Source organism: Yersinia sp. SCPM-O-B-9106 (C-191) (assembly GCF_026183365.1).
GTDB classification, from domain to species: domain Bacteria; phylum Pseudomonadota; class Gammaproteobacteria; order Enterobacterales; family Enterobacteriaceae; genus Yersinia; species Yersinia rochesterensis.
This window is the reverse complement of sequence record NZ_CP110791.1, coordinates 115,344-173,014: the sequence shown is the minus strand read 5'-3', so window position 1 is coordinate 173,014 and position 57,671 is coordinate 115,344. Positions and strand designations below refer to the sequence as shown.

Here is a 57,671-nt window from a genome sequence, read left to right as displayed (position 1 = left end):
TTATTTTACCATTATGAAATTCGCCACTAAGACTTCCCCACACTTCATTATTGATTTTTTTTGTCAGCGCGTCTGGTCGATAAAACAACTTAATACGACTTGCCGAGGCAAACTGTAAAGTATTAGCATGACTTTCCTGACCAGATTGAGGAATTGCTTTTACGGTTATCCAATAAAGCGTTTCACGGTCTTGAGGTAGCTGTTGGCCATTAAACATGACCTTAACTGAATTTTCTATTTCTGGTTTAAGAACGAATAGAGGTGGTGTGATAACAAAATCACTAGAGCGTTGCCCTTCAGCATTTTCAACCCACGACTGAATAAGAAAAGATGATTCTTTATTTGTATTTCTGACGTCTAATAAAGATTGTGAGGTTGAACCTGAATAAACCATTCGGGTTACACCTAACCCAACACCTCCGGCATATACCGTAGATGTGCACAGCGAAGTGACCAATAAAATAAATATCGTCAGAATACGCATGATAAATACCTGAATGTTGAAATAAAGTTTAAGGTCCGGCGATCCTTGCCAGACCTATCAATTAAGAGTAAGTCAGGGTGTAAGTAGCAACAGTGCTTGCATCACCTGCAGTAGCTCCACCTTTAGGTGAATAGTATTTCGCACCAAAGATTATCGTATTTAAACCATCGCGTAAGGCCACAGCGCTGGATGCCTCACCCAATTTAATGACCGTGCCCAGTTCGCTATAAAGACGAACAGCTACATTCTGCGCAGTACCCGTTCCACCATTTGAACCTACCGCCAAGCTAGTAGGATCATCATTGTTTGGTGTACCACTAAAGGTCACTGCAACATCTTTAGATACTGTGGAGTCACAATCTTCCAAAATAATAGAGAATTTCTTCATCGTTGATGCTTCACTGGCTGCTGCACTCAATGCAGCAGTTCTTACCTGCCCCATTTCCACGTTGATGTTAGCGCTATTGCTGCTCACAGCGCAGGCTGCGGTTACAACAGAACCATTGAAATTAATGGTGCCACCTGCAACTTCCGCAGCATATGATGAAGTCGCCAGCGGAATCAGTGCTAACAAACTGAACGGTAACATCTTCAGTGTTGAAAATTTATTATGTACTTTCATGTTAATGCCTTCTATATATTGACGTTGTGAAAATAAGATAAAGTTAGTCTTAAACAATACAGAGACCTGTTTTGCTTTTTGATCTATTTATATCATCGGTGTGTATTTAAAATACACTGGGTTAAAAATCATGCACACAACTCTCGCGTATAGATGTGTGTAAACTTCAAAAGTTATCATCGCGCTAATAGATATATACTTAACCAGCTATGATAATTAACTCTCAATTTTATAACATCATTGTTATCTGGCTTAAAGTTACAACTAAATAGCATGATGAAAAACACTATTATGTATAATTTTTTGATAAAACGAGAATCTTGTAAGGAAAGTATCTCAGCCAACTGGAAATTTCATAACTTCTACAAGATTAGGCGGTAAAATAATGGTGTAATAGCATGGGATTTTAATGCATAACCCACCTTTCCAACATTAAAAATAAAATCCTGGTTCAATCCAATTGAGATTAATTTAAATCTTAATTCTCTTATCGTTTTCCATAATTGTTGGCTAGATGCAACGAGGTTGTGGTCTTCCCAGACTTCCTTGAGGAAAATTTCTTTCGAAACCGTCTGTTCCCCTTTAGCGACTCGAGTGAACAAGCACTTCAAAAATCTAACCATCACATCATTGAGAGCAACGGCACCCATAATCATTGAGCGCTCAGGATAAACTGCTGAGATTCTCGTTAATCTTTTATTAGCAATATCAAATTGAATATCATTATCAATGATGAAGCCAAAAAGTCCGTTTTCCATAAATCATAAAGCCTTATTCAAATGCATATATTTTATTTTTACTGCCGATTGATTGTTGATGATATAGGTTATCCTAATCTCAAAGCAATCATCTACACATAGCAAAGTATTTTATTACCAGATTGTAAATTTTAGTATTTTTTTACATCCCGCATTCATATGGCAGTTAATATGTTCATCTATGTATGCTTTATTAGTTTTTTCATCTTAAAAACTCACTATTTTTTTTGCTAGCATTAAAAGTTATTTTAATGCATATTTACAGATTTAAATTCCAGTGAATTTATTGTCATTATAATGTAAATACTATTCTGCGAACCCTAGAATTAGCCGATATAGCAAACAGTATCTTTGATACAATATATTTTATTCGACTGTGTTACCTATCCTATATCCTTCTGTCATAAACAATGTTCGTACTTGTTCTGTTGGGTGAGATAAATACTATTGAACAATCTCGAATTATCATAATTAACTTTGTTTATTTAATTTTATTTATGTTTATTTACTTAAGAAGTGCCCTACCGACAACGTATTGAAAAGATTGTTAAAACAATGGTGTAAGCCAGTCAGGCTGGCTAACTTAAACCATTGTTTTTATTGTGTTAATTTACATTATTAAGAAAAAATATTTATTGTCATAAAATATTGAATTACACTTAAACGAATAAAGTAGCATTGACACACAAAAGAATGATCTATTTTTAATCAGGGTATTAAAAATGCACACTAAATTTATTATTAATGGACAGGTTTGCTTCTTTTCTGAAGAGCATCGATTGGAACCAATGGGACAGCAAGGGTCTGGCGTTTCCTTGAATGTGCCTGTTAGTCGATGTTTATTATTGCTACTGCAACGTAAGGGAAACGTTATCAGTCAGAGTGACTTTGTTTATGAAGTGTGGGAAAGCAAAGGGCAGTTTGCTAATGCCAACACTTATTTTCAAAATATACATCTATTGCGTAAGGCGTTGGCAACTTCAGGTATTAAAGACAACATTATTAAAACCATTCCGAAGGAAGGGGTTCGATTTACAGGTACAGTGACATACCCCTGTGAAGAAAACGCTGAATCTAGTGCGGAGGCAACTCAGGATGCAACAAGTCACATCACCAACGAAGCATTGACTGATACACTTACCCCCGAAAAGATTAATGGAGAAATACAGCCACCACCCGAACCTTTTTTTTCCAATCGGATTACTTTATATATCAAGATTTTTCTTATATTCTGCCTATTAAGTTTGTTTATTTTTCTTTGGTTAAACTTCCATGAAGATACCAGTCAAAATGTAGATTTCTTTTCAAACTATCAGCAAATTGGGGAAACGAATCATTGTAAAGTATATGCCAGCAGTTCATCTATTTTGTGGCCACGTGACGAGTATCTAAATTTTATCCAAAAAAGAGACATTCATTGTCAACCCGGACAGGTAATCTACATCGCAATGAATATATTCCGAACACGCTCACTCATCCATATTTGTGATAAAAATGTGAACAATACTTCATCATGTTTAACGAAATTGTATATTGTAGAGCGTAAAAATGAACGGTAAAAAAACGCTTATCCTGTTCGTCTTTTTAACCATGCTCGCCTTTTCTCCCCTTATTGCAAAGGTAGTTCATCGCTATAATTCAGACCATTTTTCTTGTTTGGGGCGAATCAACATCATATCTAGCGAAACAAACTTCAATGCACAGGCTAAATACTCTTTTGACGGCGATCATGGTGAAGTCGCCGTAGTGGGAGAACTCAGTAAATTAGGAGAAAGAACCCAGAGCATATCGCAACAGTTATTATTTAATTATACTCGTAATGGTAATGAGATTATCATGTTATCGAAAAATTCAGCGTTGAGCGATAACCAGGCTAGAATGTTGGTTTCGTTAGTTCCTGATTTTTATCTTTTTAAAGATAGAGGATTACGGATCCGAATTTATCAGCAAGGTGATGGATATGTCTTTACTACTTTCAATATCCCTGTATTTATCTGCACTAAAATATAATAGAACATCATCATTCTATAACACGAATACTGTTGATAACTCATGGTGATTTCTATCAGCTAACTGAAAATCAGCCCGCTTTCTGGCTACCTTTTTGCTCTAGCAGCATTAGCTGCTGAGCACAGCATTGATGTTTTACTGTTTCACAGCCGTGTGTAGCAAAAATAAAGTTTGTACACTAATAAAAATAAAGTTTGTACACTAACTTTTGCATGTAAACTCTCCATAGTTGATTTCGTGTTAAGCATCATTTCTCACATAGTTACAATCTTCTTACTTGGTTAAATTAGCTTATTGCATAAGCATGAAACTAAGTTGCCCTAAAATATATAAGCGAATATAATATCCTAGTTACCACCCCGGGCGTTCTCTATCCCAAACCTGTCGTCTCGCTTGTACACAGTGTGCAGGGACTTGCCGCAGTTTGTCGGTACTGTAAAGGAGAGACGTCATGAAACAGAAAACCGTGCTGGTTCGCCAGTATCAACGTTTTCGTTTTGGTCGTTGGGAAGACGTGTGCATGCACATGCGCTCACAGCCGAATCGTTAATTGACTATGCCCGCCGGTGGTAACACACAAGAGATGAGTAATAATATGGACAGTAGGAATCACTATCCATATTATAAGTATAAAATTAACCTTTTACTTCTTCTTGTGTTTTGATTCCCATCATTGCTTCGAAATGGCCATAATCGTCAGTACGACGGAATATATCCTCAAAAAGCTGCATATAGTGATCGATAGAAATACCTTCTAGATGATTTATGTTCCGACCATCTGCATGAGAGTTTCTATTGATGTAACGATAAAAACTGTTGAATCCATGGACACCGTGTTTTTTTGCTAAGTCATCTAGTGCCCTGTAGAGGGTTTCATTTTTACAGGAGAAGCTGAAATAATATTCCAAAATCTGGCGCATCGTGTTAGGAACAATTATTGTATTATTTTTACTTTCTTTGGCCTCTCTTAATGAATACCACAATGCTTGATAGTCATTGAGGATATCATGGCGACTTATCGAATTAACGACACTAGATTCATTCTTGGATATTCGTAAAAGCCCCCAATTCCGTGGGGAATCTTCGCTTGCACGAACACCGGAGGAAAGGATCATTTCTTGAAAGAAGAATAAATTATGAGTTAATATTATTATCTTTTTAGCTAATTTTGTTTTAATAATATTATGTTGGATAAGTGAAGCGATTTCAAAAATATAGTTATTTGACAGACTAGAAATTGGATCATCAATAACTATAAGTTTATCTCGAGTATCTATATCATCTCTTCGATCTTTTCCTCGACATTTCTCAAGGAAATATAGAAATGCAATTAGTGTTTTCTCCCCCTCACTAAGGCTACGAAAAATATTGTCATCATCTTGATTTTCTTGTCTTCCACGGGAAAGACGATACATTTCTCCCCCCGATTCACATCGAGTAATAGTGAAACTAGTAATTCCCAATGTAACCAACATATTATTAATATTTAATATAGTGGTGTCAATATTGGATACTGATCTTGCTTTTTCAGTGCTATCTTTTTGAAATGCAGAAATTTCGATATCTAATTGAGTTATTTCTATGTTCAACCTCTCTATTTCCATCTGGAGCTCGTGAAGTTGCTTGTTTTGGCTATTTATTTCATTTTCGGATATTTTCTTTATATGGCTAAACAACTTAATCGTAAAATTCTGTTGTTCTTGTACGAAATTTTCCGCTTTTCTATTATTCTCTACTATTTCTTCATTAATTGATGAAATAGTATCTAATAACAAATTAATATGTTGTGTAACATCTTCCGGAGTTTCATCTGAAGAAGGTGACACTAATTTATTTGCTATTTTTCGCTCATTTCTTTCATAAATTTGCTCCAACCCAACCAATTGCATATGACTACTACTATGTTCATCCACAAGTTCACAGTCATTCAAAAAAATACGGATTTGATTGAGTTCATTCTTCCATAAACCATAGCGCTGTGAAAGTTCATTTAATAAACTAATACTTGAAGAGTAAGAGGCGTCAAATAATGCCTCAATTTCGGATCTCAAATGCGCACCATCTACCTGACTCTGACAGAAGGGACATATATCTCCTGTAAGGTAAGTTTTCCCTTGGCTTACCCAATCAATATTACCCAATTGCTGAATCGCACTTGAAAGTTGACTGTCACCGATAGGAATAAGCGGGGTACTAAGTAAAACTAACTCCTTATAATCTATCTTCGGTAGCTCTCCTATCGAAAACGTCTGGAGTGAATTACCCTTGCTCATATTTAATTTATCAAGTTCTTTTATGAGCTCTGAAGTAGTGGTCTCTACGCTTTTTTGATGGTTGATTACCTTCTCATACAAGCTATCTCGTTGTTTGGCACCAACCATGAGTGAGCTAAGATTGCTTTTTCTAATCTCCGCTGAGCGATCAAAAATCTGTTTAGCGCACTCATTTTTAATTGTCGATATCATAGCTATTTTATCAACAAGTTTTGCTTCATTTTGCTCACGCTGAATAGTTCTATCACTGACATTTTTTTCATTTAGATCAATGGCTGCTTGTATGTCGGCATTCTCACTACTAAGAGTAAATATACCTGGCTGGGTATTGCTTAAATGGAAGGTTTCTTCAATGTATTCTTGATTAAATACTAAGTACTTCATATCTAGTGGTGGATTGACACTACAGTCGCGATATTTTCTATGATCTGGTTGATAGAAATAACCAGATACTGTTGATTTTCCGGAACCATTTTGCCCATATATTAATGTAACATATTTACTCAAATCAAAATTAGTGGAATGATCAGTAGCGTAACTTCTAACACCTTGGATGGAGAGAATGCTCATTAATCGGATCCTATCAAATGAATAATTTCTGTACAGTCTAATAATACAGTGAAAACATTTAAAAATGATATCTATCAGTAATTTTCAAGATATCTCACAAACTAGTCGACTATCTAATAATAAATCCATTTAACAACTGCTATTTCAGTGACACAGGTCACATTATTCCTTTTATACACCATAAGCTCTTTATTCTTTACATATTAAAAAATGCGTGCACATCAAATATTATTCACTAATCTAATAACTTTAAATATTTTTCATATGAAAGCAACAAAACAGTTCGTCCTTTTATTAATGTGTAGCAAATAACACTTTTCAAAGCAGTAATAAAATTAAATAAAAATTTCTTTAATCTATTTTTTTCTTCTTTACTTCTAGTATCGATATTCATAATTTTGACAATTATATTAGCCACCTTACCACCAATAATAAAAGCTAAAAAAATAAACCATATCCAACGATAGTGTTTATGAAAAGCTGCATCTGAAAGTTGCTCGCTCATTTTTTTTTGCATTTTTGTATATGTTACCAAAGTTGGAATAACACATTCACTTGATAGTGCAGTTCTAGTACTGAGATAAGTAATTGACTCCATATTAGGAAACGAAAAACAATAGTTAACCGGTGTTTCTTGGCATAGTTCTGTTGGCAAATGCATAATAGCAATTCGACTATTAATATTTTTTTCAGGACACATTTCAGCATTATAAGATGCTATTTGTTTGCGTACTAATAATTTTTCATTTTCTCCATTTTTACTATTACTAGTTAAATATAATGAAGATGTATCATCTGGCCCATCAATACTGAATTGAGTTGACGACATACTTGCTAGTTCATTCAATTTTTCTTGAACACGAGAAGACCATTGACAAGACTCAGTAACAAGAGTATTCGCACGACACCATTCATAATATTTATTAACCTGTGCTAAAAGATAGCCACTTGCGTTACGCGCATTTTGATTTACTTCATTTTGTTGAGAAATAATTGCATTGTTTGCTGAGTCAGCAACCCAGAACACCCCTGAGACAAGGGCTGTCAATAAAAGCATAATATCGTAATACTGGCGAAAATTTTCTCTTAGATCAAAAATATCGTTTAACAAAATTATAAAACACCATCCAACTAAGAAACCCATAAGTAATAAAATGATCAATCCTACTTCCCCACCTAGATAACCAGTTCCTGAGATAACAAATGAATTAGGAAGCCAGTTAAAATTGGGGAATATACCAAATAGAGAAAGTAAACCAGGAAATATAATAATGGTGAAAATAAGAAAAAGTCCGTAACGTTTACCCAATAACCAACCACAGACCAGCATACATATAAAAATACAAGTAAGTATGAAAATTAAGAATAAGGTAACAGGTAAAACAGCCTCAGATACTGACCAATAACTGCTAATTGCATTGCCAACACTGTCATAGACTATAAAATTTGAGCTTGCAAAGCCTAATCCCTCAAGTGCCTGCTGCACACTATAAGCCGCAGCATAGCAAGCCAAAAAATATGGCAAAATAAAGTTAATAAGCATGAATAGTTCCTTCTATTGTCAATAGGTTCTAATTTTGTACATTAGATTCTTTATTTTGTATTAAAATCTATGTATTAAAAATATATCAGTATAGCCAAAGGGATGAGAAAAACTTTTCAACTAGTACATTTATTTCATCTTAGAGGTGCTATCACTATATATATTACTTCAGCTCTAGATATAGCATCAGATCTATTCTGACATGCATATAATGTGAATGATGAGGTATTTCTAGATTGAATAAAGGTCAACATTCTGTACCAAACCCCTTATAATATTCCCGAAAAAATATTATAAGGGGTTTGAATAACAAAGACTATAAATGTACATTAGGCGCCGTTTCATTTGTCAAGTTCATGATTTCATTTGCGCATAATTTGGCCTATGGTTACTTGTACAGAAAAATCCACCAGAAGACGAACCAGTTGGCTTAGCCTGCCCTAACTTTCCGGGTGGCGCCAGCCATTAAGCTGTGCCTCTGTTCAAGAGCTGCATCAGGTTTCCAGTCACGATAACTACGGTCTTTGCGGCCTGATAGAGCGACCATCCGTTTAAGAACGCGAGGAGGAATGTTCCGCGCCTGTCCAGCCAGAATAAAATTTTTTAATGCAGTTTCGACTGTCTTTATCACTACGTCTGAAAGAGGCTGACCGTTAGTCCGGTACTGACGTTTATTAAACTGAATCGCGAAATACAGAACATCGTTATATTCAGATTTGATTGTATCATTGCTGATAATCTCCTTGGCTCGGCTCCGGACAGAGGAAGACCGTGCAGGGCGTTTAGCAGCTGTCGGTTTTCTAGTGCTCATCTAAGCCTCCTCATATTCATCTCTGTATATTCTAACATACCTGATTAAAAAACACTCACTACGCTATTGGCTAAGTGTCTTAGATATGAGTTTAGCCCGAGGTTGAGAATTCCGTTTCTGTCGCTCTTTATCTGTAGCACTGAGTTCATATCCATGGGAAACATAAACAGGAATTAGGCTTTTCTCTGGCCTACTCACACAAACCTGCCGGATCTTGTAGGCATCCGCAAAACTTTCCGCGACAATCAGTGCGATGGGAAGCACATACCCGGAAAGAGGGTGCTTGGCAGGATTACCTTCAAGGTAACGAAGCGTGATGCAGAAACGATTTCTCGATCGCCTCGCCAACATCAGCCCACATAAGAATCTGCGACACCGGATAGTGACATCAATACGGTTAGCCTGACTTCTACGTAACTGCCACCAGTCAAGTTCAATCCAGTCACGATGAACAGGCAGTCGCCACTGACTGGACACTTCCTCACTATCTTCATAATACATACGATCCAGCTCTATTTCATCGACAGGGAGTTTTGAACCAAAATCTTTTGCAATCCTGATTATAGCCTCAGCAACAGCCTGAATTCTGACCATCTCATGGCACAGTTCCGGTTCCATCATCCTCTCCTACATGGGCAGCCGATAAACCGGGTAATTTTATACGCCGGAAATTCATCATATATTACATTTATATCATATTGTTAGCTTATTGAACCTTTAGCCGACATCATGATGTGCGCGCCATTACTGCATTCATAATAAAGTGGGCACTTCACCGCCTGTTCATTGCATGAGAGAGATAGAGGAGGATGAGTATCTAGAAATAAAAATTCACAATCAGAAGTAAATTGAAAAAATTTCTTATCCTTACCTTGAAAAAAGACTTCCTTCACCAAATATCCTCTGTATACGTATGGTTAATTTGGAGAGCAGGATGAGTATTCAGAGTAAGTTCAGAGCATTCGACGATAAAATTCGGTTAGGTAGAAAAGATGTAGCCTATGCGAATGCCCGCGCGAAAGATGACAGCATAACAGCCAAGATTAAAGACGTGTTTAAAGAAAATGGCTATCCTGTCATTGAAGATTTCATCCAAGGTTCTCTAGAAACGTGGACGACAATTAAACAGCAGGGGCAAGATTTTGACATTGATCGTGCCATAGTTATTGATGCTGATGACTCCCCCAATGATCCAATCATTCCCAAACGTGTTGTTCTAGAGATTCTTGAAAAACGTGGTTTTAAAAACGCTAAGATTAAAAAACCCTGTGTCACCGCTGATTACAAAACTGAAGACTTACATATCGATATTCCTATTTATCGGAAATATCAAAACGGTGAATATGAACTTGCGGTCGGGAAACTGAACTCAAGTGAGGATAACAAGGAGTGGTCACGCTCAGCACCGAAGGAATTGATACATTGGGTTAATAACTCAGATATCTATGACAACTACAAATCGGAAAAACTTGCACAGTTCCGCCGCCTTGTGCGGTATGTTAAACGCTGGAGAAATGAAAATTTCAGTGAAGATGTTGCTCGGAAGGTCTTTTCTATTGGTTTAACTGTGATGCTCAAACAACATTTCAAACCGAAGATTAATGATGAAGGTTTTGCTGATGATATTACAGCGCTTAGCGCCACTATTTCGTCAATCTTGAATACCGGCGGATACTTCAAGTACAAGTCTATCGATACCTATACTGTGCATGTAACACTGCCGGTGAATCCATATCGGGATATTTTCAAAAATAGCAGTACAAGCACTGCCACTCAACTAAGAAACAAGTTTTATTCCCTTAATTCTACTCTTCAGCAAGTGATTGATGAAGATAACGAATCGAAACAGTGTGAAAAGCTTATTAAGACTTTTGGTGAGGATTTCCCGACATGCTCGTCATCTAATTCTTCAGCATCAAGTGGGAAAACTATATTTTCTTCAGCAGGAGCAGTCGGAACATCCCAAGGCGCATGAACTATTCATACATACTTGAGCACTTAACTGCATGCGGATATGAAGTATCCGCAGTTTCTTTTGGCCCAAATAATGCTGATGCCCTAAGAATTAATATTAGAGTTGCCGAACATAATCTTTCATTGCTGCATTTATGTATTAATGAACTAACTGAGTTACCCGATTTTATCCTAGAATCATCCTCTCAATACGGTAGATTAGCCCATACTACAGTTCATGAACAATTTGATCTGGCTACTATTTGTGTCAACGTGCCAGACTCGGTATCTGTGAATTATGATCGCCCAGAGCTTGCTTTCGAAGAATCTCTAACCAGATACACTAAACTCTTAACTCAACTTATTCAGGATCCTGAGTGGAATAAATATGAACTTATTCGAGAATTTCAGGCCGGTTGGTATAATATTGTTGAGAGTGCTGATGATCATTTCCTATGCCTCTCAGAACGCGGAGAAGTCGAAGAACTAAAAATACTAAAACCTCAGCCTAAAGCTCATATGGGCCTGGCAACTTACTATTTTGGTATTCCCTTCAACTGGACAGAGGATTACGTATTCTCTCCTATCGCCAGACAGCTCAACAGTAGGGAGCGCTCAAGTGGACGAGGATATGTAATACCGCTGACAAATGTAGATCCAGCACCTCGGAGTAAGGAAGAACTGGGGGCATGGTATTTAAACTTGTTAGCATCATTGTCCTCAGAAACCTATACACTATTGAGCCAGAATATTACACAATGGCGAGAAAGAGAGTTCTGGGTCATTTTTAACGCACAAACACCTTCCGGAAAGACATGGTTTGGAATTCACTTTGCGCGAAAAAATTCATCTCAGGGCAAAAAACGACTTCCATTGTCAGAACCAGAGCTCACTTCTTGGACACTCAAAGCAGTCGCCGTTTCACTTTTTAATAAAGAGCGACTCATGCCTCGTAGTGGAGCTAATCAGGAATTACAAAACAAAAAAGTTTTGCTAATTGGTTGTGGTTCTGTGGGCGGAGAAATAGCAGATAAGCTTGCAGCTTCAGGTGTTGGTGAAATAACTCTTAGTGACCCAGACAAATTTTCAATGGATAATATTTATCGGCATATATTATCTTTAAATTATGTTTCACACCTAAAAACTATCTCCTTAAATTTGCATCTTACAAATAAATATCCTTGGTTACGTGTTAAAAACTTTAACAAATCATTACTAGAATTACGCAATGAACGTTTCCTTGAAAAATTTGATATTATTGTCATCGCAATTGGAGCCCCAACACATGAAAGATTATTTCATGACTTTCTTCTAAAGAACAAAATAACCTCTGCTGTAATTAATACTTGGGTTGAAGGCTATGGGGTTGGGGGTCATGCAATATTAGATATCTCGTATACTCAAGGGTGCCTACATTGTGCCTATGTTGATCCTATGGATCTTTCACGTGGATTAGCATCAAATCTAAATTTTCTTGAAAAAAATCAAGATATCACAAGAAACCATGCTGGTTGTGGTGATACTTTTCTGCCATATACCTATATTACCTCAACACAAACGGCACTCATCGCGGCTGATTTAGCGATCAAATACTTATTGAAGCGAGTGCAACATTCATCAAAGGTGAGCTGGAAAGGAGATGCCACAGAAGCACTCCAAAATGGCTTTAACCTCACTGAACGTTATAATGTATTTAATCGTTCACTAGAGATCACTCCGCTTTACAACAATGAGTGCGATATCTGCAATGAAAAATAATGAACTCATATTTACCACTCCCGAATTTGAATTGTGTATCTCACATAAGGTTAATGATATTTGGAGCCACCATAGCCAAATAGAGGATAACTCATATGAATCATTCGGAGTACTCATTGGTAATAAAGATCATGGTAGTGAGACTTATTGGATAGAAGACGTTACGGAACCAAAACCAAACGATATACAAACTCGCTTCAGTTTTGTATTAAAAGATTCAGGCCATCAGAAGAATGTAGATGATGCGTTTCAGCAAACTGGGGGAAAGCTCATATATTTGGGGACATGGCATACCCATCCTCAACCGGATCCTCATCCTTCAAATATTGATTACTATGACTGGAAAGCTTGTATCGAACGCAATAAAGATCGTCAACTTTTCTTTATCATCGTAGGTACACAGAAAATAGCTCTTTTTCATTTACAGGGGAAATTTTTTGTTAAAACATATCTTAATAAAGACACACAGGATTGTGATAAATGAAAAATAATGATATGGACTTTCTTAATCAAGCAATAAATGATCCTATTGATAAAGCGTCTATAGTCTCAGAATTTATTTGCTTAATAAAAAAACATATAATATGGGATGATGTCGGATTACTAACCGATCAAAACAATAATAATCTTATAATTCTTTTATTGAAAAAAGATGAAGTTTTATCATCTATGCGTTTTAACCTAAATATAATTGATAGTATTAATATCATTGAATCTTTTAGTGAAAATGGAAAAAACATTATCCTTAGAGTTTGGCAAGGAAATAGCATTACTCAAGAACACTTAAAATCATTAGCATGTATACAGAATGTTTGGCAATGCACTTATGGACAATCTTCCAAGCTAACGAAAACACAAGTTGTAGAATTTTTCAATCGTATCGATTCAGAACGATTAGTAAAAGGAAGAGGTAAAAAATTTAGTGCTGAAACTATTCGGAAGGTAATGTGTGATAGCCACAGTCGGTGCATGTTCCCGGGATGTGGGGAGCAATTAAATATTGATATGTTAAGTGGTCAAGTCGGAAATTTTTCATATTTAGCACACAATGTTGCCGCATCTGAACAAGGCGAGCGAGGTATTCCGCTACTTTCATCGTTACTATCAGATGAGCCTGAAAATATACTACTTCTTTGCGACAAACATCACAGACTTATAGATAGAGTAGCTGCTTGTGATTACACTGCAGAAAAGCTATCGATTATACGTAAAAATTTCATGTTAGAAGTATCCCATCTTCTCGATGGCTTGTGCTACCAACCAATTCCCGTGTATTCTATTTTATGGCCCGTAAACTCAAATGTTGTGGCATCACCTGAATCAAGGGAAATAGCCTCAAGTCTCTCATTCCTCAAACTCTGCATGAAAGGACAATTAAACCATCTTTCTGACTGTGAGGGGTTATTGCGTTCAAATCCTCAACTTTTTGGCCAGATGATTACTCAAATAATAAAAGATGAGGCCGAAAAAATAATTCAGCAGACAAAACATCATGGGTATAAAGCAGCACTATTTGCATTTGGGCCAACACCAGCGTTAATTGGGTTAGGTGCTATTTTAGGTAATAAAGGCCAATATATACCCATGCTAAGATATCGAGATGGTAATTGTTGGATGTGGCCAAAAAATATGCCTGTCAGAGATTTTTATAACATAATTGGTATGGAGTCACTAGAATCAAACAGCGACTTTATTATCTGTATAAACTTTACTGCAAAAACCAAAGCTATTGAAGAAAAAGCGATACAGCTCAGTGAGAAATTTAAGGTAAATATTATAAATATAGATGCAAAGCCAGAATTTTTAGGAAATGGTGCCATCCCACACCCACAGGATGGAATGAGTTTTAGTGCTAAGTTGCAAACTATATTTCATCAACTAAAATCAAAATATAATGCAGAAAGAATCCATCTTCTTGTCTGTGCATCTAATGCAGCATCTATATTTATTGGACAGGCATATGACCTTCATCATCCGGAGATTATTGTTTATGACTTCACGGCTAATGGGATGGAAACTAAACTGGTAATAAAAAATAATTCTGATAAAACAGAGTTATATCTCCCATAAAGTTAAGCCACATTATGATCCATAATAAATTTATATTATAAAGGATAGGGGTAAAATGAGAGTATTTATAGATACAGAATATTCCAATGAAGAAGATCCTAAGCTGCTTAGTTTGGGGATGATAACAGAAAATGGGGAGAAGCACTTTTACAAACAAATTCATGGTGTTGATAGAAAATATCTTTCTGATTTTTCATTAAACTATGTCCTGCCTAACTTCTCTTCTGAGCACTTCTTATCCAAGGAATGTTTTAAAAATGAGTTGATGGCTTGGTTTGCAAACTTACCGCGCGCAGTAATACTTGCCGCTGATAGTATCATTGATATTAAATTTGTTATTAATATCATTGGACACCCTAATAATTTAAGTCCTATGTGGCTTGATTTAAGAGGTTTAATAGACTCCACTGTTTATCACAACGCAGTATGTAAATATCATAATAATAAACGGCCTTGGCATCATGCTCTATATGATGCAGCTGCACATAGGCAAGGTTGGCTAGCATGGATGGCGGAAAATAAAAAATCAGATAAATACATGCTTAGAAAAATATAATTACCATCTGTTATCTGTAAAAGAACTTCTATATCTAACTTGATAGCTATTTATCAGATAAATCAAACCGTTGTATCAGTAACATTTTAGGGCATGTGCTATGGCTGTTATATCCAATACATTTTGAACAATTTGCTCCTTTCTTTTTACGAAGTACTTCTGAAAATGAATAACATTGATTAAAACCAAATTTAAAATTTACTGATTCACTATATAAATATAAAAAATTTGTTAACTTCTCTTGCCCGATCATGAAAATTTTAATTGCAACATCTAAGTTATTTAAGAAAGCATTATGATCAATATCTTTTATTAATTCATGGTAACATCCATAACTTATGGAGTTTTTATGTCTTTCGTCTTCATACTTACAATGAGAAAATATCTTATTGAACAAATACATTAGACAAGGCATTATATAGTATGGCCGACTTATTTTTTCATTTATTCCGGAGAGAATTATTTCCATCTCATTTTTACCATTAAAAATAAGATGCCTATTTTTAAGATATTGCCTAGAATAAGACTCTAACGTGTTTTTTTCACCTCTATACACTTTTAAAAGGGCTTTTAAACTTTGGGAGCGACGTCTAGCAGATAAATAAGTTAGTGGGGTATCATGCGCAGCACATATATTATCATATAGCCAATTATATTTTAAATATCCAAATCCATTTTCTTTTATTGATTCAGATATACAGCGTTTACAATAAGCAATAGGTATATGACAATTTGGTTTGTTATTCTCTCGGATACCATAAAAAACGCTACGCATCTCATCAATAAAATATGCTGGATTATCACAGACTCCTAAGGCTCGGCTACCAACACCCGAGTTTTGCATCAACATCCATAAATGACCATCATCAAAACGAGTAAATAGCGATGAAAAATCTTTAGTAACATTGGGTTTAACAAGCCAATAGCCATCAATGGAAATAATAGAATTAAATTCGCTAACACCATTGAGAATGAAAACCCTAAATATAAAACTTTGTATAGACTCATCTTTTATAAAATACAATATTATCACCTCTAGATCCATCAATAAGTCGTCACTGCGTTCTTATCCGCCCCATAGATTTAACGGCTAATGGTAATATGTTATTCATCCACTCATTGTCATTGTGATATAGCCAAAAATATGCTGCATTACAAGCTTGCTTTATCTCTTTACGTATTGCTGTAGGATGAGAATCTAAATACGTTACAAGTATATAGCGAGAACGCCGCCGCATTGAGTCCATATGGCACTTTTTACGCCATTTGACCAGCCCCGGCGTACTTGAAATGACCTGTTCAACAGATCCAATGCTAATTCCGAGCATTAAGGCGATACGCTTACGATGAAATCCAGCTAAAGCTAATTGACAAATACGTTGCTGAATACCATATGTCAAAATGCGTGGTTTCAAACAAATGAAAATATCATTCATCTTTGCTAGCCGTTTTAAATAACAACGACTTTTTCCTGTCAGTCGATATATTTCCTCTAGTGGCAGACCATCCTTAAGCAAAACTATACATTTAGCTTCATCTGATTCATTTCGGAAAAGGTGACGTGGAATAGCATTAGTGATGCCATTATTTGAAGCACTAATAAATTCACTGAATGATTCAAATAGCCAGCTTGAAAATAGTAAATGCCTAAAAGGGTGATAACTAGCTCCTTGAGTTAATAACTGTGTTAAGTAACGATAATCCTCACTATTTTTTGGTAACGGAGCATTTATTACACAACGATAATGTTCACAATAAGTAATAAATTCTCTCATCAGCTCTTTTCGACGTACTGAGTTATTTTCTGTAATCAAGTTCAATTTGACCAGTTTCGATCTGTATGCTTTTGATACATTATAGCCAAGATGTTTACAGGTGAGCTTTTCCACTAATTCAGCACTGAATATGGCTACCTTGTATTCTACGGAACTAACCTTAGGGCTGGGGGAATCGGGGGACGGTAAAAGATCTAACAAAATTCTTTGACGACATTCAAGGGTGACCTCTTGCAATAATACCTCGTGCATAAAGCATGCCGTTATTCCGGGGATCTGATGTATGCGGTGCCAATAAGATACCCCTTGTCGGTATAAATCTTCCTTAGCACAAAGCGAACACCATTTGAGATGCAATGTTGACCCCTTCCCAAAAGAAGGGAGCTGACTTTCCCTCAATGCTTTTGCCCCTTCATTAGCTAACATCAATTCCCACAGTTTCTTGGCATGTTCGGGCTCAAAAAACATAAATAACGGTGCTAATGTTTGTTCCCAGAGGATTGTTTCAGGATTTTCGCCAAACACATTCGCCATGTTCTCCAGCCCTGCAGTGAGAAAAGGGTGGATAGACGAACGTTCAGACCCAAAGGTTTTTCTTGTAAATGCAGGAATATTATCACCAGAAACCATTACATGACGAATCAAGCGGCTTAGCAGTAACTCATCGGGCAAACAATCAGGTAAACACATTTCATATTCCCCCAATTTTACATAAACGTATCTAGCGGATCCTCACAATATATCCCGGCTTGCTGAAGTAATTTCAGTGGATTTTCCTCACCTGCAGCTCTTTGAAATACGTCTGGTTCAACAATCCTATGGGAAAGATCCTGCGTTTCGATTAGCGCCAATAAACCTTCAGAAAATTCGGGGTGCTGCGGACGACTGATATCACCAGGTACCGTTTTTGATGTTTTACTTAATTCTGGCGATAAGATCGATTCTGTCGGATTTTCTATGATAGTTTTCTTGCGCTGAGTAGACCTAAGCTTAGCCCTTCGGATTAAAAACATCGAGGGAGCAGATGCTTGACTGGCTATTGTGGCCGCATGTTCAAGTAATGCTGATGTAATTCTTTCATCATTGCTACCAATAATATAGCGCTGTGCTTCTTTGTAGATTCTTACAGCTAAGTCGATATTACCCGCTGATAACTCATACAGAGTACTGCTCAATTGATTGGTTACGGGTGTTACAACGTTTGTCCATTGTAACTGCCATAATTCTTCTACAAATAGCGTCCACATTTCATCATTATCAAGCAACTGCATTTTAAAATAACCTCCATTCTCAGCTCTCCTCGCAGTTCTTAGTGTTTTGCTTAATAAATCATCAAAAGGTGGATTACCACAAAATAATACTGGCACACCTAAATTATTAACTAAATTATGGATAAACCTAAGCAATCTATCTTCACCTCGTGTTTTTCGTGCTGTCATATTCTGCATTTCATCTATGACCAATATGCCAAGAAAACTAGATTTAATCTTAGCCTCAATCTGCCGGAATAACATTGGGATGGTTCGACCCGGCATTGTTGGTTCTAGACCGAGTTTTTCATCCAGCATGGTTAGGATACTCTCACAGAGTTCACGTACGCTACAGTCATATGGGCAATCTGCTTTTAGCCAAATAACCTGTAATAGAGATAAAGGTTGATGTTGGTAATTAGAATGAATAATAACATCAGGGAATTGTCCAAGAACCTGCTCCAGTAACGTTGTTTTCCCCACACCACTTTCGCCGATCAATGTTACTCCACAACCCTTTGGCTTAAAGAAGCCGGTTTTAGGTTCGATATTTGGACGCCCATCTACGGGATAATGGAGATAATTCATTGTGGTGGGCGATAGTGGGTTTTTTGCCGAATATCCTGACTTAAGAGCACTTTCGATAGCCCTAAAACATTTGATGTAATCAGGAAGTGTTTGTCGAAAGTTATCTAACCGGGAAAGGTAATCTACGCGAACTAATGCATTGAGCTTTCGCTCTTCATATGAGCATGTAGGGTAATAAGCCATCCCATCCCATAGCTCTTCATCAGTCTTCTTAAAACCTAAAGCCTCAATAAGTGGATTTCCCCTATGTTCAGGTAAGAGCGCTATTGTATAAACAGCCGGCTCGCATTTCATTTTCGTTTATCTCGCTGCCGCTGTATCAGCGATATTATATTTTCAGGCACGGCTTCAAGAATATTACTCTCTTTATTATTATCAGAAGTAGCTAATATCAATCCTTTTTTAAATGGTATTTGCTCAACTCCTCCTAATGATCTTTCTGTCTTAATGACCTCGTTTCGCCGTTCCGTCATGTTAAGAATACGCTCTGATTTGCGCGATATTTTTGGCAAAATCGACATCTCATTTAATGCATTTTTCTCAATTTTCTTTCTTCTATCATATCGCTCCAATGATTCTGATGTCGGTAGGAAATTTTTATTCGCCAGCATCTTCCAATCTTTAAAATAAGATATATCAGCTATATGTTGGTCTTTTAGATTGTTAGAGCACCTCATAAGTGCACATCGCGTAAATCCCTCGTTTGGCTGAAGTCGAACATAGATAAAGGAAGAGTTATCCTGATCAATGCGTGCCTCAAGCCCCCATCGACCGGATGATCTAGCGATAACTTTCCACCCATCAAATTCATCTCTTTCACACTCATAATACATATCATCATTGAGCCGAATTCCTAATCGCGTCATAGAGACTTTCGCAATAGGAAGAAGCTTTGCACGTATTTCATCCTCATTGGCTACTGTCAATGCATGCCTATGTTTATCAATATGAATATTCCAATAGTTGAACGGAGTTGGGGGAAGATCAGCTTCCATAAGTAGTCGCGTTTGTGATGCTAATCGACTCAGGATTGAGCAATTATGTTCAAGAACTTGATCAATTAATAACTGAGTCACTTCATTAAGCGTATAGATAGCCTCTTGCCTCGGATCCTTATCTCCCCTAATATAATGTCGTCCTCTAGTCGTACCTTTCAGCTCATGAATTAATTCTTCATTTAATATACGAAACCGCCGTTCAACTATCCCTTTTAAATCTGCTCTATATGGTGGTGCAATACTTAAATGTCCGATCAAGGGAACTGCAAGCTCTTCGGGCTTATTGCAAATAAATTCCCCCCTGTCACAAAGAAGTCGTTGAGGAATATGATGGCAAGGCCAATCCTCCTCTTTTATATCAATACCAAACCTTGCACAATATTTTTTCTTCGATGTGAAAGTGTTAACCAATGCTTGGCGACCAGCACGCCATGATGCGTACTCCATTGAAACATGTAATCCCGTTATCATTCTGCTTTCTTTATCAATAACACAATAAAGAGTTGGTCTACCTAGCACATGATTTCGGTTAAAATCAGAAACAATATGTACATCCAAAACGGTAGCATCTAGCTCAAAACAACTCCCGGGTACGAGAGTATGGTCCGTTGCTGCCCCTATAAGACTACGCTTATTACGCTCGAAGTATCCTGTATTATTTTGTTTTCTAATGATTTGGTTTTCAGGAATTAGCTTCTTTATCCAATAACAAAACATTGAATACGAAGGAAGTCTTGCAGGTCGTTTTTCTACCTCCGCATTGCAAATTTCCTCGCGGTAAAATTCTACGAGAATCTGGTCATACACACGCTTCAATGGAACATGGCGGCCTTTTAGACCAAATTTTTTCATGCCTTTTATAAATATATTTTTATCCCATTCTGTCGTATTGATACCAATAGGTACATTAAAGCAGCCTTGGTAAATTCGACCGGGGAATCCTCTTTTTTTTTCACCAGCAACTCTACTTTGACCAACACCACCACTATTTTTGTAGGCAGGAATTAAAGCATTTCTATCTTGGCCAAATCGCCAGTATTGATTCAGAATCCTATAAATATTCTGAACATAAGTACCTTTTTTCTTTGCATAAGTACTCACCAATTTAGAACGCTCAAATAGACTAAACTCCCAAAGAAAATTAGGACTAGATAATAATCCGCTCACTAGCTCATAACGTTGGTCACGTTTCTTACGATAACTATCAGGAATATCTTGATCGGAGACTAATTGATAAAAAGGCAAAGGAAAATAGCTTTCAACACAGTAATTATTCTTTATTGATTCTAGAAAAAATGAAAAGATAATTAAAATAGGTTTTTGTAACTCTTTTGTATTAATTAAAGGGAAAACGATGATGCTGTCTTGTTCTGAATAACACTCCAATACGCGATATCTACCCGGTAATAAACCATCTAGGCCTTCTATTTCCCAAACGCTATTCCGGCTAACTAACATAACGTATCTCCAATGATGAAAGTTTTATATCTTTAATATCAATTATTCCTGAGTCAACAACCATCTTATTTAAGTCGACAACAATTCGCTTAGTTCCAATTAAAATGCGCAAGATCATTAAAGCCTCTTCACGACCGGCCCCCAATTTTTGTATGAACTGGCGACAAAGCTCTTCAGTCAACCATTTCCCTTTTGCCATTAATAATACAGCTTCATCAAGTAAGGAATCAGCTAATAGAACGCCATGCCGCAATGGCCATGTTGCCCATTCGATATTTTGAGATTGTGTACGGTTTTGCTCTGTAGCAACAAACAAATGGAATGGGATTCCCTGTAGCTGCCACCATAATCGTTCTATCTCGAGCTTTTCCGCAGTGCGCTTATCGGATAATTTATTTATTGGCTTAACAGATACAGCATCATAAGATATGAGCCCATCACGTTGGATCGTAAGTACAAAATCCGTCGACATAACGTTATAACTTGAGGTATTTGGTATTTTAGGATGCTCAATACCAAGTGTTTTAGCGATTTTTAGCGAGAGGCCTATCGGAAGGAGGGGGAATTGTTCTCTAATATCAATGACCGAATCACAGAATTCGGCGATGTAGAAAAAACAGGTTTCATGCTCGGAAAGTGTGTGATGTTCTCTATTCGTCTTGATACCTCGAATCTTGGCACTGTTACCGTAAGAGGATACATCCTGAACTCGAAGCCAAGGTTTGTAACTGTTCCCTTCACCCAAGCCATAGCGATTTTTAAGAGCTCGCTGAAAATCAGCCTGCGTTTCTAGCTGCCTTTTTTTGCTCAAGATGCTCACTCCCAGCGTTGGCTACTGAGTGAAGTATAGAACAATGTACAAACTTTATTTATGGCAATGTACGAACTTAATTTTTAGTGTACAAACTTTATTTTTGCTGCACAAGCCGCCAATGCCTGCGCACAGGCCCAAGCTGAGCTCCAGGCCCATTGGAAGTTATAGCCCCCTAACCAGCCGGTGACATCAACAACCTCGCCAATAAAGTATAGCCCCGGTACTTTATGGGCCTCCATCGTCTTGGAGGAGAGTTCTTGAGTATCTACACCGCCAATTGTAACTTCAGCAGTACGATAACCTTCCGTTCCATTAGGCTGCACGCGCCATTGTTGCAAATTGGCCACTAACGCGGCCTGCTGCGGCGCATTTAATTGTTTCAAGGTGACATCCGGCAGCTGATCCAAGGTCTGGAGACATTCTACTAACCGCTTAGGGAGCAACTGAGCTAATGTATTTTTTAAGGTCTGATTGGGGTGTGCTTGCCGCTCATTATTGAGGAAAGTATCTAAGTCAGTGTCAGGAAGTAAGTTAATGCTCACATACTCGCCAGCTTGCCAATAGCTTGAAAGTTGTAAAATGGCCGGGCCAGAAAGGCCACGATGGGTAAATAAAATGCTCTCACGGAAACTGACACCATTCTCTGCCGTCACTACCGCCGGTACTGAAACACCGGAAAGTGTTTGCAAGTGCTCCAACAAAGGCTTATGCAAAGTGAATGGGACCAAAGCCGCGCGCATCGGCAAAACTTTCAAGCCAAACTGTTCTGCCAGTTTATAGCCAAATGGAGAGGCTCCTAATCCCGGCATAGACAGCCCACCTGAAGCCACCACCAGTGAGTGAGCGCTCACTTTCACATCATTAATCTGCAATAAGAAACCGGCATCGTTTTTTTCAACTGACAGAATATCGCTGCGTAGTCGAATCGTAACTTGCCCCAATTCGCACTCTTTCAGCAAAAGCTCGACCACTTGTTGAGCAGAATCATCACAAAACAGTTGCCCCAGTGTTTTCTCATGCCAGGCAATATTGTAGCGATTCATCAAATCAATGAAATCCCATTGGGTGTAGCGCGCCAAAGCAGATTTACAAAAATGAGGGTTTTGTGAGAGATAGGCTGCGGGTTCGACAAACATATTGGTAAAATTACAACGGCCACCGCCGGACATCAGTATCTTGCGCCCTGCTTTTTTACCATTATCAACCAACAATACCCGGCACCCAGCTTGCCCGGCCTGAGCCGCACAAAATAAGCCCGCAGCACCTGCGCCTATCACTACCACATCAAACTGTTCCACACTGGGCCTCACTGAGTAAAATCATCATCACTGCAAAATTGTTCGCTTTATCGCCAATACGCATACTGTTTATTCATTCAACTGATAAATTAGCGGCGGGAGATTGTAAGTCGCCCGCTGACAGGAAGCTATAGTAAGAAAATGTCTCATACGGTAAAACTAAGTAACCTGCTGATATAACATGCATATGTTGCTCAAAAAGACGAATTCATATGCGGTCATGTCAAAAAAAGGTCATATTTTCCTTTTCCCCACCCCCATTGTCACTGATAATGCGCCGCGTTCATGTCCACAAACTGGCGTAACGCTTATGCTGCATCTTTTCGCTGGCCTGGATTTCCATACCGGCCTAATGTTAGTTCTTGCTTTGTTGTTTGTGCTGTTTTACGAAGCCATCAATGGTTTTCATGACACAGCCAATGCGGTTGCAACCGTAATTTATACCCGCGCCATGCGTTCACAGGTGGCTGTCGTGATGGCAGGGGTATTTAACTTCCTCGGCGTGATGCTGGGCGGTTTGAGCGTGGCTTATGCCATTGTTCACTTATTGCCTACTGATCTGCTGTTAAATGTCAGTTCAGCACATGGGTTGGCGATGGTCTTCTCTATGCTGTTGGCGGCGATCATCTGGAATTTGGGCACGTGGTATTTCGGTATCCCCGCCTCCAGTTCGCACACGCTGATTGGTGCAATCATCGGTATTGGTTTAACCAATGCATTAATGACCAGCACATCTGTTGTTGATGCGCTGAATGTTCCTAAGATGATTCAAATCTTCCTGTCATTAATCTTATCCCCGATTGTGGGTTTGGTTATTGCCGGTTTGATGGTGTTCCTGTTACGTCGTTACTGGAACGGAACCAAAAAGCAGCAACGTATTCACTTGACACCTGCGGAACGTGAAAAGAAAGACGGTAAACGTAAACCGCCATTCTGGACCCGTACAGCACTGATTATATCGGCTATTGGCGTGAGTTTCTCTCACGGCGCTAACGATGGTCAGAAAGGGATCGGCTTGATCATGCTGGTATTAATTGGCGTGGCTCCGGCAGGCTTTATTGTGAATATGAATGCAACCGGTTATGACATTGCCCGCACCCGCGATGCAGTGACTAACCTGCAACAATATTATCAGCAACATGTTGAGGTATTGCCGCATGCCGTCGCACTGAAACCCTTGGTGCCTGAGCCAGATACATTGCCGGGTACACCAGCGCAGTTCCATTGTGACAACTCACGCGCCATGATAGCGATTGACCGCGCACAAACACTGCTGGCCAATTTGCAAAGCTATAGCGACCTAACGGTCGACCAACGTGGCCAGATGCGTCGCTTGTTGATGTGTGTTGCAGAAACCGCAGGAACTGTTGCCAAACTGCCAGAAACCAGTGCTGAAGACCGCCGTTTCCTCAATAATCTGCGTACAGATTTGTTAGAAACTGTGGAATATGCACCCACCTGGATTATCGTTGCCGTCGCTCTGGCCCTGTCTTTGGGTACCATGGTTGGCTGGAGACGTGTGGCAGTGACTATCGGTGAAAAAATCGGTAAGAAAGGCATGACCTACGCACAAGGGGTTTCTGCCCAGATGACTGCAGCGGTCTCCATCGGTATTGCAAGTTATACCGGTATGCCAGTATCGACAACTCAAGTGCTCTCTTCAGCTGTTGCCGGCACCATGTTAGTGGATGGTGGTGGTGTGCAGAGTAAGACGGTGAAGAACATTATGTTGGCGTGGGTATTAACCTTGCCAATCTCTATTCTTCTTTCCGGTGGCTTGTACTGGATAGCGTTGAAGTTTATCTAAATCCAGCGAAACAGTTATACTCGAATTTGGGTAAAGTAAAAGGCGGCCTTTTCAGGTCGCCTTTTTACTTATTTTTATGCCAAAATTTCATACTAATACCACAACATTAAGCCCACTAGACTGACCACGACCAAACCACATAATGCGCTGGTCAGGATAAATTGCCCACGCAACCTATCACAACGACGAATAAACTCCGGATCGTGATGGTCCAGATAACGTTGAGCGAAGATATAGCCGACTAATCTAATCTGCTTACTCGGCTGACCGTGGGAGGTAAAAAATCCACCGCCATCAACATACTGATACAACAACGGGTCGCAACCCCGTAATACCACTAATAAAGCACGCAATGATGAATAATAACGCGCCATATTAATCACACATACCACACACAAAGCCCAAAAAAGCGCGACGGTACTGATCATAATCATCCTCCCAGCGATATTACCCGCATTAGGTCAGTTCCCCTGAGCCTGTGCGCCATCGCTCACTCTAGCTGATACAAACACCCCCAGGGCTTCAAAAGCCACCCCCTATCGTTCGCTTTCTGATTGTGGCTCGATGCATTATTCCCTCGACACACTATCCGAACGTGTTGGACTCCCTTTATGAGTGTAGGAAATGAAATGAAAAATAGCCTGATAATCTCTAAATTAAGCCTATTTTGGCGTTTATTAAGTATCGATTAGTATTAACTTATAACAAACTTTTCTGGTACGAAAATGCTGTTATCCCCTCCTAAAGCTGGCTAAATATTAAACTTTCTTAACTAAATTACATTAATTCAATCGCCATTTCTTATAGGTTATGTTTGCGCAGAAAATATGGAATTACGTCAATCACAATGTCTAATCCGCGCTATACTTAGGGTAATGAACTGCTTTAAATTCAATCAATATGACCTTATATTAGGGCAATGCGCGGTAGAGATTGATGGGACATTGGTGTAAAAAGACATACGCTAATTTTAGTGATCATCATCAAAACAGTGTGTTGTGATCCGTGAAACACTTCAGTTAGGGGTCATAATGGTACTATGTCGATATCGCGTTAGCACCCGTTCAACGGTTGAATGTTTGCTTACCCATTAATTAACATTATGGAAGGAGTTTACTTATGGCTTACAAACACATTCTGATTGCGGTTGACCTATCTCCGGAAAGTAAGGTGTTGGTGGAAAAAGCGGTCTCTATGGCCAAGCCGTACAATGCCAAAGTTTCCCTGATCCATGTTGATGTTAACTATTCAGACCTTTATACCGGCCTGATCGACGTTAATCTTGGCGATATGCAGAAACGCATTTCTGAAGAAACACACAATGCATTGACCGAACTTTCTCAAAATGCCGGTTATCCCATTGAACAAACACTGAGTGGCAGTGGTGATTTGGGTCAGGTCTTGGTTGATGCCATTAAGAAATACGATATGGACTTGGTATTATGCGGCCATCATCAGGATTTCTGGAGCAAGTTGATGTCTTCAGCACGCCAGTTGATCAATACCGTTCATGTCGATATGCTCATCGTACCACTGCGCGATGATGAGAATGGTGAAGACGATTAAGCTGCTGAGTCTCATTAGCTTAGCATCAATCACCTTTGACGCCCGCCTTTAGCGGGCGTTTTTTATGCTGAATCCCATACCCACCCTATATCTCCACACATTAATAACCCTACTAAGTTTTTGTCAAAATCCCTTGCGGCATGAATATAAACCAGTGATATAGTCGAAGATGCACAACATCGTCTCCTCACTATTTTGGATAATAATAATAGACCGCAAAAAATCTGTTAGGAGAGTCTCAATGGGTACAAGGAATTATTAGTGATGAATTGTTTAAACTCTCTGGAGTCATTTTTAGAATCTTTACAACAACGTGATGCCAACCAACCAGAATATCTCCAAGCTGTACGTGAAGTTTTCACCTCACTTTGGCCCTTTCTGGAGCAAAATCCTCACTACCGTGAACAAGGCTTATTGGAACGTTTAGTCGAGCCAGAGCGAGTCATTCAGTTCCGTGTTGCCTGGACTGACGACCAAGGTAAAGTTCAGGTTAACCGCGCATGGCGTGTTCAGTTTAGCTCAGCGATTGGCCCTTATAAGGGCGGGATGCGCTTCCACCCGTCAGTAAACTTATCCATTCTTAAGTTTCTGGGTTTTGAACAGACCTTTAAAAATGCCCTAACAACACTGCCAATGGGTGGCGGTAAAGGCGGTTCTGATTTTAATCCGAAAGGGAAAAGTCAGGCGGAAGTTATGCGTTTTTGTCAGGCATTGATGACCGAGCTTTATCGTCATCTCGGCCCGGATACTGATGTTCCTGCGGGTGACATTGGTGTTGGCGGCCGCGAAGTTGCCTTTATGTCCGGCATGATGAAGAAACTGTCCAATAACACCGCCTGTGTTTTCACCGGCAAAGGGCTTTCTTTCGGCGGCAGCCTTATTCGCCCGGAAGCCACGGGTTACGGCTTAGTTTATTTCACCGACGCCATGCTCAAGCGCCACGGTTTAGGTTTTGAAGGTAGAAGAGTCTCTGTTTCTGGCGCAGGTAACGTGGCTCAATACACTATTGAAAAAGCTATGGAACTGGGCGCTCGAGTCATTACCGCCTCTGACTCCTGTGGCACTGTGGTTGATGAAGAAGGCTTTACGCCGGAGAAATTGGCCCATTTGGCTGAGATTAAAAACAAGCGTTACGGCAGCATCGAAGATTATGCCCGTGAACGTAATCTGGTCTATTTAGCGGGCCAACAGCCGTGGAGTGTCCCGGTTGATATCGCCTTACCTTGTGCAACACAGAACGAGCTGGATTTACCTGCCGCCCGTCAGTTGATTGCCAATGGGGTAAAAGCCGTTGCTGAAGGCGCTAATATGCCGACCACCATTCAGGCAACTGATGCTTTCCTTGATGCTGGCGTTCTGTTTGCGCCGGGTAAAGCAGCCAATGCCGGTGGCGTTGCGACCTCAGGTCTGGAAATGGCACAGAATGCGGCTCGCCTGAGTTGGAAGTCAGAGAAAGTTGACGTCCGTTTGCACCACATCATGCTGGATATTCACCAATCTTGTGTCGAATATGGTGGAGAAGGTAAGCAAACTCACTATGTTCATGGCGCTAATATCGCCGCCTTTGTCAAAGTGGCAGATGCAATGCTGGCCCAAGGTGTGCTGTAAATAATAAAACGCCCATATTCTTTGAGATAAATATTGATAAGGATATGGGATGTTTCTATAAATTATATTCAATAATCGTATTTATATTAGTTAATAAATACATTTTGAAATTTATATTTAAGATTTCGCCCATTTAAAATATATAAAAAATCAGTAATATCTCATCATATCAATAAATATGAAATCATATATTAATCAACAATTATGAAGTGAGATATTCATGGAAGAAATAAAAAACATCTTAAACCAAAGCCCAAGAAATATAAATCCCGCAACAATAACTTACAATGAAAAATGGGAAGTTAAAAATGGCGATAACGTTACCATAGTGAGTTTTTCATTTAATCAGAATATTTCTCAAGAGTATCATTATTATAGACTTAAGAGTGACAACCCGACTTCTGCTTTTAATCAATTGCAAATATCTCAAACAAGAATAGCGATGCAAAGTATCTCAGATGTGGCAAATATAAAATTTATTGAGGTTAACGACACTAACGCGAATATCCCCATTGTCAATGTTCATCCTGAAAAACCTACCCGTGTCGCAGGTTATGCCTATAGCCCTAGTGGAGGAAATCTTAGCCCGGTGTGTATTAATGCTGATACCCCCGAGAATCTTACCCCCACCCAGTCAAACCATGGTGGTCGCGTTATTGTCCATGAAATCTTGCATGCTGTTGGTCTAAAACACACTCATGATACTGTTGGGCTAACACAGCAAGAGAGTGTCATGAGCTATACCTCGGAGTGGAACTCAGGTGGAAACTATGCTGGGTATAACGCATCCACACCACAAATGTACGATATCGCCGCGCTCCAATATCTTTATGGCCCCAATATGAACACCCGAACCGGGAATAATATTTATACCTATTCCCACCATACACCAATACTTTGTATATGGGATGCTGGTGGTATTGATACCCTTGATTTTTCTCATCAAACCCAAGATCAGGTCATTAACCTTGCCGCAGGCAGCTTCTCTCATATCGGGGGACTAAAAGGCAACATCTCCATTGCCTATGGCGTGGTGATAGAAAATGCTATTGGCGGTAGTGGTAATGATCAATTATGGGGTAATAAGGAAATTAATGTCCTGGCGGGTGGGGATGGCGATGATAGTTTATCAGGTGGTAACGGGGCCGATCATCTTTGGGGAGGTAAGGGAAATAATACTTTTATCTACCACCATGTTAAAGATTCTTTAACAACCTCTGCTGACACTATTCATGATTTTAACGCAGGTGACGATAAAATAGATTTATCTCCACTTATATATGGTAATGAAGATATTGCTCTAGTCGACAAATTCAATTTTAGTGGTCAGACAGAAATAATGCAGAAATATGATGAAGTCAGGGACATAACTTATTTAATGGTTGATTTTGATAATAAGGTGCATGAAGCCGACATGATGATCAAGCTCACCGGCAAGCATCAACTTACATTAAATAACTTTATCATCAGCCCGCTGCTCACTGCCTAATAATGAATGTTTAAAATCAAAAGCGACAGCAATAGTTTGCCGCCGCTTTTTTAACACTGGCGTACCCAGCATCAAGTCAGTGACTCGGGTAAGTCAGTGATTCGGGTAAGTGAGTGCCGCTAACACCACTGCGGCGTCAAGGAAGATCGGTATTACCAAAAGTCATTGGCGTTGCAGTAAGGCAGCAAACAAACGCATCCCGATGAGCTGACACAAGTCAGTGATTCGGGTAAGTGAGTGCCGCTAACACCACTGCGCCGTCAAGGAAGATGGGTATATAAATCGAAACGGTGGCTTTTAGTGGTCACTGCGCCCTGCGCAGCAATCCCCGCCAGAGGTTCTGCATAATCCGGGCGCTTAACCACCACGCGTTTGGTCGCCAATGCCCGCGCCGGTGCCAATAGCCCATCGGCATCTTCGTCAGCGCCCACTAGCGATTGGAACACCCGCATTTCCTTTTTAACTAACGCACTTTTTTGCCGGTGCGGATACATTGGATCGAGATAAACCACTTCGGGCCGAGGTTCAATATCCGCCAACGCGGTTAAACTGGACGCATGCAACAATGTTAGCCGCTCGCGTAACCACGGGCCAATCTCGGCATCCTGATAACCACGGCGCAAACCATCATCCAGCAAGGCGGCGACCACCGGATTGCGTTCCAACATTTGCACATGGCAGCCCAGTGCCGCCAATACAAAAGCATCCCGCCCAAGGCCGGCGGTGGCATCCACCACGCGCGGAAGATACCCTTTTTTGATACCAACCGCTTTGGCAACCGCCTCACCGCGCCCGCCACCAAATTTACGGCGATGGGCGAGTGTGCCGTCGACGAAATCAACATAAATTCCGCCGAGTTTCGGCTCATCGCGCTTGCGCAGCTCAAGGCGCTCAGGGGTTAGCACCAGCGCCATAATGGACTGTTCGTCAGACACCAAACCCCAGCGTTCCGCCAGAATAGACAAAGCGCCGGGTTCGGCGCCTGTTTCAGACAATAAACAAATACTTACCTGTGACACATTCTAGCCCTTAATACCGTAATGGCGCAGCATAGCATCCAACTGCGGCTCACGGCCACGGAAGCGCTTGAACAGGGTCATTGGCTCTTCGGAACCGCCACGGGACAGAATATTGTCGAGGAATGACTGCCCAGTTGCCGCATTGAAAATCCCTTCTTCTTCAAAGCGCGAGAAAGCATCTGCCGAGAGCACTTCCGCCCACAAGTAGCTGTAATAACCCGCAGCATAGCCACCGGCAAAGATATGGCTAAAGGCATGTGGGAAGCGGCCCCAAGTTGGCGATGGCACCACCGCCACCTGTTTTTTCACTTCATACAGAACAGGCAAAATCTGCGCGCCGGTCAGCGGATCAAACTCATAATGCATGCGGAAATCAAACAAGCCGAACTCCAGTTGGCGCAGGATAAACAGCGCCGCCTGATAGTTTTTCGCCGCCAGCAGTTTATCCAGCATCTCTTGTGGCAATGGCTCATGAGTTTCGTAATGACCGGAAATAAACGCCAGCGCCTCCGGCTCCCAGCACCAGTTTTCCATAAACTGGCTTGGCAGTTCGACCGCATCCCACGGCACACCATTGATGCCGGAAACACCCGCTGTATCAATCTTGGTCAGCATATGATGTAAACCATGGCCGAACTCATGGAACAAGGTGGTCACTTCATTATGAGTAAACAGCGCCGGTTTGCCGCCGACTGGCCCATTAAAGTTACAGGTCAGATAAGCGACCGGCTTTTGTAATTGGCCATTTGCCAACCGCAGGCTGCCGACACAATCATCCATCCAGGCCCCGCCGCGCTTGTGTTCACGGGCATATAAGTCCAGATAGAAGCTACCGCGCAGTTCACCGCTGGCATCATAAAGTTCGAAGAAACGCACATCTGGATGCCAAGTGTCGACATCATGACGCTCTTTGGCGGTAATGCCGTAAATACGTTTCACCACCTCAAATAGCCCTTCAACCACGCGCTGTTCTGGGAAGTAAGGCCGCAATTGCTCGTCACTGATGGAGAACAAATGCTGTTTTTGTTTTTCGGAATAATAAGTGATATCCCAGGCGGCTAACTCACTGACACCGTAATGTTTTTCAGCAAAAGCACGTAACTGCGCCAGTTCTTCTTCTGCTTGTGGGCGCGCGCGTTTTGCCAAATCATTTAAGAAACCCAGCACTTGCTGTGGATTTTCGGCCATTTTGGTTGCCAGCGATTTATCCGCATAGCTGCTAAAGCCCAACAATTGGGCTAATTCATGGCGCAAGGTCAGAATTTCGGCCATGATTTCGCTGTTATCCCATTTGCCCGCATTCGGCCCCTGATCAGAAGCACGGGTGGCAAAGGCGCGGTACATTTCTTCGCGCAGTTCAGCATTGTCGGCGTAAGTCAGCACCGGCAAGTAGCTCGGCATATCTAGCGTCAGTAACCAGCCATCCTGCTCTTTGGCTTCGGCCATGGCTTTAGCGGCGGCCAATGCACTTTCCGGCAAGCCTTTCAGTTGCTCGACATCAGTAATCAATTTGCTCCAGCCCATGGTGGCATCGAGCACGTTATTGCTGTAAGTCGAGCCCAACTCAGACAAGCGGGCCACGATTTCGCCATAACGTTTTTGTTGTTCTGGTTCCAGACCAATGCCAGATAACTGGAAATCACGCAGCGCGTTTTCTACCGCTTTGCGCTGTGGCGCACTTAAAGCAGCAAACCCCGGCCCTTCTTTCAAGCTGACATAGGCCTGATACAAACCTTTGTGCTGCCCGACCCAAGTGCCGTATTCCGACAGCAGCGGCAAGCTTTGTTCATAAGCCGCGCGCAATTCCGGGCTGTTTTTAACTGAATTTAAATGCCCAACGGGCGACCAAATGCGCGATAAGCGGTCATCGGACTCCGCCAATGGCTGGCACAGATTTTCCCAGGTAAAAGGGCCTGGCTGGGCGACGACCCGCTCCACCGCTTGACGGCATTCATCCAGAGCGGATTTCACCGCCGGCACGATATCTTCAGGGCGAATAGCAGAAAATGGCGGCAGGGAGAACGGGGTCAACAGCGGATTTGTCATAGGGTTGTCCTGATTATTTTTTTGAATATCAGCGCCAGAAGCAGTCCAGCGACGAATAATAAATTATGTATGAATCTATGGATGAACAAATAACATGAGGTCTGCCAGCATGAAAATCAATGGCTGGCGGCTTAACTGCCATGATTATATCCATTGTGTCGAGGGCGGTCGTCACCACAAATTAATGCTTTTCACTTTTTATCCACCAGACAGTTTATACTAGTTGCCATAATGTGTTGGCTGCGGTTTCTGACGGCGATGCTTTGTCGCATCCACCGAGAAAGGCCGTAAGAAACACTGCCGCAATGTGCTAAATATCAATTGGTTAAAATAAAATGCTCAGTTACCGCCATAGTTTTCACGCTGGCAACCATGCCGACGTTCTTAAACATACTGTTCAAAGTCTGATTATTGAGTCTTTGAAAGAAAAAGAAAAACCGTTCCTTTACCTGGATACCCACGCCGGTGCTGGCCGCTATCAATTAAGCGGCGAGCATGCTGAACGCACCGGTGAATACCTGGAGGGTATCGGCCAACTGTGGCAACGCGATGACTTACCCGCTGATTTAGCACCTTATATGAGTGCAATCAATTACTTTAACCGTGGTGAGAAATTGCGTTATTACCCCGGCTCACCGTTGATTGCCCGCCATTTACTGCGTGAATATGACAAAATCCATCTGACTGAGCTGCACCCGAGTGATTACCCGCTGTTGCGCAATGAATTTGCCAAAGATGAGCGCGCTAAAGTCCAGCGAGCTGATGGTTATCAGCAACTTAAATCACAGTTGCCGCCGCAATCACGCCGTGGTTTGATTCTTATCGATCCACCGTATGAAATGAAAACTGATTATCAGGATGTGGTGAAAGGTATTCAGGAGGGTTATAAACGCTTCGCAACGGGCACCTATGCGTTATGGTATCCGGTGGTTTTACGCCAGCAAGTCAAACGGTTATTGCGGGATCTGGAAGCCACGGGCATCCGCCGTATTCTGCAAATTGAATTGGCCGTCCGCCCAGACAGTGATCAACACGGCATGACCGCCTCTGGCATGATTGTGATTAACCCGCCATGGAAGCTGGAACAGCAAATGAATACGCTACTGCCGTGGCTGCACAAAATATTGGTGCCGTCTGGCCATGGCCATACGCTGGTGAAATGGGTCGTGCCGGAATAATTTTTTTCTGAACGAATAGCCTATCAGAGCCATTGATGCACAAAACACTTTCAAACGCTAAACTGTAAGGCAATTTTTTAAACGACTCTCATGGGAAATCCTGATGACCAAACATTACGACTATCTGGCAATTGGCGGTGGCAGTGGCGGGATCGCGTCTATCAACCGGGCAGCCATGTATGGCAAAAAATGCGCGCTAATTGAAGCTAAACAGCTCGGTGGCACCTGTGTAAACGTCGGTTGTGTGCCGAAGAAAGTGATGTGGCATGCAGCCCAAATTGCAGAAGCAATTAAATTGTATGGCCCAGATTACGGATTCGACACCACCGTGAATCATTTCGATTGGAAAACGCTGATTGCCAATCGTACTGCTTACATCGATCGTATCCATCAGTCTTATGACCGTGGTTTAAGTAATAATAAAGTTGATGTTATTCATGGTTTTGCGCGTTTTGTTGATGCGCATACCGTGGAAGTTAACGGTGAGAAGATTACTGCCGATCACATTCTGATCGCCACCGGCGGCCGCCCAAGTCACCCGGATATTCCAGGGGCTGAGTATGGTATCGATTCCGATGGTTTCTTCGAATTAGACGAGATGCCAAAACGGGTTGCTGTGGTGGGTGCCGGTTATATCGCGGTCGAAATCGCGGGCGTTCTCAATGGCTTAGGCACAGAAACGCATTTATTTGTGCGCAAGCACGCGCCACTGCGTACTTTTGATCCGTTGATTGTTGAAACCCTGCTGGAAGTGATGAACACCGAAGGGCCGAAGCTGCATACTGAAGCAGTACCGAAAGCTGTAATTAAAAATGCAGATGGCAGCCTGACACTGCAACTGGAAAACGGCACTGAAGTGACTGTCGACCATCTGATTTGGGCCATTGGCCGTGAACCGGCAACAGATAACCTGAATCTGGCCGCCAGCGGTGTTAAAACCAATGAAAAAGGCTATATCGAGGTTGATAAGTTCCAGAATACTAACGTTAAAGGCATCTACGCCGTCGGCGATAATACCGGTGCCGTTGAGCTAACCCCGGTGGCGGTTGCTGCGGGTCGCCGTTTGTCCGAGCGCCTGTTCAATAACAAGCCGGACGAGCATCTGGATTACAGCAATATTCCGACCGTGGTGTTCAGCCACCCGCCAATCGGGACTATTGGCCTGACTGAGCCGCAAGCGCGTGAGAAGTTTGGCGACGACCAAGTGAAAGTGTACAAATCGTCCTTCACCGCAATGTACAGCGCCGTCACTCAGCACCGCCAGCCATGCCGGATGAAACTGGTGTGCGCAGGGCCGGAAGAGAAGATTGTCGGTATTCATGGTATCGGCTTTGGTATGGATGAAATCCTGCAAGGGTTCGCGGTCGCCGTGAAGATGGGCGCAACCAAGAAAGATTTCGACAACACGGTCGCTATCCACCCGACGGCCGCCGAAGAGTTTGTTACTATGCGCTAAGGTTTATTAAAAAACCTTAAAAGGCTATAAACCGCAGGGTTTGTAGCCTTTTTTATTGTCTTGAATATTATCCTCAAGAATATTTTTTACTTTCGCGCAGGCGTCCGCCATTGGCTCGTGAGGTTGTGATAGACCTCGACTCTGCTATCATCAACAGATTAGCGGCTATTTTATGTCATATTCTTTAGCATAATCATCTGCATAAAGCATGGATTAACATACTCAAGGAGAATTATGCCGAACGCACCGCGAGACAACCCAGCACCGCTGACTGCTGGAATTGAAACGGGTAAAAAAGCAATTTCCTTTATGGCACGGGAAGTTGACCTATGATGAAAATAATTGACCGTGTGAAAGCTTATCCCCCTGTTGCCCATATTATCCGCGCCACAGACCGCTTCAATGACCGGCTGGGCAGCCAGTTTGGCGCTGCTATTACTTATTTTTCATTTTTATCACTGATCCCTATTTTGATGGTCTCTTTTGCCACAGTGGGTTTTGTGCTGGCCTCTAACCCCGACTTATTGGCTGAATTAATTAACAAAATTGTTAATACCATCAGTGACCCAAGTCTGGCGGCCACCCTTAAAAACACGGTGAATACCGCTATTCAGCAACGCACTACTGTCGGGTTAACCGGTTTGGCGATTGCGCTTTATTCCGGTATCAGTTGGATGGGAAATCTGCGCGAAGCCATTCGTGCCCAGTCGCGCGATGTCTGGGAGCGCAATCCACAGGATCAGGAAAAATTCTATTACCGCTATGCCCGTGATTTTATGTCACTCACTGGCTTAGTTATCGCGCTCATTATTACTCTTTCGCTGACCTCTATCGCCGGAGCGGCGCAATCCGCGATTGTTAATGCATTAGGATTAGGGGGGATCGAGTGGTTGCGGCCCGTGATGACACTGATTGCTCTGTCTATCTCTATAGCTGCTAACTATCTGTTATTTTTATGGATATTTTGGATTCTTCCGCGACATAAGCCGAAGAAAAAAGCGCTATTGCGGGGCACCCTGATTGCGGCAATTGGCTTTGAAATCATCAAATTTATCATGACCATGATGCTGCCGCGCCTTGCCAGCTCCCCCTCAGGGGCGGCCTTTGGTTCGGTGATTGGTTTAATGGCCTTTTTCTACTTTTTCGCCCGTCTGACCTTATTTTGCGCCGCCTGGATAGCGACCGCCCGCTATGCCGAAGACGGCACTCTGCCCTCAGAACCGGGCAATAAAAACCCACAATAGCCCTACATTCCGGTTTAAGGTCAACACCCCATAATGATAAATAAGCATTATGGGGTTTGCCCGCCCCACGGATATCTCACTACACTAGTGGCTCATCATGGAAAGTGAAGGGAAGCCAATGTTTCGTTATCTAAAAAAGCCGTGGTTTTTACTGATATTGCTGGTCATTATCCTGCTGGGCATTGGCTATAAATTGCGCTTCAGCAATGCGGATGCGCTGTGGAAGATTGTGAGTCAGCAATGTGTTCCCCATATGGAAACGGCACATAATCCGCAACCTTGTGCAGAGGTTGATACCCTCGCTGGGTTCGTGGTGTACAAAGATATTCACGGGCCATTACAGTATTTGTTGATGCCGACGGCAAAAATCAGCGGCATAGAAAGCCCGCAGTTATTGGCCACCAGCAGCCCCAACTACTTCTTTGATGCCTGGCAAGCTCGCAACTTTATGGCGGATAAATACGGAGCACCCATTGATGATGCGGATATTTCGCTAACTATCAATTCAAAATATGGCCGCAGTCAGGACCATTTACATATTCATATTTCTTGCCTAAAACCAGCAGTCAAAACCGCTTTGGCGGCACAGGAAGCCGATTTTCACCAACAATGGCAGCCCCTACCCGGCGGTTTATTGGGGCATGATTATCTGGTGCGGCGGACGACGGCGGCAGAATTACAGCAATCAGGGGCATTTCGCTTGTTAGCGGATGAAGTGCCGGGCGCGAAAGATGACATGGGCCGCTATGGTCTCGCCATGACGGCATTGCCCGATGGGCAATTTTTATTGCTCGCCAGTAAAGCCCGGCTGATAACGCTACATCGGGCATCGGTGGAGGAGCTGCAAGATCACAGTTGCCAACTGCTGCCCCAACCACCGATACATTAACGCGCTATTTCTTTTGCTTCATTTTTTGCAGCAATGGCGTGCACTGGTTTTTTTCAGCTTCACTGGGGGAAATCAGTGCCAGTAATGCGGCGGCAGGAGTGAAGGCCACACCTAACACCGCAGCAATCGCGCCACGGGCCAACAAAGGCCCGGCTTTGACTCCCGCATCTGGGCGTTTAAATGTGCCTTTCACATACAGCGGTGAGCGCAGGGTTAAAATTCGCAGCCCTTTGCTTTCCGGATCAATAGATAAATCCAGCCGCTCGGTAGCAAAATTGATATTTCCGCTAATATTGATAATGGCATTCTCAGTATCAATCACAAACAGCCGTGGCGTCGCCAAACCATTGCGTAACTGAACATCAGCCACCGCGCAGTTAATTTTGACCTCATCGTCACCAAACAGCTTCGCCACCAAGTAGTTACCGACATTCAGGCCGAGTAACTCCATCAAGCTGCGGCTGATTAGCCCCTGATTGAGTAACAAACGCAGATGACCATTACTGGTTGCCAACAGAGCTGCAACCGAGTTGCCGCTGGCGGTAAATGATGCATCGCCATTCAATTGCCCCAAGCTGTTGCGCATCGCCTGCACCTGCGGTAATAGCTCTTTTAGTTGCAAGCGGCGGGCATGCAAATCAACCTTGCCTTGCATAGGGTTTTTATTGCCATTCAGCCGCAGAATGGCATTGAGATTCCCCCCTGCCATGCCAAATCGCAGCGGGTCGAGCAGCAACTCACCATTATTGAGCACCACGTGAGTCGACAGGTCGGTTAATGGCAATGATTTATCCCGATCGATACGTTTAGCTGCATAGGTGACATCGGCATCCATCACGCCCCAGCTTTTAGTATCAAATTTTTCAGTCGGCAACACCTTATTACTGGGTTGTCGGCTGCGCTCACCGCGATTGGCTTTTTCCTGATTGGAATCCGCCCCGATCAACGGCGCTAAGTCAGCAAAACGTAATTTTTCCGATGACATGTTGCCGGTTAATTTTGGCCGTGGTTGGCTGGCGGTATAGGCCAAGTTGCCATGAATATCACTGTCGCCGATTTTGCCGTTAAAGTTTTCGTAGCGATAAACCGCCCCACCGACCTGCTTGAGACTCGCGATTAAGCGGCCATCAGTGTTGTAAGGGGGGGTGGCCGGCAATAACACGCCCAGCAGTGGATAGAGATTATCCAAACTGGCACCGGATAATTTCAATTGCAGATCCAACCCCGCCAGATTGCCGGGATCCGTTAATGTGCCCGCCACCGCCACTCGGGTAGTGCCAGAACGGATATCCGCCTGCAAGGGGAAAGGGGTACTGGCATCATTCATCGACAACATGCCGCCAATTTTGCCACTGCCGGTTAAAGGCTGGCCCTGATACTTACCGTCAACTTTCCAGCCAAAGATAAAATCAGGCGCATTATTCTTTGCCTTTTCAGCCGGTTGCTTATCTTTTTTCTCATTACGTGCGCCCGTCACTTCAACAAACGGCAACGGCTTGCCCAGCGGGTCAATCACCGCCTCCAAGTCTGCTTTCAGCACCGCATCTTTCAGGTTTATCTGACCGCGATCAAAGACAATATCATCAATATTAACCGACCAATCAGAAGCGGCGCTCTTATCATCCGCAGAGCTATTCGCCAGATTAAATGTCCAGTTATTCTCGCCATTCGCCAGCCGCAGCAGGTGGGCATCCGGTTGTGTCAGCCAGATACGCGGTATCCAAACTTCTTTCGCCAGTAATGCCAACGGCGCAATGCTGGCATCGACCCGTTTTAAAGTGATCATTTCCCCGGCAGGGAATGCGGTAGATTCTGCGGTGCCCGCAGTGGCATTAGCTTTATCCGCGGTTTTCTCACTGACTAAATTTGACGGGTTACCCAGCACCAAGTCTTCAGCGTGGATATTCGGCCACGGCACCCAGCCCCGCCAACCCGGTTCATCACTTTTGCGTGACCAGTCCACCCCGAGATTGCCTCGGATGGCGAAAGGCCGTTGCAACTCAGTCGAGACTTTTTCATTAATAGTTGGCTTTAGGCGATTCCAGTCGAAAGTCATAATAAACACGATGGCGGCGACCAGCAGCAGCACAATACCCCCGCCAATGCCCGTCAGCACTTTTCCGGTTTTGGTCATAACAGCTCCATGCCAATACTCATGATCTTAAATTAAAAAACCACTTTAACCATAGTCGAGAATAGCGAAGGAAGGCGGGTTAGAGGAGGGGGATGGGCATTTATTAACCCTAAAGATTAGCCACAGAACAGCATTGGGAGGGACTGTAAACGGTCAAATGACGTCGGTCGGGAGAGATAATAACCTTGTGCGGCAACGGCGTCAGACTGCTGCACCATCGCCCATTCTTGTGAGGTTTCCACCCCTTCAACAATCACCCCTTTGCTATAGCTGCCCATTAAGGTCACCAGTTTGAAAAATAGCTGATTCCCGACATCACTTTCTTGCAGCACGATAAATAAGTCTCGGGCAACTTTGATGTACTCATAGCGCCAACTAATGAATGATGTGAAATTCGCTAGCCCGCTGCCAAAATCATCCAGCCATAACCGGTCTGCCTCGGCAATACGTGCAAAAGGGGTATCAAGAGAGGTGTCGACATGCTCCAGCAATTCAAAACGAATGTAAGGCATAGCATCAATTAACGCCTTAGCCTGCTGATCATCCTGCATTGCCATTAGCGCCTGACCATCAATGTTGATTGAGACCAACACCGAGTGATGTACAAATATCTCATGCCACTGCTTAACCATACTCAACTGCTCGAGCACCACATCCAAACGGGCGCGGATACTAATGGCACTAAAATAATCCTCCGGATTCAAACGGGTATCCGGTGATGAGGGATGAAAAACCGCCGTAAGCAACTCGATAGCCAGCAGCGCACCAGAGGTACGATAGATAGGTTGAAAAGTATACCGACGCTGACATTGCCGCCAGAAGCTCTGTCCTTTATTTCGATCAATAGCGGCAAAGGATGGCGCAAGTAAACCTGATATTTTATTGGTCATCATCAGTTTAGTCGCCATATTTTAGGGCATCAAACAGCTACGGCAATAGGGATTGCCAACAACTGGGGGCACCCGGTGATAAACGGTTTTTCTTCTGAAGATGTTATCGACTCAGGCGACCAGAACTTTATATAGCAGCATGATAGATTATTCCTCCTAAGCGAGCTGGTGCGGCACATTTAAGCCATCTATAGTTGTTAATCAATGCCATACCCAATAACTTAATGGAGATGAACATGCCTTACGTCAATATTAAAATTACGCGCGAAGGGGCGACGGCGGAGCAGAAAAAACAGCTGATCGCCGGTGTCACCCAGCTATTAGTCGACACTCTGGGTAAAAACCCGGCCACTACCGTGGTGGTGATTGATGAAGTCGATACCGATAACTGGGGGATTGGCGGCCATAGTGTGACCGACCTGAGAAAGTCATCCTAATTGTTTTTAGAATACTTATTTTCAGCATCATTGTTTTTAGAGTGAAGGTTTTCAGGGCCATAAATGTGTTCAGAATAACGGGAAACTTGTCAGTTTCCCGACTTACATCATAAAAAATTTAAAACATCGTTTTAATACTATTGACTCAGACTAAGCCAGCAGTGAGACTAACCTTATCTTCATTATTGACTCACAGGCCAGCTTTCCATGACCAGCAAAAATATTGCCGTTATCGGCGAATGCATGATTGAACTGTCACAAAAAGGTACCGACCTTAGCCGGGGCTTTGGCGGCGATACGCTGAATACTGCGGTGTATGTTGCCCGTCAGGTATCCAAGCAGGACTTGAATGTACATTACGTCACGGCGCTGGGGACTGACAGTTTCAGTAACGAGATGCTGGCCGCCTGGCAGCAAGAGAACATCGACACCTCTCTCATTCAGCGTCTGGATAATAAATTGCCGGGGCTGTATGTCATTGAAACTGATAGCACCGGTGAGCGCACTTTCTATTATTGGCGTAATGATGCCGCCGCACGTTTTTGGTTGACCAGCCCACAGGCGGATGAAATCTGCCAACGCCTTGAAAAATTTGATTATCTGTATCTCAGCGGCATCAGCCTGGCGATCCTCGACAGTGCTTCTCGCCAGCGTTTGCTGACATTGCTGCGCGCCTGTCGGGCTAACGGGGGCAAAGTTATCTTTGATAACAATTACCGCCCTCGCCTGTGGCAGAGCAAAGAAGAGACACAAGAAGCCTATCGCGACATGTTGGCCTGCACGGATATCGCTTTCCTGACATTGGACGATGAAGATATGCTGTGGGGCGAGACGCCAATAGAGCAAGTGATTGAACGCACTCAAGATTTAGGCGTAAGCGAAATTGTTATCAAGCGCGGCGCAGATTCTTGCATCGTCTGGGTGAAAGAGGGCTTTGAAGCCCACCAGTATGATGTTCCAGCGGTTAAACTGCCGAAAGAGAAAGTGGTCGATACCACGGCGGCTGGGGATTCGTTCAGTGCCGGTTATTTGGCAGTTCGCCTGACCGGTGGCAGTGCGCATGACGCCGCTGTGCGCGGACATTTAACCGCCAGCACCGTGATTCAATATCGTGGGGCAATCATCCCACTGGCGGCAATGCCAGCGGTGTGATTCAGCATTCAGTCCGACGGATTTATCGCACCTAGGGGCGCTTCCCCTTCTTTCAGGACAACACCAATAAGCCCGGTACATAGTGTCCGGGCTTATTCATAACGACTCAATATTTTACTTATTGAGCTGTTGTGGGTGTCGGCGGTGCCGTCTCCGCAGCAGCCACTGTAGGCGCAGCATCTTCTGGCACCACTGTGTGTGGTGTCATAATTGCGTTATATGCATCCTGCAATGCTTTTACATTCACTTCTGGCTCGCCTTTTGGCTGCGTCAGAATCAGCGTGGTATCTTGTGATAATTGCTGCTTCAATTCCTGATTCAGTACCGTCAAAGTCAGACCTGACAAGAAAGCCTGTCGTAGCTTCTGGTACTGCTCCGGGGCGATATCCACCACACCACTTTGTTGTGAACGCAGACGTTGGCTCATCAGAATATCAGTATCTGTGCGGGCATAGGTGGCAAACAACTTACTGAGCTGATCGTTTTTCTGCGCCATCAAAGCATCAAACTCTGCCTGACTCAGGCCATTGGCGCGCAAGCTCGCCAGTTCACGAGCAATGAAATTCATACCCGACGTCAGATTTTCTGCCGGTGTATTCAAATGAATGGCACATTGAGCGCGCTGATATTGCACCCGGCAATCAAAGCCCAATTTCAGGTTTTTCTGATCACTTTTTTCCAGCACTTGCTGAACATGCCAGAACAATGCCTCACGGGCTAAATCACTGCGCCAGTAACGGCTTAACGCAATAGAATCCTGAATCGGATGCCAAGGGGTATCCCACATCAGTGATAACGTGTCTTGCGTCGCCTGCTCATTCATCAAGCTCACCGGCTCTGGCGGCAATGGCGCTAACATCGCGACAGGTGCTGGTGTCGCCCGCTTCCCTTTCAACTCAGAGAATGTTTTGCCGATTTGGGCGGCAATACTGCGGCTGTCGACATTCCCCACGACATACAATGTCATGGCATCCGGGGTATACCATTGCTGATAAAACTGTTTTAGCTTCTCAATATCTACCGGTTTTGCCACTGGCTGGCCGGGATCATGCCCCATCAGAGAAGAGCCTTTTAGCCGATAACGCCACCAAGGTTCCTGAATATTTTGTGGGAACGTAGCAATAGGATCGGTAGCACTATTCAGCGCCGCATTAACGGTCTGTTCACTGATGGCCAGCTTGCCACTGGTATCGGACAACCATGCCAAAGCTTCTTTCAGCAAGTCAGGGCGGTTATTGGGCAAGCTCAAGCTATATAAAGTGAAATCATAAGATGTAATAGCCGGTGGCAACGGACGATCTTTATCGACCCCTTGTTGCCATAGCGACTGAAGTTGGGCAGGAGTAAAACTCGCGCTACTCATTAATGCCAGTTGCGGTAACAAATGGGCAAAGCCAATTTGCGGCGCACTCTCAACTAATGAGCCTGTATTAACCACCAGACGTAACTCGATCCGGTCGCTAGGGCGCTGTGGCGTTGCCAACAACTGCCATGAAAACCCGTTTTCTAATTTCCCCTGCTGCCAGGCAGGATCGGGTTGTAGTGCTTCAGCCTGCACATTACTACTGGCGGCGGCCAGCAATAACCCACCAACTATAAGACGAATTCTGGTGCCCTGCATGTGAACCCCTACTTAATAAACTATCCAATGTTAAAACGATGCAACGTCATGTCATTCATGTAAGCCATCTGTACTTTCACGCCAACCGCCAATGAGTAACATAGCGGCGTCATGCAATAGGGTAATCATGAAAACATAAATAAATAAGTCCAGCTTTCAAACACGCATCGTTATGCCGTCATTATTGGGCGAAAAATCAACGGTTATCACTCGCGTAAAAACTGAAGCTGGGAGTGTACCATTCTGTTAGACCGCATGCTTTTGCCGATGTCACTCATCAGAGTAAAAAATAGTATCTAAATGGTAATTAACACAATAAAGGCTATCAAGGGGCATAATGAAGAGATGCTACCGGTGACAATTCGCCACCGGTAGTTTTTAGAATGTAGAGAGTTAGCGGGGTATTAAGACGGAGAAACGCTATTCTTTATCTCATTATTCGGTAAGGTTTTATTTGATAACACCGCTTGCAGTTGGTCGTTATCCAATTGGTTGCACCATTTCGCTACCACGATAGTTGCAACCCCATTACCCACCAGATTGGTCAGCGCACGAGCTTCAGACATAAAGCGGTCGATACCCAGAATCAGCGCCAAACCTGCTAATGGTAAATGCCCAACCGCAGAAATGGTGGCGGCCAAGACAATAAAGCCACTGCCCGTGACCCCTGCCGCACCTTTTGAGGAGAGCAACAACACCACCAGTAAGGTAACCTGATGAATAACATCCATTTGGGTATTGGTTGCCTGAGCAATAAATACCGCCGCCATGGTCAGATAAATAGAGGTGCCGTCCAGGTTAAACGAGTAACCGGTCGGAATAACCAAGCCCACCACGGACTTCTTACACCCGGCTTTCTCCATCTTATCCAGCATGCGCGGTAGCACAGACTCCGAGGAGGATGTCCCGAGCACGATCAGCAATTCTTCTTTTATGTAGCGGATGAATTTGAAGATGTTAAAACCATTAAATTTCGCAATGGACCCCAGCACGACCACCACAAACAACACGCAGGTAATATAGAAGCAGATAATGAGCTGGCCCAGTTGCACCAAGCTACCCACACCATATTTACCGATGGTAAAGGCCATGGCCCCGAAAGCCCCGAGAGGTGCCAAGCGCATGATCATATTGATAATGCCGAAGATAACGCGGGCAAAACTCTCAATAACATTAAAGATAATCTGACCTTTTTCACCCAGGCGGTGCAGGGCAAAACCGAACAACACAGCAAACAACAGGACTTGCAGAATATTGCCGCTGGCAAAAGCGCCGACTACGCTGCTGGGAATGATATCTAGCAAGAATGGCACAATCCCTTGCTGCGAAGCTTGTTCAGCATAAAGTGCAACCGCCTTTGCATCCAGTGTCGCAGGGTCGATATTCATACCTGCACCGGGTTGCACCACATTAACAATCACCAAGCCAATCAGTAGCGCAATGGTACTGACAATCTCAAAATAGAGCAGCGCAATGGCACCAGTGCGGCCCACGGCTTTCATACTTTCCATCCCCGCGATACCGGTCACAACAGTACAAAAAATCACGGGTGCGATAATCATTTTAATTAGTTTAACAAACCCATCACCCAGAGGTTTCATCTGAGCACCGAGTTCCGGGTAGAAATGCCCCAGTAACACACCCAAAGTAATCGCCGTTAACACCTGAAAATAAAGACTTTTAAACACTGAAGCTTTCATAACTATGTCCTTTTGGAGTAATACACGGCAGCCTGTCGCTTTGCTCTCTGTGATAATTGAGTGACACTTCTTTTTTATCCGTGCTTGCGCGGAAAATAACACCCTCATAACAATATGGAAATTATTAGTTGCACTGGATTGCACCCTAAATGCGAAATTAAGAACTGAAACGCTTCAAGCGGCAGCAACAATCGGAATACGGTCAAATCAACCAGACAATTAACCCAAAATGATTAGCAATAAGAAAGGATAAAAAAGAAGCAATTTACGGTTGTGAAGTATGCAAGGAGTGAATGATTTTTGAGCGGAATATTGAGTGGGCGGTAGCCCCCTTTTGAGGGTGAAATCAAGGGGGCGGTTTAATACGACGATGAAAACCCGTGGGTAAAAGCACCGAGCAAACAGGCCCTGGGAAGCCGCTGCTCGGCACTTTTTACCAACAGCGGCCCCAGCACGGGCCGCTGTCGGGACTATTTACGGCCGTTCGGTTGTAGCTTCTCGCCCACATTGAGCAAGAACAGTTCATTATCACGAGTTGAAATTCGCGCCGAACCATCGTCCATTCTATAAGCCCCCTCAGTGAAGCCCGCACCATTCAGGAAAGGTGCCACTGCCTGGGGTTTATTGCGCAATGATGCTTCCAGAGCCAGCAGAGCGTAAGGTTCTATGGCATCAACATCAGCATATTGGCGGTCAGGAGAAGCCATGAAGAAGCCGTCTATATAACGCGTTTTAATGATGTTATCGCCGATTTTCTCTGCCAATAGCCGATAATCTGCTACCTGGCTGGCCTGGTAAAGATCCAACAAAGCAAACAAAGCGTAAGGATCACTGTTGGTGGTATCCATTTTCACTTTGACATCTTTGCCCGGCGCAGTACCGATATCGCCCAACCCTTGGTCATTAGCAATACCGCGGGCAACTTTCCATAGCAACGGATCATTGTCGATAGCATAAGCACGCGCATAAGAAATCAGGAATTCATTACCTGCTTTGTATGGTTTGATCACCGTGCCTTTTTTACCGTAATAACCATCACGTGGGAGGGTGTAATTTGATAAATCTTGCCCGTTGGCCATCATCGGGCGGAAGGTATTGTCTTGATCGTTATAGGCATATTGAGCAAATGCTTTCAGGCCATCCACTGTCCACTTCAATAAATCCTGGCCCTGAGGCCCCAAATCTTTGCCCAACTGCAACTGCATCAAGGCATTTTCAGAATAAAGGGTGCTGGTACGCCCTTTGAGCATCATGTTGCCTTCCAATGCTGTCGGGCCGAACTCCGGCCCAAACTGGCGCTGAGCGCGATCGCCAAATTTGGAATGGGTATCGGCATCATCCGTTGGCTCTTCGCGTTTCAGAGCTTGAGTAAACTGATAAACGCCAAGGCCCGTTTTGGCATCACGCGGCAAAACATACTGATCAGCCAAGCGCTTAGCCCAGACTAATGCGCCGGGTTCTTGCTGGTGTTTGTAGAGCAAGGACGCAGAATAAATCAGGTCATTGCCCGCATTGAGGAAACTCAGTCCTTTGGTAGCAAAGAAAGGTGGCTGCTGCTCAAATTTGCTTTCCCACAGTGCGCTCATCGGTTTGCCATATTCACCGTGGCGACTGGTTTCAAGAATGCGCCAATCATAAACATGGGCATTCCAAAAGCCGCGAATAAACCGCGCTGTTGCATCACTGTCGACGCTAAACATCAGATCATAATAGGGATAAGCATTTTTCAGCTCGTGCACCATCTCTTTTTCGCTTGGCCCTTCTGGTTGAAGCGTTTTTAGATCAACAAACCGGTGGCCGCCCCAATACAGTAAACCACTTGGGTCTTGATAATTCTGGAAGTGATAGCGAACAATATCTTCAGCGCGCTTCTGATAGCGGGGATCGCCACTCAGCTCGCTCAACCCACTCATAACGCGCATGAGATTTTGTTGTGCTGAGAAATTTGATAATACTGCCCGGCGGCCATCAGGGAATATCCATTCCAGTTGCTGCCCAGTGCGGGGGTCAACACCATCCGCCAATAGCGGGCTAGGTTTATCACCGTGATAGGTATCGGATGCCTTATTTAATACATTATCGACATACTGTTTTACCACTGTCAGGCGGTCGGTATCCGCGGCCTGTCCGGCGGGAATATATAGCGTGGCTAGTGCTGCCATACTCAAAAATAACGCTCTTTTTTTCATGACTTCGTTACCTGTCAAAAATCGTTATAGCGAGGTGTGACCCCAAAGGTCAGAATGTAATGACTTCAGTAATGGATCAGAAACTGTATTTGACGCCTACGCGATAACGAGTTTGGCGTTCATCGGTATTTTTACTGCCAGAGACATTACCGACAGCCATATAAGGAGACCAGTTCTTATCCCACTTATACGTCAATTTAAAATCATGGGTCCAATCGTAATTTTCGTTATCCGCTAGAATGACCCCGGCTTTATTAGCTTGTTTGTAATCCAGCTCGTAGTCTAATTGGAATTCTTTGTTGATTTTATAACTGAGAACACTCGTCAGATTATAACCATTTTCAGACGTGTCTTTTTTTGTATTAATATTGGCGCTAGTGCGCTTGTAATAAGGGCGATAACGTAATGAGATAGAGAGATCATCAACGATATTTGCCTTGCCACGTAAATAAGGGCGATAACTGTTAGCACTCGAGCTTGAATCTAATGAGAAACCCGGTTCGATAGAGAATGTTTTATCAATTTTATACACATAGCTGGCAACCACTTCAGTACCATTACTCACACCTTCATGGAATGGCTTATCCTTGTCACTGGCGCTTTTCCACTTGCCTTCCAGAGATAATCCGAAGCCATTAGCAAAGCGGTGGGACATTAATAAGCGGTCTTTGTGATTATTACCACTTTGATCTTGTGTTTCATGACGATAGTCAATAGTAACGGCAATTGCGCTGGTGCTGATAAGTGATGCCACTGCCAGAGATAATAATTTAAATTTCATTACAGATACCTTATTTTAATAAATAAAATTAATTATTATGATAAATACAGATTTCATTTATGAAACATTATTCTATTTATTTTGATATTAAGTTCCGAGATCTATGACTGATAGTTCGAAATTAATAAAACTAATATCCATTTATGTGATTTGGTTCAAAGTAAATAGTTTTAACTAATGCACTGACACTGTGGTTTTTTTTGTTCTATCGCAGGTGTAGTAAGGGATTAAGGCTATTTCGGAGGGGTTTTATTTCGAATTAAATAATCTTGACGAGATAGGTGTTAATATTGTAGGCGCGACTTAAATAAGAAAATAGATGCCAACAGAATATTTACTTATGGGTATTATTAATAAATGCCGCTAACACCGCTCTAGCATCAAGGGCGAAAAATATTACCCAAGCTATTGGCGTTACAGCAAGGCAGCAAATGAATGAATCCCGGTGAGTCTATTTATTTTAAGGTCAACGGGCAGTCAGTGATTCGGGTCAGTGAGGGAAGCTAACACCGCGGTGGCGTCAAGGGCGCAGGGTAAAACGGGCTTCAAACTCCTCACGGGGTAACGGCTCCGAAAATAAAAAGCCCTGCCCACATTGAATACCCTGTTTTAACAACCATTGCCGCTGCTCATCCGTCTCGACACCTTCAGCCATGACTCGGAGTTTCAGCACGTCGGAGATGGTGCTAATGATTCGCGCCATCGCATCATCTTCGGGCAAATGCTTCACAAAACTTTTATCCAGTTTAATGATATTGATCGGCAAGCTTTTTAGGTGATTGAGATATTGCAGGCCTGAATACCCGGTACCGAAATCATCCAGGGCGATAGACAAGCCAAGCCCCTGTAACTGGCGCAATAACATGAACGCTTTATCGAGATTCTGAATACGCGCAGTCTCAGTAATCTCCAACACCAATTGGTGTGGGTCAATGTTATTGCGGCTAATAATGGTTTGCAGGTGCGTTAGAATACTCTCACATTGAATTTGTAAGCCGGAAATATTGACCGCCAGTGACAAGGTAATTCCTTGTGCTTTCCAGTCAGCCAGAATGCGGCAAGCTTCCTCGAGCACCCAATGACCCAGCGGCATCATCGCGCCACTTTCTTCTGCGTCAGTGATAAACTCTGAAGGTTGACGATAGCTACCATCCGCCTGCCGCCAGCGTAGCAATGCTTCAGCACCAATAATCCGCGGCTCTTCCATATCCCATTGCGGCTGTAAAAACAGGACGAAATCACGATTTTCAATCGCCCGCAAAATGTCATTTTCCTGCGCCAACTGTTGCGGGGTTTTATGTAGTAAAGGTAATTCAGTCCCCAGCGGACAGCTCATGCCCGCATAAGCCTCAGCTAACAATTGTTGATTGCGATTGTAATTGTGAACCAACATACCCAGTTCATCATCCTGATGATGAGCAGGTAAAGTCAGTTGGTGATTCAGTACCCCTTGCTGACCTATCTTTTCCAGCTCTTTGGCCACCGCACGCAGTGGGTGAATAATGAGGCGATTAATACACCAAGCGAGTGATACAGAGAGTACCAATGCCAGCAGCAAATAAGTCGAGAGCATCGCCGACAAGGTGCTGAGGATAAACTGATACATGCGAAATGAGTCGGCCCGTAACACCAAATGTGCCAGTGGCTGCGGATTGGCGGATACCCGCTCCAGAGAATATAACGGCACCGTTATCTGCACCGGCAGGGAAAAAATACGTTTAGCCCAGCGGGGTACGGGCCTTTCCGTGGGGAAGTTTGCGTGTAATACCTGAATTTGATTAGGTAAAATCACATCGGCACGGCTAAGGATGCCAATGGGGAGTAAATTATTGAGGATATTTTTGGCTTGGGGGATATCGACACTCAAGATTGCCGCAGACAGCGGTTGGCGAACTGAATAGGCGATACTCTCCAACTGCTTGGCGTAATCGTCCTTGCGCTGCTGCACAAAGTGGAATAACTGAATGACGATAAAAATACAGATGGTGACCAGGGCAACCACTGCCACCGCCGCCATTTGCTTAATCGTTAATGAACGCCTTACCCGCAAACTCACTCCCACCCATTCCGACTGAATAAAATAAAATGGTTGCCACAGTGATGCGGCGACTCATCGATGCTGTCCGAGTATACTCGATCGCCCTGAGATTTTATCTTATGAAACCAAACCGGTTGGGAAGAATACCGTGGGTTTCAGTCTTTTCCTATCAGGGAAGCAACTTCAAAGTGCTATTTATCACTGTAAAGTTGCTTTTTTTATCTAAAAAGCGCCACTGGCTGTTACTTAAAGTCGGAGTAAGGCACCAATGGCTGAGGCGGCATATCCAAGTCACCTTGCCACCCCGCCATAGAGTAGCGCAGGTAAATCAGCGCATGACTTGGGGTATAATCTTTAGCTTGCTGGATATCAACTCCGGCCCCCAGTGTCCAGTGCGAACTCAGGCGGCGCTCAATCAAAGCTCGCAAGGTGTAACCCACGCCATTGCTGCTGTCACCATAATCGGGATCACCGCGATCTGGAATAGGCTGCAAGCTATTATTGAGCAGATTTTGCAGTGGGTAACGCGCCCGATCATTGGTCGCAGAGTGTGAAACAGACACCGACCCACCCAATTCCCACGACCAGTTATCTGTCCGCTCCCGATAATTTACCGGGATAGCCAGTGACAGATACTTTTGTGGGCTGTAATACCCGCCCTGGCCCAACGTGTAGCCGCTGAGATCTTTTTGGTAATGCCACCACATGCCATTCAAACCGACGGTAAAACGGCGGTTATCTTCATTGATTAGCTTGTAGTAATAGCCAGTCATAAAGCGCAGCCGCTGGTTATCGGCCACATTTTTCCCGGTGAGATAATGATAGCTCAAATCACTCCAGACCCCGTTAGCTTCCCCGCGGTCATAACTGGCTCCCAAGCTGACACCACTGGCGCGCACGCCCCCCCAAGTGATATTGGTATTGGGGTCTTTGCTACCGGCAAAAGCTAATAATGAGTTGGATATCGGCCGCCGCGAAGCCGTTGCCGTCCAACCAATATGGTCCCAACTGTTGCTGTACGCCAGCCCCCCCACCACATCGACCACCTCAAAACCCATCGGCGTGGTGCCAATATCTGTGGCCCAACTGTCATTTTGCCACCCCACCGCGACACTGGTGCCAGTGGCCCGTTGATGTAAATTCGTCTGACAAGGAATCTCAGTTTTGTAGCAAGTGCCTGCTTTGTAACGGGTATTTTTGTCAAAGGTGCCAGCATCCATATGCACGGTGTCAGTGCGGAAGAACACCCGACCATCAGCTAGCGAAGTATCCACTTGCAGCATGGTGTTGTAGGCGCTGAGATCTGAAATCCCTTCAGTGCCACTTGAATGCAGATAGTCTTGATCCAATGTGACGCGGGTATCCTGCTGACGATACAGATCCGCAGCATCAGCACGAATCCCGCGTTTGAGCCAATCATCCGTGGCTTGATTACGAGTCAGTAAAGTATAACTGTCATTATCTGCTGGAAGCTTAGCCGCTATGCCGCTGGCCACCATCGCCTGCTTGAAATCATCCTGAGCGGCAGCGGGTTGGCCCTGTAATTGCGCCAGCCGAGCCGAATCACGGAATATTAAAGCATTATCCTGTGATGGGGTGCCTTTGGCGGCGGCTGGTTTTAACCGCTGGAAAATATCTGCCGCTTTGTGTGGTTCACCCACACCACTCCAGGCATTGGCGACCCGCCGCTGAGTATTTAAGCTCGCCCCGTCACCCGTCAGTGGCTCAGTTTGCAAATGCTGACGCGCCTCGCTGAGGCGGCCCTCGGCGATATAGGCTTCAATCTCGCCCAAACGCGCATCAGGATTTTGCGGTTCACGCGCCCGGACATGCTGATAACCCGCCAGCGCTGCGCTGTAGTCGCCGCGCTCCAGCGCCCAATCTGCCAGTGTCAGGTCAATTTGTGTGTTAGCGGGTTGCTGGCGCAAGGCGGTGATGGCCCCCGCTTCATCGCCACTTGCCCGCAATTGGCGGGCCAAAGTCAGCACTTGACCCAATTTCAAGCGCTGGTCTAATTCACGAATATTATCATTCCATTGCGCCGTGGGCAGTGTGGTTAAATGCGCCAATGCCTGACTATCCCGCTCGGTGCTGGAAAGGTAAAGCGCATAGGCATAGACCTGTTCAGGATCGCCCGGTTTACGGCTGGCCAGTTGGTGGAATTGTGCATCCGCTTGCGCCGTCTGGCCCTCTTGCGCCAATGCTTGTGCCAGCCGATAAGTTATCCAGACATCGTCCGGCGCTCTCTGTTGCGCCTGCCGATATTTCTCTGCCGCCTGCTGCCACTGCTGCTGTGCCGCCAAGGTTTCGGCTTGCTGTTTCAGACTTTCTAATTGCAAGTTATCTAATGTGTCGCGCATTTTGGCTTGTTGGCTGCGGGGCAAATTATTCAGGTAATCCAGTGCTTTTTGTGGTGATTCCCGCTGATAAATATTGGCAAGCCCGCGCACCGCGCTGCTGTTGCTGGGATCGAGACGCAATGCTTGCTGATAATGCTGCTCGGCACTTTTATCATCATGACGGGCCACTGCCACATCACCCAAACCAATTAATGCATAACTGTCGCTGCCGTCGATTTGCCGCGCTTGTTGATATTTTTGCTGTGCCAACGCAGTGTTACCGGCTTTCAGCGCCTTATCACCGGCATCATTCAGCAGCCAGTAACGGTTGGTTTTGATCAAACTGGCCCATTTATCACTTTTCAGGCCGTCTTTATCCGATTTTTGCGCCTGTTCAAATAACTGTAATGCTTGCGCGCGATCGCCACCGCGAGCATACGCCAGACCCAGCGCGCCCAGAATTTCCGGGTCATTGGGTGAGGCGGCCAATGCTTGTTTCAATGCAGGGATGGCACCCGTCCCTTCGCCACTGTCGACTTTTTCCAGCCCGCTCAACCGCGCCTGATAGGCCGGATCGGCCAATGTAACCTGCTGATTAGCCAACTCTTTACGAGCAGCATCCGCTTGAGGGCCGGTGGAAAAAACGTCAAGAAAATGGGTCAATGCAGCAACACTTTGCGGGCTGACGGTCATCGCTTTGATGGTGTCCATCCACAAATCAGCAGCATCTGAAGCCCCGGTAGGGTCTGCGGCCACTTTTTCCAACATGGCGTAGCCAAGTACGGCCTTTTGTTGGCTGAAATACATACGCGCCAGCGCCATGCGCAGGGCAACATTGCCGGGATATTGTTGGTCCAGAGAGGCGAGTTTCTGGGTCGCAAGGGCTTCCTGACCGGGTAATCTCGCCACCAGCCGCCAATACTCAACCGCCAGATCCAGAGTCGGTGGATTGCCTTGCAGCAATTGATCATATTTAACTTTAGCTTCAGCAACCCGCCCCGCCGTTGCCAGTAGACGGGCCTCCTGCAATTGCTGACGAACTTCAGGTTTTGTCATGGCTAACATCAACTTAGCGCGGCGATATACTTCAGTGTCGGGTGCCAATTGTTGCAACTTATCCAGTTGTTTTTGTGCTTCGGCCAGATTCCCTTGCCGTAGCGCCTGGCGAATTCCTGCCGCGATAACATCCGGATTATTCGGGTCCATCATGTTTAGGCGATACAGGGATTGCTTCACCAACTCATCTTTATTGGTCGCCTCCCCCAATCGCACCTGCTCGAGTAAAAATTGAGTCGGCGACACAGCTTCAGCCCCCTGCGCCATACCGACAAAGGCTTGAGGCAATAACGCCAAACTTAATAGCCAGTTTATTTTAATGTTGCGCATTGACTGTTCCATGAAGGCTGAAGTTCCCCCTGACGATTAAAGCTATAGCGATGCTCTGTCCATCCCTGACCAAACAATGTCAGCACCGCGCTGTAGTAGGCATCAGCGCCCGGAGGTGAATCTTGCACACGTTTTTGTTGCTCGCTAAGCACCTGCTGATTAAATGGCGCGGGGTTGCTGGCTAAAAACGGTAATAATGCTGCCGAAAATCCGACCGGCCCATCGCCACTGGTTTTGCCGGTGAGGGCATCCGTTTTCTCCGGTGGTATGCCCTGTTGCTGGGTAATCTCCGCCATTGGCTGGAAACGCTGGATGAGTGCGGTCTTTTGCGGGCTATCATTGGGCAACATTCCGGCCCACAGATAACTGCGAATCGCGTCATAGCTGCCGATGTTCGGCTGGGTTTCATCCGGCTGCCAGCCTTTATCCTTTTGCCACACAACCCAATCAGGGCTGAAACCATGAGGTGCCGTTTCCAACCATAACCGCTGATTGGCATCAACCATCTCTTTCCACGGCCCCGCCAGAGAAGCAAAACGCGCCAGCAATTGTGGTGGCAAATAGCTTGGATTGAGCCGCCAGCGGTCTTCATTACTAAACCCAATTTTGCCCGGCAATAACATTTCACCGAGGCCCGGAATATTCACCACTTCTTCTTTAGCAATGCGTTGCAGCAACAAGGTGCCCATGGTCTTATAACGACGGATATCCCACAACCGGCCGGCCTCTAACAAACTGTAAGCAATCCATAAATCAGCATCCGAAGCCGAATTGGGGTCCAAAATATCCCAGCTATTTCCATTGCGTTGTCCCCATAACCAGGCGGGTAGGCGGGTGGTTAAATCCCCCGCCGATAAGTTGTTTTCTGTCCAACTTAATAGCCGGTCAAATGTCTCCCGGTCATCGGCCACCAGAGCAAAAAACAAGCCGTAACTCTGCCCCTCCGACGTGGTTATTTGCCTCGGGTTACTGGGGTCGATAACTCGCCCCCCTTCACTGATATAGTCTTGTTTGAACCGCTGCCATGCAGGCCAATCACACGCGGCTGTCGAACCAAAGCTGGCCAGCAGCAGGATGCATACCAGCCGTTTAAACATGGCGACCATCAAAATTAATCTCTCTCATCAGGTGATAACCGACGACGGCTAATCAGACGGAGCAAGCGCCAAGCCATCATTGCGGCGATAACAACCACCAACACGGCGACACCGGCCAGCACTACCGGATGGGTGGATAAGGTATGCCAGATGCGCTCCCACCAAGGTAAGTGGCCGACATAATAAGTTTCGCCGACCCGCAAGCTATTGACACCCGACTCACGAATAACCGCCACCGAGCCAAATACCGCCTCGCGTTTGCCACTGTCGAGCAAAGCATTATTCAGCAAGTTATAGCCCCGTGGGCTATCCGCCAATAATGCCACAATACTGCGCTGTGGGAAGTTCGGTGACTGCACTCCGATAATCGCCGACATCGCCCCTTCAGAGCTGATGGTCGCTTTGCTATCCGCAACCCAGTCCGAATCCGGTGCCATCATGCCGGGCAAGCCCGTTTGGCGGTTTGGCATTTTTACCCAACTTTGGGTTTGATCCACCAGCAGGTTAATCTGCCGATCATCACGGAGTTCTGGCGGGATCGGGCCGATAATCAGCACATCGGCGTCTTTGTCTTTCGCCTGTGACCAGTCATCGGTAATGTTGATACCCACCGCCGGATAACCCACTTGCGCCCCGATATTTCCCACCGCATTCAACAGCGTCGTCAGCTGTGACGGCGCAGGTTTTGGCGGCACTAAGACCAGGGTTTCGGAGAGATCCGCCATCCGGCTGAAAGGGAAGCCCGCATTGGCAAATGCCCGTAAATCCGGCATTTCCATAAAGTGGCGATAGCCGGAGAAGTCGATAGTGGAGTTACCGTCAATCACCGCGTGGTTCGGGGCGGTAGAGTAAGTTTCACAGCGCCCTTCCGCGCCACTCGCCAGCAAGGTGCTGTAATCAAAATCAAAGCGCAGTTGGTTGGTGGCCCCCAGTCTCAATGCCGGAATGGTTAACTGCTTGGTTGAATCTTGTAAACCTTGCAGTAGCGGCAGCCGCAGGATTTTACTGTCTTGCGGCATATTCGGCGACAGCGGGTAGTCCTGCACAAATTGATTATTCAGGCTAATACTTAAGCGAGAACCATCCATCAGGTGCGTTGAGGTGTAGCGGTATTTCAAGCGCATATCAATGCCCGCACTGCGGATCAGGAATAAATCCGGCGGCAGGTTCAGTGATAAGGAAATAGGCGGCGGCAACAAACCGGTGGTTTGCAACTGATCCGGATATTGCTGTAACTCAGCAAAGGTCATTGGCCGGTCGGTACGCACCCAGTTTGGCGCATCATAGGGCTGTCTTGGTGCCAGTTGCTCGACGTTATCCACCGTCACATTCTGACCGCTGAATAGAATATTACCTTGCGCAATCCCTTTCGCCGCCGTGATTAAGTCATTGTCATCGCGCCCCAAAATCAGCAACAGCTTCACATACGGATCATCCGGATGGCTGATGATTTCCACCGTCGGTGCTTTGACCGGCGGGTAATCTTTCAAAAAATCAGGGCGTTGGGTATTTGTCGCAAAAACCACCGCATGCTGAGTGGGCAGTTGATTATATAAAACCGGGAAACTCTGCCCACGCCATTGCGCTTGGTCACCAAACCAGGATGCCAAAATAGAGGCCGCGCGTTGTTGGGCCACGTCAGGTACTGCGGCAAACACCACCGGCAAAGTCAGCGGGCGGTTATCCCGCGCATCAAAGAAAGGCTCAGGGAAATGGGATAAATCATTTTTGACTGACAATGATTGATAGCGCAAATCCAACGAGCTGGATTTACTGATATCCAGCCACAGCGTATTACTGGCCGGGTTCTCACAAATACTCTGATAATGGCCGACAAACACTAACCGCAATCGGTTGAAATCACTGATATAAAGCGGATCAATCGGCAACTGGATCCGCGTGGGTTTACCCAGTTGATCTTTAGTGATCGCCGTGACGCCCATCAGCTCGTCATTCAGGAAGACTTTGACCTGCGACTCCACCGGAATCAGTGACGGCGACGGAGTAAATTCGAGA

General features: G+C 44.0%; 42 protein-coding genes and 1 pseudogene (2 of these 43 cut by a window edge). 17 read left to right on the top strand and 26 right to left on the bottom strand.

Annotated features, from left to right (window positions below; genetic code table 11):
- The 3 genes from OP863_RS00665 to OP863_RS00655 form a co-directional block, all read right to left on the bottom strand.
- On the bottom strand, positions 1-484 hold the 5' portion of the coding sequence (locus OP863_RS00665) for a molecular chaperone (RefSeq protein WP_145588066.1). 203 nt of this gene lie to the left of the window's left edge; 484 of the gene's 687 nt are visible here — the first part of the coding sequence; the start codon lies at positions 482-484; its stop codon lies beyond the left edge, outside the window.
- A gap of 61 nt (positions 485-545) precedes the next feature.
- A complete protein-coding gene (locus OP863_RS00660; protein WP_265526295.1) occupies positions 546-1,106 on the bottom strand; it encodes a fimbrial protein in 561 nt (186 codons plus the stop codon).
- A 362-nt stretch (positions 1,107-1,468) separates the two neighbouring features.
- On the bottom strand, positions 1,469-1,864 hold the full coding sequence (locus tag OP863_RS00655) for a winged helix-turn-helix domain-containing protein (protein ID WP_038637405.1): 396 nt from the start codon (positions 1,862-1,864) through the stop codon (positions 1,469-1,471).
- Between the two features lie 722 nt (positions 1,865-2,586).
- On the opposite strand from OP863_RS00655, the gene OP863_RS00650 reads away from it, so the two are divergent.
- Both OP863_RS00650 and OP863_RS00645 read left to right on the top strand, forming a co-directional pair.
- Positions 2,587-3,423: a winged helix-turn-helix domain-containing protein gene (locus OP863_RS00650; protein ID WP_145588337.1), complete on the top strand. Its 837-nt coding sequence runs from the start codon at positions 2,587-2,589 to the stop codon at positions 3,421-3,423.
- Positions 3,413-3,874, top strand: coding sequence for a hypothetical protein (locus OP863_RS00645; protein WP_145588334.1), 462 nt, complete (start codon positions 3,413-3,415; stop codon positions 3,872-3,874). The genes OP863_RS00650 and OP863_RS00645 overlap by 11 nt, the downstream gene beginning before the upstream one ends.
- Before the next feature lie 635 nt (positions 3,875-4,509).
- Here the strand turns inward: OP863_RS00645 and OP863_RS00640 are convergent.
- From OP863_RS00640 to OP863_RS00625, 4 genes are all read right to left on the bottom strand, one after another.
- Entirely contained in the window at positions 4,510-6,717 is a 2,208-nt protein-coding gene (locus OP863_RS00640) for an AAA family ATPase (RefSeq protein WP_012414095.1), read from the bottom strand.
- A gap of 235 nt (positions 6,718-6,952) precedes the next feature.
- Positions 6,953-8,260 (bottom strand): hypothetical protein, encoded by a 1,308-nt coding sequence (locus OP863_RS00635; protein WP_012414096.1) that lies wholly within the window; start codon positions 8,258-8,260, stop codon positions 6,953-6,955.
- Positions 8,261-8,690: 430 nt separating this feature from the next.
- The gene (locus OP863_RS00630; protein ID WP_012414097.1) at positions 8,691-9,071 is read right to left on the bottom strand and encodes a hypothetical protein; all 381 of its coding nucleotides are present in this window, start codon (positions 9,069-9,071) and stop codon (positions 8,691-8,693) included.
- 63 nt (positions 9,072-9,134) lie between these two features.
- Positions 9,135-9,692, bottom strand: coding sequence for a hypothetical protein (locus OP863_RS00625; RefSeq protein WP_155407724.1), 558 nt, complete (start codon positions 9,690-9,692; stop codon positions 9,135-9,137).
- 313 nt (positions 9,693-10,005) lie between these two features.
- On the opposite strand from OP863_RS00625, the gene OP863_RS00620 reads away from it, so the two are divergent.
- From OP863_RS00620 to OP863_RS00600, 5 genes are read left to right on the top strand one after another with little or no spacing between them, the layout of a single operon-like run.
- Complete coding sequence (locus OP863_RS00620; protein WP_012414099.1) at positions 10,006-11,046, top strand: nucleotidyltransferase; 1,041 nt, start codon at positions 10,006-10,008, stop codon at positions 11,044-11,046.
- Complete coding sequence (locus OP863_RS00615; RefSeq protein ID WP_012414100.1) at positions 11,043-12,782, top strand: ThiF family adenylyltransferase; 1,740 nt, start codon at positions 11,043-11,045, stop codon at positions 12,780-12,782. The genes OP863_RS00620 and OP863_RS00615 overlap by 4 nt, the downstream gene beginning before the upstream one ends.
- Entirely contained in the window at positions 12,772-13,266 is a 495-nt protein-coding gene (locus OP863_RS00610) for a Mov34/MPN/PAD-1 family protein (protein ID WP_012414101.1), read from the top strand. The genes OP863_RS00615 and OP863_RS00610 overlap by 11 nt, the downstream gene beginning before the upstream one ends.
- The gene (locus tag OP863_RS00605; protein WP_012414102.1) at positions 13,263-14,852 is read left to right on the top strand and encodes an SAVED domain-containing protein; all 1,590 of its coding nucleotides are present in this window, start codon (positions 13,263-13,265) and stop codon (positions 14,850-14,852) included. Before OP863_RS00610 ends, OP863_RS00605 begins: the two co-directional genes overlap by 4 nt.
- A 55-nt stretch (positions 14,853-14,907) precedes the next feature.
- Complete coding sequence (locus OP863_RS00600) at positions 14,908-15,408, top strand: hypothetical protein (RefSeq protein WP_012414103.1); 501 nt, start codon at positions 14,908-14,910, stop codon at positions 15,406-15,408.
- Positions 15,409-15,454: 46 nt separating this feature from the next.
- On the opposite strand, the gene OP863_RS00595 is transcribed toward OP863_RS00600, so the two are convergent.
- From OP863_RS00595 to OP863_RS00570, 6 genes are all read right to left on the bottom strand, one after another.
- Positions 15,455-16,432: a hypothetical protein gene (locus OP863_RS00595; RefSeq protein ID WP_123767307.1), complete on the bottom strand. Its 978-nt coding sequence runs from the start codon at positions 16,430-16,432 to the stop codon at positions 15,455-15,457.
- Between the two features lie 31 nt (positions 16,433-16,463).
- Positions 16,464-17,873, bottom strand: a complete 1,410-nt coding sequence (locus OP863_RS00590; RefSeq protein ID WP_012414105.1) for a TnsD family Tn7-like transposition protein — start codon at positions 17,871-17,873, stop codon at positions 16,464-16,466.
- 17 nt (positions 17,874-17,890) lie between these two features.
- The gene (locus OP863_RS00585; RefSeq protein ID WP_012414106.1) at positions 17,891-19,315 is read right to left on the bottom strand and encodes an ATP-binding protein; all 1,425 of its coding nucleotides are present in this window, start codon (positions 19,313-19,315) and stop codon (positions 17,891-17,893) included.
- Positions 19,312-21,477 carry a transposase gene (locus OP863_RS00580; protein ID WP_265525773.1) on the bottom strand — a complete coding sequence of 722 codons (2,166 nt, stop codon included), beginning with the start codon at positions 21,475-21,477 and terminating at the stop codon, positions 19,312-19,314. Before OP863_RS00580 ends, OP863_RS00585 begins: the two co-directional genes overlap by 4 nt.
- Entirely contained in the window at positions 21,467-22,297 is an 831-nt protein-coding gene (locus OP863_RS00575; protein ID WP_373973606.1) for a TnsA endonuclease N-terminal domain-containing protein, read from the bottom strand. Before OP863_RS00575 ends, OP863_RS00580 begins: the two co-directional genes overlap by 11 nt.
- A gap of 74 nt (positions 22,298-22,371) precedes the next feature.
- Positions 22,372-23,589, bottom strand: a complete 1,218-nt coding sequence (locus OP863_RS00570) for an NAD(P)/FAD-dependent oxidoreductase (RefSeq protein WP_265525772.1) — start codon at positions 23,587-23,589, stop codon at positions 22,372-22,374.
- Positions 23,590-23,899: 310 nt separating this feature from the next.
- Here OP863_RS00570 and pitA point away from each other — a divergent pair, with 310 nt between their 5' ends.
- Positions 23,900-25,396 carry an inorganic phosphate transporter PitA gene (pitA, locus tag OP863_RS00565; RefSeq protein ID WP_038639922.1) on the top strand — a complete coding sequence of 499 codons (1,497 nt, stop codon included), beginning with the start codon at positions 23,900-23,902 and terminating at the stop codon, positions 25,394-25,396.
- A 92-nt stretch (positions 25,397-25,488) separates the two neighbouring features.
- Here pitA and uspB read toward each other — a convergent pair whose 3' ends face one another.
- A complete protein-coding gene (gene uspB, locus OP863_RS00560) occupies positions 25,489-25,824 on the bottom strand; it encodes a universal stress protein UspB (protein WP_038639924.1) in 336 nt (111 codons plus the stop codon).
- Between the two features lie 691 nt (positions 25,825-26,515).
- Here uspB and uspA point away from each other — a divergent pair.
- The 3 genes from uspA (at position 26,516) to OP863_RS00545 (ending at position 30,059) form a co-directional block, all read left to right on the top strand.
- Positions 26,516-26,962, top strand: coding sequence for a universal stress protein UspA (uspA, locus tag OP863_RS00555; protein WP_004874931.1), 447 nt, complete (start codon positions 26,516-26,518; stop codon positions 26,960-26,962).
- Between the two features lie 264 nt (positions 26,963-27,226).
- Positions 27,227-28,570 carry an NADP-specific glutamate dehydrogenase gene (gene gdhA, locus OP863_RS00550; protein WP_050112098.1) on the top strand — a complete coding sequence of 448 codons (1,344 nt, stop codon included), beginning with the start codon at positions 27,227-27,229 and terminating at the stop codon, positions 28,568-28,570.
- Between the two features lie 220 nt (positions 28,571-28,790).
- Positions 28,791-30,059, top strand: a complete 1,269-nt coding sequence (locus OP863_RS00545) for a M10 family metallopeptidase (RefSeq protein WP_265525771.1) — start codon at positions 28,791-28,793, stop codon at positions 30,057-30,059.
- Positions 30,060-30,319: 260 nt separating this feature from the next.
- Here the strand turns inward: OP863_RS00545 and rsmJ are convergent, their stop codons facing one another.
- Positions 30,320-31,078, bottom strand: a complete 759-nt coding sequence (gene rsmJ / locus OP863_RS00540) for a 16S rRNA (guanine(1516)-N(2))-methyltransferase RsmJ (protein WP_038637419.1) — start codon at positions 31,076-31,078, stop codon at positions 30,320-30,322.
- Positions 31,079-31,081: 3 nt separating this feature from the next.
- Entirely contained in the window at positions 31,082-33,124 is a 2,043-nt protein-coding gene (gene prlC, locus OP863_RS00535; protein WP_145588621.1) for an oligopeptidase A, read from the bottom strand.
- A gap of 335 nt (positions 33,125-33,459) precedes the next feature.
- Here prlC and OP863_RS00530 point away from each other — a divergent pair, with 335 nt between their 5' ends.
- From OP863_RS00530 to OP863_RS00515, 4 genes and pseudogenes are all read left to right on the top strand, one after another.
- Positions 33,460-34,302: a 23S rRNA (adenine(2030)-N(6))-methyltransferase RlmJ gene (locus OP863_RS00530; protein ID WP_038637426.1), complete on the top strand. Its 843-nt coding sequence runs from the start codon at positions 33,460-33,462 to the stop codon at positions 34,300-34,302.
- Between the two features lie 103 nt (positions 34,303-34,405).
- Positions 34,406-35,758 (top strand): glutathione-disulfide reductase, encoded by a 1,353-nt coding sequence (gorA, locus tag OP863_RS00525; RefSeq protein ID WP_032819114.1) that lies wholly within the window; start codon positions 34,406-34,408, stop codon positions 35,756-35,758.
- A gap of 234 nt (positions 35,759-35,992) precedes the next feature.
- Positions 35,993-37,002 (top strand): annotated as a pseudogene (yhjD, locus tag OP863_RS00520) (inner membrane protein YhjD).
- Between the two features lie 118 nt (positions 37,003-37,120).
- Positions 37,121-37,891 (top strand): CDP-diacylglycerol diphosphatase, encoded by a 771-nt coding sequence (locus OP863_RS00515; protein WP_265525770.1) that lies wholly within the window; start codon positions 37,121-37,123, stop codon positions 37,889-37,891.
- A gap of 4 nt (positions 37,892-37,895) precedes the next feature.
- Here OP863_RS00515 and OP863_RS00510 read toward each other — a convergent pair whose 3' ends face one another.
- Entirely contained in the window at positions 37,896-40,025 is a 2,130-nt protein-coding gene (locus tag OP863_RS00510) for an AsmA family protein (RefSeq protein WP_265525769.1), read from the bottom strand.
- 116 nt (positions 40,026-40,141) lie between these two features.
- Entirely contained in the window at positions 40,142-40,933 is a 792-nt protein-coding gene (gene pdeH, locus OP863_RS00505) for a cyclic-guanylate-specific phosphodiesterase (protein ID WP_038637436.1), read from the bottom strand.
- Positions 40,934-41,151: 218 nt separating this feature from the next.
- Here pdeH and OP863_RS00500 point away from each other — a divergent pair, with 218 nt between their 5' ends.
- Positions 41,152-41,352, top strand: a complete 201-nt coding sequence (locus OP863_RS00500) for a 2-hydroxymuconate tautomerase family protein (RefSeq protein ID WP_004388926.1) — start codon at positions 41,152-41,154, stop codon at positions 41,350-41,352.
- A gap of 207 nt (positions 41,353-41,559) precedes the next feature.
- Positions 41,560-42,504: a sugar kinase gene (locus OP863_RS00495; RefSeq protein WP_145591709.1), complete on the top strand. Its 945-nt coding sequence runs from the start codon at positions 41,560-41,562 to the stop codon at positions 42,502-42,504.
- Between the two features lie 118 nt (positions 42,505-42,622).
- On the opposite strand, the gene OP863_RS00490 is transcribed toward OP863_RS00495, so the two are convergent.
- The 8 genes from OP863_RS00490 to bcsB form a co-directional block, all read right to left on the bottom strand.
- Positions 42,623-44,125, bottom strand: a complete 1,503-nt coding sequence (locus OP863_RS00490; protein WP_145588615.1) for a M16 family metallopeptidase — start codon at positions 44,123-44,125, stop codon at positions 42,623-42,625.
- Positions 44,126-44,529: 404 nt separating this feature from the next.
- On the bottom strand, positions 44,530-45,825 hold the full coding sequence (locus OP863_RS00485) for a dicarboxylate/amino acid:cation symporter (protein WP_038637443.1): 1,296 nt from the start codon (positions 45,823-45,825) through the stop codon (positions 44,530-44,532).
- 470 nt (positions 45,826-46,295) lie between these two features.
- On the bottom strand, positions 46,296-48,014 hold the full coding sequence (locus OP863_RS00480; RefSeq protein ID WP_145591710.1) for a pectate lyase: 1,719 nt from the start codon (positions 48,012-48,014) through the stop codon (positions 46,296-46,298).
- Between the two features lie 76 nt (positions 48,015-48,090).
- Positions 48,091-48,795: an oligogalacturonate-specific porin KdgM family protein gene (locus OP863_RS00475; protein WP_265525768.1), complete on the bottom strand. Its 705-nt coding sequence runs from the start codon at positions 48,793-48,795 to the stop codon at positions 48,091-48,093.
- 520 nt (positions 48,796-49,315) lie between these two features.
- The gene (locus OP863_RS00470; protein WP_265525767.1) at positions 49,316-50,845 is read right to left on the bottom strand and encodes an EAL domain-containing protein; all 1,530 of its coding nucleotides are present in this window, start codon (positions 50,843-50,845) and stop codon (positions 49,316-49,318) included.
- Between the two features lie 230 nt (positions 50,846-51,075).
- Positions 51,076-54,558, bottom strand: a complete 3,483-nt coding sequence (gene bcsC / locus OP863_RS00465) for a cellulose synthase complex outer membrane protein BcsC (RefSeq protein ID WP_265525766.1) — start codon at positions 54,556-54,558, stop codon at positions 51,076-51,078.
- Complete coding sequence (bcsZ, locus tag OP863_RS00460) at positions 54,540-55,664, bottom strand: cellulose synthase complex periplasmic endoglucanase BcsZ (protein ID WP_265525765.1); 1,125 nt, start codon at positions 55,662-55,664, stop codon at positions 54,540-54,542. The genes bcsC and bcsZ overlap by 19 nt, the downstream gene beginning before the upstream one ends.
- Before the next feature lie 5 nt (positions 55,665-55,669).
- Positions 55,670-57,671, bottom strand: partial view of a cellulose biosynthesis cyclic di-GMP-binding regulatory protein BcsB gene (bcsB, locus tag OP863_RS00455; protein ID WP_265526294.1) — the 3' portion only. The gene runs 302 nt beyond the window's last position; 2,002 of the gene's 2,304 nt are visible here — the last part of the coding sequence; the start codon falls outside the window, past its right edge; its stop codon occupies positions 55,670-55,672.

Bases quoted from the DNA above. Each gene is read 5' to 3' on its own strand.
- OP863_RS00660 (WP_265526295.1), bottom strand. From the start codon at position 1,106: ATGAAAGTACATAATAAATTTTCAACACTGAAGATGTTACCGTTCAGT.
- OP863_RS00655 (WP_038637405.1), bottom strand. From the start codon at position 1,864: ATGGAAAACGGACTTTTTGGCTTCATCATTGATAATGATATTCAATTT.
- OP863_RS00650 (WP_145588337.1), top strand. From the start codon at position 2,587: ATGCACACTAAATTTATTATTAATGGACAGGTTTGCTTCTTTTCTGAA.
- OP863_RS00645 (WP_145588334.1), top strand. From the start codon at position 3,413: ATGAACGGTAAAAAAACGCTTATCCTGTTCGTCTTTTTAACCATGCTC.
- OP863_RS00640 (WP_012414095.1), bottom strand. From the start codon at position 6,717: ATGAGCATTCTCTCCATCCAAGGTGTTAGAAGTTACGCTACTGATCAT.
- OP863_RS00635 (WP_012414096.1), bottom strand. From the start codon at position 8,260: ATGCTTATTAACTTTATTTTGCCATATTTTTTGGCTTGCTATGCTGCG.
- OP863_RS00630 (WP_012414097.1), bottom strand. From the start codon at position 9,071: ATGAGCACTAGAAAACCGACAGCTGCTAAACGCCCTGCACGGTCTTCC.
- OP863_RS00625 (WP_155407724.1), bottom strand. From the start codon at position 9,692: ATGATGGAACCGGAACTGTGCCATGAGATGGTCAGAATTCAGGCTGTT.
- OP863_RS00620 (WP_012414099.1), top strand. From the start codon at position 10,006: ATGAGTATTCAGAGTAAGTTCAGAGCATTCGACGATAAAATTCGGTTA.
- OP863_RS00615 (WP_012414100.1), top strand. From the start codon at position 11,043: ATGAACTATTCATACATACTTGAGCACTTAACTGCATGCGGATATGAA.
- OP863_RS00610 (WP_012414101.1), top strand. From the start codon at position 12,772: ATGAAAAATAATGAACTCATATTTACCACTCCCGAATTTGAATTGTGT.
- OP863_RS00605 (WP_012414102.1), top strand. From the start codon at position 13,263: ATGAAAAATAATGATATGGACTTTCTTAATCAAGCAATAAATGATCCT.
- OP863_RS00600 (WP_012414103.1), top strand. From the start codon at position 14,908: ATGAGAGTATTTATAGATACAGAATATTCCAATGAAGAAGATCCTAAG.
- OP863_RS00590 (WP_012414105.1), bottom strand. From the start codon at position 17,873: ATGTGTTTACCTGATTGTTTGCCCGATGAGTTACTGCTAAGCCGCTTG.
- OP863_RS00585 (WP_012414106.1), bottom strand. From the start codon at position 19,315: ATGAAATGCGAGCCGGCTGTTTATACAATAGCGCTCTTACCTGAACAT.
- OP863_RS00580 (WP_265525773.1), bottom strand. From the start codon at position 21,477: ATGTTAGTTAGCCGGAATAGCGTTTGGGAAATAGAAGGCCTAGATGGT.
- pitA (WP_038639922.1), top strand. From the start codon at position 23,900: ATGCTGCATCTTTTCGCTGGCCTGGATTTCCATACCGGCCTAATGTTA.
- uspB (WP_038639924.1), bottom strand. From the start codon at position 25,824: ATGATCAGTACCGTCGCGCTTTTTTGGGCTTTGTGTGTGGTATGTGTG.
- uspA (WP_004874931.1), top strand. From the start codon at position 26,516: ATGGCTTACAAACACATTCTGATTGCGGTTGACCTATCTCCGGAAAGT.
- gdhA (WP_050112098.1), top strand. From the start codon at position 27,227: ATGAATTGTTTAAACTCTCTGGAGTCATTTTTAGAATCTTTACAACAA.
- OP863_RS00545 (WP_265525771.1), top strand. From the start codon at position 28,791: ATGGAAGAAATAAAAAACATCTTAAACCAAAGCCCAAGAAATATAAAT.
- prlC (WP_145588621.1), bottom strand. From the start codon at position 33,124: ATGACAAATCCGCTGTTGACCCCGTTCTCCCTGCCGCCATTTTCTGCT.
- OP863_RS00530 (WP_038637426.1), top strand. From the start codon at position 33,460: ATGCTCAGTTACCGCCATAGTTTTCACGCTGGCAACCATGCCGACGTT.
- gorA (WP_032819114.1), top strand. From the start codon at position 34,406: ATGACCAAACATTACGACTATCTGGCAATTGGCGGTGGCAGTGGCGGG.
- OP863_RS00515 (WP_265525770.1), top strand. From the start codon at position 37,121: ATGTTTCGTTATCTAAAAAAGCCGTGGTTTTTACTGATATTGCTGGTC.
- OP863_RS00510 (WP_265525769.1), bottom strand. From the start codon at position 40,025: ATGACCAAAACCGGAAAAGTGCTGACGGGCATTGGCGGGGGTATTGTG.
- pdeH (WP_038637436.1), bottom strand. From the start codon at position 40,933: ATGGCGACTAAACTGATGATGACCAATAAAATATCAGGTTTACTTGCG.
- OP863_RS00500 (WP_004388926.1), top strand. From the start codon at position 41,152: ATGCCTTACGTCAATATTAAAATTACGCGCGAAGGGGCGACGGCGGAG.
- OP863_RS00495 (WP_145591709.1), top strand. From the start codon at position 41,560: ATGACCAGCAAAAATATTGCCGTTATCGGCGAATGCATGATTGAACTG.
- OP863_RS00490 (WP_145588615.1), bottom strand. From the start codon at position 44,125: ATGCAGGGCACCAGAATTCGTCTTATAGTTGGTGGGTTATTGCTGGCC.
- OP863_RS00485 (WP_038637443.1), bottom strand. From the start codon at position 45,825: ATGAAAGCTTCAGTGTTTAAAAGTCTTTATTTTCAGGTGTTAACGGCG.
- OP863_RS00480 (WP_145591710.1), bottom strand. From the start codon at position 48,014: ATGAAAAAAAGAGCGTTATTTTTGAGTATGGCAGCACTAGCCACGCTA.
- OP863_RS00475 (WP_265525768.1), bottom strand. From the start codon at position 48,795: ATGAAATTTAAATTATTATCTCTGGCAGTGGCATCACTTATCAGCACC.
- bcsC (WP_265525766.1), bottom strand. From the start codon at position 54,558: ATGCGCAACATTAAAATAAACTGGCTATTAAGTTTGGCGTTATTGCCT.
- bcsZ (WP_265525765.1), bottom strand. From the start codon at position 55,664: ATGGTCGCCATGTTTAAACGGCTGGTATGCATCCTGCTGCTGGCCAGC.